The 57,671-nt window shown below is 42.6% G+C and carries 59 protein-coding genes, 3 tRNA genes and 1 pseudogene; 14 read left to right on the top strand and 49 right to left on the bottom strand.

Features of this window, described 5'->3' with window-relative positions:
* Nucleotides 1-505: 505 nt before the first annotated feature.
* The 3 genes from E2R66_RS13385 to E2R66_RS13375 form a co-directional block, all read right to left on the bottom strand.
* A complete protein-coding gene (locus E2R66_RS13385) occupies nt 506-760 on the bottom strand; it encodes a GIY-YIG nuclease family protein (RefSeq protein ID WP_133231566.1) in 255 nt (84 codons plus the stop codon).
* 144 nt (nt 761-904) lie between these two features.
* Nucleotides 905-988: transfer RNA gene (locus E2R66_RS13380), tRNA-Leu, on the bottom strand.
* A 252-nt stretch (nt 989-1,240) separates the two neighbouring features.
* Nucleotides 1,241-1,324: transfer RNA gene (locus E2R66_RS13375), tRNA-Leu, on the bottom strand.
* Nucleotides 1,325-1,493: 169 nt separating this feature from the next.
* On the opposite strand from E2R66_RS13375, the gene E2R66_RS13370 reads away from it, so the two are divergent.
* The 4 genes from E2R66_RS13370 (at nt 1,494) to E2R66_RS13355 (ending at nt 4,754) form a co-directional block, all read left to right on the top strand.
* Nucleotides 1,494-1,931, top strand: coding sequence for a DUF2147 domain-containing protein (locus E2R66_RS13370; RefSeq protein WP_192901973.1), 438 nt, complete (start codon nt 1,494-1,496; stop codon nt 1,929-1,931).
* The gene (locus E2R66_RS13365; protein WP_133231568.1) at nt 1,928-2,947 is read left to right on the top strand and encodes a WD40/YVTN/BNR-like repeat-containing protein; all 1,020 of its coding nucleotides are present in this window, start codon (nt 1,928-1,930) and stop codon (nt 2,945-2,947) included. Before E2R66_RS13370 ends, E2R66_RS13365 begins: the two co-directional genes overlap by 4 nt.
* A 132-nt stretch (nt 2,948-3,079) precedes the next feature.
* A tRNA-Lys gene (locus E2R66_RS13360) sits at nt 3,080-3,152 on the top strand.
* A 300-nt stretch (nt 3,153-3,452) separates the two neighbouring features.
* On the top strand, nt 3,453-4,754 hold the full coding sequence (locus E2R66_RS13355; protein ID WP_133231570.1) for a site-specific integrase: 1,302 nt from the start codon (nt 3,453-3,455) through the stop codon (nt 4,752-4,754).
* A gap of 262 nt (nt 4,755-5,016) precedes the next feature.
* Here the strand turns inward: E2R66_RS13355 and E2R66_RS13350 are convergent, their stop codons facing one another.
* The 39 genes from E2R66_RS13350 to E2R66_RS13160 form a co-directional block, all read right to left on the bottom strand.
* A complete protein-coding gene (locus E2R66_RS13350; RefSeq protein ID WP_133231572.1) occupies nt 5,017-5,361 on the bottom strand; it encodes a helix-turn-helix domain-containing protein in 345 nt (114 codons plus the stop codon).
* Nucleotides 5,362-5,388: 27 nt separating this feature from the next.
* Complete coding sequence (locus E2R66_RS13345) at nt 5,389-6,192, bottom strand: hypothetical protein (protein ID WP_133231574.1); 804 nt, start codon at nt 6,190-6,192, stop codon at nt 5,389-5,391.
* A gap of 146 nt (nt 6,193-6,338) precedes the next feature.
* Nucleotides 6,339-6,623, bottom strand: coding sequence for a hypothetical protein (locus tag E2R66_RS13340; RefSeq protein ID WP_133231576.1), 285 nt, complete (start codon nt 6,621-6,623; stop codon nt 6,339-6,341).
* A gap of 55 nt (nt 6,624-6,678) precedes the next feature.
* On the bottom strand, nt 6,679-7,137 hold the full coding sequence (locus tag E2R66_RS13335) for a PH domain-containing protein (RefSeq protein WP_133231578.1): 459 nt from the start codon (nt 7,135-7,137) through the stop codon (nt 6,679-6,681).
* 47 nt (nt 7,138-7,184) lie between these two features.
* On the bottom strand, nt 7,185-7,409 hold the full coding sequence (locus E2R66_RS13330) for a hypothetical protein (protein WP_133231580.1): 225 nt from the start codon (nt 7,407-7,409) through the stop codon (nt 7,185-7,187).
* Nucleotides 7,410-7,435: 26 nt separating this feature from the next.
* Nucleotides 7,436-7,756 (bottom strand): DUF1281 family ferredoxin-like fold protein, encoded by a 321-nt coding sequence (locus tag E2R66_RS13325; RefSeq protein WP_133231582.1) that lies wholly within the window; start codon nt 7,754-7,756, stop codon nt 7,436-7,438.
* Between the two features lie 14 nt (nt 7,757-7,770).
* Nucleotides 7,771-8,361 (bottom strand): hypothetical protein, encoded by a 591-nt coding sequence (locus E2R66_RS13320; protein WP_133231584.1) that lies wholly within the window; start codon nt 8,359-8,361, stop codon nt 7,771-7,773.
* On the bottom strand, nt 8,358-9,131 hold the full coding sequence (locus tag E2R66_RS13315; RefSeq protein ID WP_133231586.1) for a DUF4099 domain-containing protein: 774 nt from the start codon (nt 9,129-9,131) through the stop codon (nt 8,358-8,360). The genes E2R66_RS13320 and E2R66_RS13315 overlap by 4 nt, the downstream gene beginning before the upstream one ends.
* A 1-nt stretch (nt 9,132) precedes the next feature.
* Entirely contained in the window at nt 9,133-10,308 is a 1,176-nt protein-coding gene (locus E2R66_RS13310) for a zincin-like metallopeptidase domain-containing protein (protein WP_133231588.1), read from the bottom strand.
* Nucleotides 10,265-10,729: a M23 family metallopeptidase gene (locus E2R66_RS13305; protein ID WP_133231590.1), complete on the bottom strand. Its 465-nt coding sequence runs from the start codon at nt 10,727-10,729 to the stop codon at nt 10,265-10,267. The genes E2R66_RS13310 and E2R66_RS13305 overlap by 44 nt, the downstream gene beginning before the upstream one ends.
* A complete protein-coding gene (locus E2R66_RS13300) occupies nt 10,726-11,133 on the bottom strand; it encodes a hypothetical protein (protein WP_133231592.1) in 408 nt (135 codons plus the stop codon). The genes E2R66_RS13305 and E2R66_RS13300 overlap by 4 nt, the downstream gene beginning before the upstream one ends.
* 20 nt (nt 11,134-11,153) lie before the next feature.
* Entirely contained in the window at nt 11,154-11,561 is a 408-nt protein-coding gene (locus E2R66_RS13295) for a hypothetical protein (protein ID WP_133231594.1), read from the bottom strand.
* Between the two features lie 31 nt (nt 11,562-11,592).
* Nucleotides 11,593-12,012: a hypothetical protein gene (locus tag E2R66_RS13290; protein ID WP_133231596.1), complete on the bottom strand. Its 420-nt coding sequence runs from the start codon at nt 12,010-12,012 to the stop codon at nt 11,593-11,595.
* Nucleotides 12,009-14,009 carry a type IV secretory system conjugative DNA transfer family protein gene (locus E2R66_RS13285; RefSeq protein ID WP_133231598.1) on the bottom strand — a complete coding sequence of 667 codons (2,001 nt, stop codon included), beginning with the start codon at nt 14,007-14,009 and terminating at the stop codon, nt 12,009-12,011. Before E2R66_RS13285 ends, E2R66_RS13290 begins: the two co-directional genes overlap by 4 nt.
* A gap of 54 nt (nt 14,010-14,063) precedes the next feature.
* The gene (locus E2R66_RS13280; RefSeq protein ID WP_240049317.1) at nt 14,064-19,514 is read right to left on the bottom strand and encodes a helicase-related protein; all 5,451 of its coding nucleotides are present in this window, start codon (nt 19,512-19,514) and stop codon (nt 14,064-14,066) included.
* Between the two features lie 24 nt (nt 19,515-19,538).
* Nucleotides 19,539-19,754: a hypothetical protein gene (locus tag E2R66_RS13275; protein ID WP_133231602.1), complete on the bottom strand. Its 216-nt coding sequence runs from the start codon at nt 19,752-19,754 to the stop codon at nt 19,539-19,541.
* A gap of 15 nt (nt 19,755-19,769) precedes the next feature.
* Nucleotides 19,770-20,564: a DUF4138 domain-containing protein gene (locus E2R66_RS13270; RefSeq protein ID WP_133231604.1), complete on the bottom strand. Its 795-nt coding sequence runs from the start codon at nt 20,562-20,564 to the stop codon at nt 19,770-19,772.
* A gap of 21 nt (nt 20,565-20,585) precedes the next feature.
* The gene (locus E2R66_RS13265; RefSeq protein ID WP_133231606.1) at nt 20,586-21,779 is read right to left on the bottom strand and encodes a conjugative transposon protein TraM; all 1,194 of its coding nucleotides are present in this window, start codon (nt 21,777-21,779) and stop codon (nt 20,586-20,588) included.
* A gap of 4 nt (nt 21,780-21,783) precedes the next feature.
* Nucleotides 21,784-22,197 carry a hypothetical protein gene (locus E2R66_RS13260; protein ID WP_134737931.1) on the bottom strand — a complete coding sequence of 138 codons (414 nt, stop codon included), beginning with the start codon at nt 22,195-22,197 and terminating at the stop codon, nt 21,784-21,786.
* Entirely contained in the window at nt 22,175-22,789 is a 615-nt protein-coding gene (gene traK / locus E2R66_RS13255; RefSeq protein ID WP_133231610.1) for a conjugative transposon protein TraK, read from the bottom strand. Before traK ends, E2R66_RS13260 begins: the two co-directional genes overlap by 23 nt.
* A gap of 84 nt (nt 22,790-22,873) precedes the next feature.
* Complete coding sequence (locus E2R66_RS13250; protein WP_133231612.1) at nt 22,874-24,031, bottom strand: plasmid transfer protein; 1,158 nt, start codon at nt 24,029-24,031, stop codon at nt 22,874-22,876.
* Complete coding sequence (locus E2R66_RS13245) at nt 24,028-24,810, bottom strand: hypothetical protein (RefSeq protein WP_133231614.1); 783 nt, start codon at nt 24,808-24,810, stop codon at nt 24,028-24,030. The genes E2R66_RS13250 and E2R66_RS13245 overlap by 4 nt, the downstream gene beginning before the upstream one ends.
* A 48-nt stretch (nt 24,811-24,858) precedes the next feature.
* Complete coding sequence (locus E2R66_RS13240; RefSeq protein ID WP_133231616.1) at nt 24,859-25,524, bottom strand: hypothetical protein; 666 nt, start codon at nt 25,522-25,524, stop codon at nt 24,859-24,861.
* Nucleotides 25,521-26,186, bottom strand: coding sequence for a hypothetical protein (locus E2R66_RS13235; protein ID WP_133231618.1), 666 nt, complete (start codon nt 26,184-26,186; stop codon nt 25,521-25,523). Before E2R66_RS13235 ends, E2R66_RS13240 begins: the two co-directional genes overlap by 4 nt.
* A 4-nt stretch (nt 26,187-26,190) precedes the next feature.
* A complete protein-coding gene (locus E2R66_RS13230) occupies nt 26,191-26,712 on the bottom strand; it encodes an MT-A70 family methyltransferase (RefSeq protein WP_133231620.1) in 522 nt (173 codons plus the stop codon).
* A complete protein-coding gene (locus E2R66_RS13225; protein ID WP_133231622.1) occupies nt 26,709-27,383 on the bottom strand; it encodes a hypothetical protein in 675 nt (224 codons plus the stop codon). The genes E2R66_RS13230 and E2R66_RS13225 overlap by 4 nt, the downstream gene beginning before the upstream one ends.
* Nucleotides 27,380-29,803 (bottom strand): TraG family conjugative transposon ATPase, encoded by a 2,424-nt coding sequence (locus tag E2R66_RS13220; protein ID WP_133231624.1) that lies wholly within the window; start codon nt 29,801-29,803, stop codon nt 27,380-27,382. Before E2R66_RS13220 ends, E2R66_RS13225 begins: the two co-directional genes overlap by 4 nt.
* On the bottom strand, nt 29,781-30,068 hold the full coding sequence (locus tag E2R66_RS13215) for a plasmid transfer protein (protein ID WP_133231626.1): 288 nt from the start codon (nt 30,066-30,068) through the stop codon (nt 29,781-29,783). The genes E2R66_RS13220 and E2R66_RS13215 overlap by 23 nt, the downstream gene beginning before the upstream one ends.
* Nucleotides 30,068-30,373, bottom strand: a complete 306-nt coding sequence (locus E2R66_RS13210; protein ID WP_133231628.1) for a DUF4134 domain-containing protein — start codon at nt 30,371-30,373, stop codon at nt 30,068-30,070. Before E2R66_RS13210 ends, E2R66_RS13215 begins: the two co-directional genes overlap by 1 nt.
* Before the next feature lie 221 nt (nt 30,374-30,594).
* On the bottom strand, nt 30,595-30,885 hold the full coding sequence (locus E2R66_RS13205) for a DUF4134 family protein (protein WP_133231630.1): 291 nt from the start codon (nt 30,883-30,885) through the stop codon (nt 30,595-30,597).
* Between the two features lie 3 nt (nt 30,886-30,888).
* Nucleotides 30,889-31,173: a hypothetical protein gene (locus E2R66_RS13200; protein ID WP_133231632.1), complete on the bottom strand. Its 285-nt coding sequence runs from the start codon at nt 31,171-31,173 to the stop codon at nt 30,889-30,891.
* Nucleotides 31,170-31,580, bottom strand: a complete 411-nt coding sequence (locus E2R66_RS13195) for a hypothetical protein (protein ID WP_133231634.1) — start codon at nt 31,578-31,580, stop codon at nt 31,170-31,172. Before E2R66_RS13195 ends, E2R66_RS13200 begins: the two co-directional genes overlap by 4 nt.
* Nucleotides 31,577-31,927: a hypothetical protein gene (locus tag E2R66_RS13190; RefSeq protein ID WP_133231636.1), complete on the bottom strand. Its 351-nt coding sequence runs from the start codon at nt 31,925-31,927 to the stop codon at nt 31,577-31,579. Before E2R66_RS13190 ends, E2R66_RS13195 begins: the two co-directional genes overlap by 4 nt.
* Complete coding sequence (locus E2R66_RS13185; protein WP_133231638.1) at nt 31,915-32,541, bottom strand: ParA family protein; 627 nt, start codon at nt 32,539-32,541, stop codon at nt 31,915-31,917. The genes E2R66_RS13190 and E2R66_RS13185 overlap by 13 nt, the downstream gene beginning before the upstream one ends.
* Nucleotides 32,542-32,560: 19 nt before the next feature.
* Nucleotides 32,561-33,550: a relaxase/mobilization nuclease domain-containing protein gene (locus E2R66_RS13180; protein ID WP_133231640.1), complete on the bottom strand. Its 990-nt coding sequence runs from the start codon at nt 33,548-33,550 to the stop codon at nt 32,561-32,563.
* Nucleotides 33,551-33,847: 297 nt separating this feature from the next.
* Nucleotides 33,848-34,258 (bottom strand): plasmid mobilization protein, encoded by a 411-nt coding sequence (locus E2R66_RS13175; RefSeq protein WP_133231642.1) that lies wholly within the window; start codon nt 34,256-34,258, stop codon nt 33,848-33,850.
* 120 nt (nt 34,259-34,378) lie between these two features.
* Nucleotides 34,379-35,212 carry a DNA-methyltransferase gene (locus tag E2R66_RS13170; RefSeq protein ID WP_133231644.1) on the bottom strand — a complete coding sequence of 278 codons (834 nt, stop codon included), beginning with the start codon at nt 35,210-35,212 and terminating at the stop codon, nt 34,379-34,381.
* 3 nt (nt 35,213-35,215) lie between these two features.
* Nucleotides 35,216-36,157 (bottom strand): toprim domain-containing protein, encoded by a 942-nt coding sequence (locus E2R66_RS13165; protein ID WP_133231646.1) that lies wholly within the window; start codon nt 36,155-36,157, stop codon nt 35,216-35,218.
* A 583-nt stretch (nt 36,158-36,740) separates the two neighbouring features.
* Entirely contained in the window at nt 36,741-37,484 is a 744-nt protein-coding gene (locus E2R66_RS13160) for a LytR/AlgR family response regulator transcription factor (protein WP_133231648.1), read from the bottom strand.
* Nucleotides 37,485-37,935: 451 nt separating this feature from the next.
* Here E2R66_RS13160 and E2R66_RS13155 point away from each other — a divergent pair, with 451 nt between their 5' ends.
* Nucleotides 37,936-38,679: a LytR/AlgR family response regulator transcription factor gene (locus E2R66_RS13155; RefSeq protein WP_133231650.1), complete on the top strand. Its 744-nt coding sequence runs from the start codon at nt 37,936-37,938 to the stop codon at nt 38,677-38,679.
* Between the two features lie 22 nt (nt 38,680-38,701).
* Here E2R66_RS13155 and E2R66_RS28355 read toward each other — a convergent pair whose 3' ends face one another.
* Nucleotides 38,702-38,860, bottom strand: coding sequence for a hypothetical protein (locus tag E2R66_RS28355; protein ID WP_158288411.1), 159 nt, complete (start codon nt 38,858-38,860; stop codon nt 38,702-38,704).
* A gap of 290 nt (nt 38,861-39,150) precedes the next feature.
* On the opposite strand from E2R66_RS28355, the gene E2R66_RS13150 reads away from it, so the two are divergent.
* Nucleotides 39,151-40,086, top strand: coding sequence for a sensor histidine kinase (locus tag E2R66_RS13150; RefSeq protein WP_158288410.1), 936 nt, complete (start codon nt 39,151-39,153; stop codon nt 40,084-40,086).
* On the opposite strand, the gene E2R66_RS13145 is transcribed toward E2R66_RS13150, so the two are convergent.
* Complete coding sequence (locus E2R66_RS13145; RefSeq protein WP_158288409.1) at nt 40,004-42,838, bottom strand: lantibiotic dehydratase; 2,835 nt, start codon at nt 42,836-42,838, stop codon at nt 40,004-40,006. The genes E2R66_RS13150 and E2R66_RS13145 overlap by 83 nt on opposite strands.
* Before the next feature lie 322 nt (nt 42,839-43,160).
* Between E2R66_RS13145 and E2R66_RS13140 the strand changes: the two genes are divergently transcribed.
* The 5 genes from E2R66_RS13140 (at nt 43,161) to E2R66_RS13120 (ending at nt 46,670) form a co-directional block, all read left to right on the top strand.
* Nucleotides 43,161-43,739 (top strand): GNAT family N-acetyltransferase, encoded by a 579-nt coding sequence (locus tag E2R66_RS13140; protein WP_133231656.1) that lies wholly within the window; start codon nt 43,161-43,163, stop codon nt 43,737-43,739.
* A gap of 9 nt (nt 43,740-43,748) precedes the next feature.
* Nucleotides 43,749-44,678, top strand: a complete 930-nt coding sequence (locus E2R66_RS13135; RefSeq protein ID WP_133231658.1) for a helix-turn-helix domain-containing protein — start codon at nt 43,749-43,751, stop codon at nt 44,676-44,678.
* 114 nt (nt 44,679-44,792) lie between these two features.
* Nucleotides 44,793-45,437, top strand: coding sequence for a Crp/Fnr family transcriptional regulator (locus E2R66_RS13130; RefSeq protein ID WP_158288408.1), 645 nt, complete (start codon nt 44,793-44,795; stop codon nt 45,435-45,437).
* 423 nt (nt 45,438-45,860) lie between these two features.
* Complete coding sequence (locus E2R66_RS13125; protein ID WP_133231662.1) at nt 45,861-46,358, top strand: MauE/DoxX family redox-associated membrane protein; 498 nt, start codon at nt 45,861-45,863, stop codon at nt 46,356-46,358.
* A gap of 3 nt (nt 46,359-46,361) precedes the next feature.
* On the top strand, nt 46,362-46,670 hold the full coding sequence (locus E2R66_RS13120; RefSeq protein ID WP_133231664.1) for a hypothetical protein: 309 nt from the start codon (nt 46,362-46,364) through the stop codon (nt 46,668-46,670).
* A gap of 40 nt (nt 46,671-46,710) precedes the next feature.
* Here E2R66_RS13120 and E2R66_RS13115 read toward each other — a convergent pair whose 3' ends face one another.
* The 5 genes from E2R66_RS13115 to E2R66_RS13095 all read right to left on the bottom strand — a co-directional run bounded on the left by E2R66_RS13115 (nt 46,711) and on the right by E2R66_RS13095 (nt 55,007).
* A complete protein-coding gene (locus tag E2R66_RS13115) occupies nt 46,711-48,081 on the bottom strand; it encodes a TlpA family protein disulfide reductase (protein WP_133231666.1) in 1,371 nt (456 codons plus the stop codon).
* Between the two features lie 17 nt (nt 48,082-48,098).
* Complete coding sequence (locus E2R66_RS13110) at nt 48,099-49,478, bottom strand: RagB/SusD family nutrient uptake outer membrane protein (RefSeq protein WP_133231668.1); 1,380 nt, start codon at nt 49,476-49,478, stop codon at nt 48,099-48,101.
* Between the two features lie 17 nt (nt 49,479-49,495).
* A complete protein-coding gene (locus tag E2R66_RS13105) occupies nt 49,496-53,041 on the bottom strand; it encodes a SusC/RagA family TonB-linked outer membrane protein (protein ID WP_133231670.1) in 3,546 nt (1,181 codons plus the stop codon).
* 202 nt (nt 53,042-53,243) lie between these two features.
* The gene (locus tag E2R66_RS13100) at nt 53,244-54,293 is read right to left on the bottom strand and encodes a FecR family protein (protein WP_133231672.1); all 1,050 of its coding nucleotides are present in this window, start codon (nt 54,291-54,293) and stop codon (nt 53,244-53,246) included.
* A 114-nt stretch (nt 54,294-54,407) separates the two neighbouring features.
* Nucleotides 54,408-55,007, bottom strand: a complete 600-nt coding sequence (locus E2R66_RS13095) for an RNA polymerase sigma factor (protein ID WP_133231674.1) — start codon at nt 55,005-55,007, stop codon at nt 54,408-54,410.
* 463 nt (nt 55,008-55,470) lie between these two features.
* On the opposite strand from E2R66_RS13095, the gene E2R66_RS13090 reads away from it, so the two are divergent.
* From E2R66_RS13090 to E2R66_RS13080, 3 genes and pseudogenes are all read left to right on the top strand, one after another.
* The gene (locus tag E2R66_RS13090; protein ID WP_133231676.1) at nt 55,471-55,839 is read left to right on the top strand and encodes a helix-turn-helix domain-containing protein; all 369 of its coding nucleotides are present in this window, start codon (nt 55,471-55,473) and stop codon (nt 55,837-55,839) included.
* Nucleotides 55,840-56,088: 249 nt separating this feature from the next.
* Nucleotides 56,089-57,255, top strand: coding sequence for a hypothetical protein (locus E2R66_RS13085; RefSeq protein ID WP_134737929.1), 1,167 nt, complete (start codon nt 56,089-56,091; stop codon nt 57,253-57,255).
* A 296-nt stretch (nt 57,256-57,551) separates the two neighbouring features.
* A pseudogene (locus tag E2R66_RS13080) lies at nt 57,552-57,671 on the top strand (RHS repeat-associated core domain-containing protein); the annotation flags it as partial.

Below are 57,671 nucleotides of genomic sequence, written 5' to 3'. Positions count from 1 at the left end.
AGATAAAAATGGCCCAACATTAATAAAGCAGATCTGCTTCTTTCCAAACGAAACCGCAGGTATACCGGCTCACCCGGCTCTGATACGGCCAAATCTGGAATTTTGCAGTGGATTGTGCCGAACGGTTCTAATATGGCTCCCTACAACCCCATCTCATAACTACTCAAAACGCCCCTCTAAATTGTTAGAGAGGCGTTTTGAGTAATCTCGCTGCGACCCGAACCCAGGGACCCAACAATGGAGAATAAAAGTTAACTGCTACTTATGGAATATTGAAGATAGATTTGGTGTTTAGCTGATATAGCCGTTTTTGAAGTGCCCGGAACGAGATTAGAAGCTGTCTGCCAACAGGCAGGCTCGTATAATAAGTGTGCCCGGAACGAGATTCGAACCTGTCTGCCGACAGGCAGGCTCGTATAATAATTGTGCCTAGAACGAGATTCGAACCTGTCTGCCGACAGGCAGGCTCGTACATCCTTACGAATGTCACTCCCTCAAGATGGTTTTAAAAGACATTATCATTAGATAATAGTTTTTTTAAATAAGCTTTCCCCACGCCCGACTTTAAGTATTTTTCCCGATGCCTTGCTTCAGTTCTTGTCGGATACTCCTCCAATAATATTGTCTTGAATGGTTTATACGGCTTCGTCGTTTTATTGTAGCCATTATTGTGGTCGGAAATTCTTCGTTCGATATCCGATGATAGGCCGACATAAATGTAATTTCTGGTTAGGCTGCTGATAGCGTACACGAGAAACATGAAAGAAAATGTGTTAAGTGTGACCGAAGAGAGAATCGAACCCGCTTTAAGCAATTCTCAACGAGAATCTGAAAGTGTTTTTTTAAGTGTGCCCAGAACGAGATTCGAACCTGTCTGCCGACAGGCAGGCTCGTATAATAAGTGTGCCCAGAACGAGATTCGAACTCGTACATCCTTACGAATGCCACCCCCTCAAGATGGTGCGTCTACCAATTTCGCCACCTGGGCATTAATTTAAAGAACCATTTTATTACATCCTTACGAATGCCACCACCTCAAGATGGTGCGTCTACCAATCCTGCCTGCCGGCAGGCAGGTTCGCCACCTGGGCATTGTAAAAAAGATTTGAGATGTTAGATATGAGATGTGAGATGTGAGACAACGCATACTAAATCAACCTTTTCCTTAAACCTAAAAAGATGTGAGAGCTGAGAAAAATCTCATATCTCACATCTCAATACTCATATCTAATAATGGATGTGCCCGAAGAGAGACTCGAACTCTCAAGAGACAATTCTCAACGGCTTCTGAGACCGCAACGTTTACCAATTTCGCCATCCGGGCATTATAGAACGATTTTTCCTTTAATAGCTGCCGGCTTGCGGCCATACAGCTATTGCGGGCTGCAAATATAATGCTTTAGCGCATCCAAATAAAAATAAATGCAAAATAAGCTGCGTTTTGCATTTACAGCTGTAAAAGCTACCTTCGGCATAACCAATTATAAAATTCTATGATCAAAAAAACTTGTGTAGCGTTGCTGCTTATAGTAGCATGCGCGTTTACGGCATCCGCCCAAAAAGCCGATGCCATTTTAGGCAAATGGATAAACCCCAGCGGCGAGGGGCAGGTGCTTATTTATAAAAAAGGAGATAAGTACTACGGCAAGCTGGCCTGGATGAAAGAACCTAATCATGCCAACGGTAACCCCAAGCTGGATGCGCTGAACCCGGATAAGGCTTTGCAGTCGCGCCCCAAACTGGGCATTGAGTTGTTGAAGGATTTTACATTCGACGGCGATGATGTGTATGAGGATGGCACGATCTACGACCCTAAATCGGGCAAAACTTATAGCTGTAAAATGACGCTTAAAGGCGATGTTTTGAAAATTCGTGGCTATATTGGCATTTCCTTATTTGGGAGGAGCGAAAACTGGGCACGTGTAAAATGAAATTGAAAACTATTATCTGCGCCGTATTGCCGGCATTGCTGTTTATCGGCACCACTGTAAAAGCTCAAAGCATCAAATTGGTACAGCAAGAGCGGCGCACCAGCATGAGGGGATTGTCTGTGGTAGATGATAACATCGCCTGGGTAAGTGGAAGTGGCGGCAATGTGGCTATAAGCAATGATGGCGGTAAAACCTGGGCATGGCAGCAGCTCAAGGGTTATGAGAAATTCGACTTTAGAGATATCGAGGCTTTCTCTGCAAAAGAGGCGGTAATCATGAGTTCCGGAACCCCCGCAGTAATATTAAAAACCACCGATGGTGGTGCCACCTGGCAGGAGAAGTACCGTAAAACCGATAGTGCTTACTTTTTAGATGCCATGGATTTTGCTAATAAAAAGCACGGCTTTATTATGGGCGACCCGATAAACGGCAAGTTTTTATTGCTGGAAACCAAAGACGGCGGCGAAACCTGGAACGAAATGGCCAATGCCCCTGCTGCTTTAAAAGGTGAAGCGGCTTTCGCTGCAAGTGGCACCTGCCTGCGAATAACCGGCAGCCTGATGGCTATAGTAACGGGGGGCAGCAATAGCCGCTTACTCATGTCGCCTGTTGGTAAAATGGTTTGGGTGGCTAAGCCCCTGCCGCTTACTAACGGTAGCCAAAGTATGGGGGCATTTTCATTAGCAACGGGCAAAAATCAAACCATTGTGGTGGGCGGTAATTACGCGAAAGACGCCCGAACAGACTCGGTTGCATACTTGCTTCCGGAGGGAACAGCCGCTTATCAATCAAATATCCCCGTGACTGGCCCGACGGGTTTTCAATCATCTGTAGAGTATTTAAAAGACGATATTTTTATTTCCACGGGTACACCCGGAAGTTGTATTACCACTAATAGTGGTAGATCCTGGATTAAAATTGACGACAAAAGTTACAACGTTTGCCGGAAGGCAAAGAAGGGGACGCTTGTTTTATTTGCGGGCGACAGGGGTAAAATAGGAATTTACACGCCTTAATAACTGATAATGAAAGGCTTATTTTTTACTTGAAAATAAATTTAAAATACACTTGCAGGCAATATAAAATCGGCGTATATTTGCACCACTTTAAAACGAAGCGCTGACAGTAGCGAAAAAGTTGAAAAGGATGATTCCGTAGCTCAGCTGGTAGAGCATAACACTTTTAATGTTGGGGTCCTGGGTTCGAATCCCAGCGGGATCACTGGAGAGCAAAAAATACCAGAAGCTCTCATCTGTTTTTAGAGTAGAAAGGCGCATGAAAATGCGCCTTTTCTGTTTAAAACGCATTTTTTAAGCTTTTTTGGAAATTCTGCCAAAAAATAAGCTAATCATTTTAAATCAAATCGGATCAAATCAAATGGTGCCCTATTTCAATTGGGCACCAGTCGGTTTATCTTTGGGGCACCATTGAGGCATTTATGATATTGTACGACAATGGTTTAGGGCAACAATTAGGTTTTCGGAATCCCGCTAAACAGATTGTTCACCAAAGTTCATTGAAATGAAAAACCATCAAAAATTAACGTTGCTATTCTGGCATCGTAAATCTAAGGCAGACGCTAATGGGTTAGCGCCTGTTATTTGCAGAATCACTATTGAGGGTGAGGAACCCGAAGAGCTGGGTATTGGAATGAAAGTCCACTTAAAGAACTGGGACATTGAAAACAAAAAAGCTAAAGGTAGCGGCTCAAACGAAAAGAAAACAAATCTAAAGATCAGCGAGGTAACCGTAGATCTTACACGACATTTTCAAACACTTCAAAACCAGTATGAAAATATCACACCGTTAATGGTGAAAAATGTCTACAAGGGCTTGCCGGCAAAATTGCCAAAAAAGACGCCAAAGCCTGAGTTTGAAATTGTCCCTTCCTTGTTACAAGTTACAGATCTTCACATCGCCAATTTTAAAAAGATGGTCGAAAAGAAGCTCAGGTCGCCTGAAACGTTAAAACAGTGGAATGCAACAAGGAAAAAAATTGAAGAATTTTTAGTTAACCAATTTCAATTAAAGGACATGGATCTATCCTCAGTCGAATATTCCTTTGCCGTAAAATTCTATAATTATCTGACGATAGACAGAGAAAAAGTAATTGGAGAAGCCGCTGCAAAAAAACAGATTAAGAATTTGAAGGAAATATTAACCTTTGCAGAAACCAGTAACTGGATAGGTAAAAATCCAATTATTAAGTTTAAATGCGGCGGCGACGAAACTGATGTACCGCCGCTTGAATATTTTGAAGTAGAAGCCATTTGGACTAAGAAAATTACCATCCAGCGACTGGCAGAGGTTCGGGACGCCTTTATATTTCAATGTTTTACAGGCTATGCCTTTCAGGATGTTTATGGTCTGACGCCAGAAAATATTATTAAGGTTGGTATAGCCGGAGAAAGGTGGCTTGTGAAGGATCGGGGAAAAACCGGTGTTAGCGAGGCCGTCCCGATTCTGCCTATTATTGAGGAGATTATTGAAAAGTATAAGAGTCACAGTTGCAGGCTGACTATGGGGCAGCTTGTTCCTGTAAATTCAAATCAACGGTACAATGGATTTTTAAAAGAACTTGCGATTATTTGCGGCATTAACAGGGAGTTAAATACACATTTAGCGAGGCACACATTTGCCGATATTATGTTGAATATTATGGAGTTTACGTTAGAAGAGGTAAGCAAAATGCTGGGCCATAAAACTATAAGAACGACTCAGAGGTATGCAAAAGTGAAGAGAAGTAAGATCAGTAAGACCCTGGCACGGGTAAAAGGAATTGTGTTTACTGAGGATGGTCAATTAAGAAAAATTGCCAGTTGAGGTTCGGGTTAATACAATCAAATATGGTAGCTGTTCACAAAATATGAGCAGCTACCTATTTTACTATGTAAGGTTTAAAATCCATATCCACGCCATGCATTTCCAATTTATCATTTTTCGATTTCGTTTGTTGTTCCAATTCCTGGCGTGGAAATAATCATAAAAATCGACCGCAGCAGATTTCGGGGCATCTTTTTGTGAAAAGTAAATTAGTACATGTTCTTTTGTAGGTGGAACTGAGGAACCTTTTCCAGTAATTTCTTTAGTCATTGTTCAGCACCTTGTTTTCTTCAAACAATTTATAGACATCATCGGGATCATAATATATATTACCACCAATTCGGGTAAAGGCAATTAAACCGGCCTCCCTTATTGCATGCAGCTTTCCAGAAGACATGCCGATCAATTTCCTAACTTCAGATGACTTTAGCCATTTTTTAGGCCCGCTGGTTTGTTTTATTAATTCTTTAACGGATGCAATGATCTGTGATTGAAATTCTTCCAGATCGGCAATGGTAACCAGTTGATTACGATTATCGTTGGGCATGAGAAATGCATTTAGAAATGCTACTTTCAAACTACCGGCAGAATGACAGTAGTATTTCATGAGAAAGCAGGTGGAGCGAGAAGCTCCCTATCTGCCGCGCTTGCGTTGTTTGTCGTCGGCCTGTTCCTGCATACGAATATTATTTTCAATAATTTCTGGCAGGCCCGACTCGCTTAGCGGCCAAAGTTTAGCTTTTAAGGTTTCCTGAATGGGATGTTCTTTCAGTAACTCGTTTATGTCTGATCCGTATTGGCGAGCAACCGCAACCGGGTCAAGTTTGACTTCGTTCGGAATTTCTAAAACCACAACATTATCTGGCAATCTCAATAAATTTCCGGGCGGCATGTAAAGTTCATGTGTTTCCGTATCAAAGAAACATAGGTAATTGTCACCGTAGTCGTCCATTTCCAAATCGTCAAAGCTGATATTTTTCCAGGGCAACTCGGTTTCCCGCATTTCCTTTAAACGCCAATCCACCGTGAAGTCAGTTCCAGCAAGATCGATATGAGGCAGTTTGCCAGCTAACCGGATTTTAAGCAATTCAGCGGCCTTCTGTTGCTGAATAGGATCTTCCATTCGGAACCTTATTTTTTCCTGCCTGTCTTCCTCCCATTCATTGAGTAGGGCTTTCAGGAATGTTACCGCCAAGTATTTATCCTTTGTTTTATAGAGCTGCTCCGTATGGCGGTAATCCTGATCTAATAGGTTTGCTGTTTCAATTATTAATCCTTCATTCCAAGTATTGAACTGTTCACGGGCCGCGTTAAAATTTTTATGTTCAGCCAGCTTTAAGACCAGATCGCCTTTGAGCATTGGGCCATAAAGCGAAATTAGCTCTTCAGCAGTTATAGTCCCTGTGGACTCAAACAGCGGTTGTTCTGAAATTTTCATAATGGTTATTTTATTGAATTTTGGGACGTAGGAATCCCTTCAGGCGGCATTAAAACGAAAAGCCCCTGGCTTTTCGCTTCGGGGCTTTTCTACCTAAACCTTATCACAATTGCGGACGAGTGCCCGCGATAAATGCAAATTAATAATTAATTCTGATACTGCCTTCTAAAGGCCGAACTGCGCAAATATTCATTAAACCTGCGTTGATTTTCACGTTCGATATTTATCCTTCTGTAGAGTATTGTGCAGCGCCATGCGCATAAGCCACAGGCTAAAAAGGCTACTGATAAACAGGTGAGCGTTTCTTTCCTGGCTTCTACTTTTTGCTCCGCGGTCATCTCCTGTTTTGTATGCTTCCTGGCTACTGCACCGAAAAAAGCGAACATGGAAATTACACAGGCCAATAGTATGTTTCGAACGATGGCTTTCATAACGGTAAATTGAATTTAAAATTACTAACTATATTAGTACATTCCAAGCGAAATATTAATTTAATTCGTAAATATTGTTGTTTTTTCGGGCTGCTAATACCCTTTCCCTGATGGTTTCAACGAGATTGGATTCAGGTATTCCACGAAATTGTATCGTTGGATTTTCCGGGTCGGTGCTTTTTAAAGTCAGGTACATTAGCCTGCATATCTGAAGTACAAACGACTGTGTAATTATGTAATCTTTGACCCTAAACATCTCTACCTGGTCGATCCGCTTAAAGAAAATACCTTGGGTCAGCAGAATATAATCCGCCGTTATCTCGTATTTAAAACTACGGATATATAGCAACCTGTAGCAGGCCATCGCACATACGCCAAGGCTGAACAGGATAAAATATGGGGATAGCCACCAGGCCAGCAATAAAAAGATGATGGCCAGCAGGATTAGCGGTAAGGCCTTTAAAAAGGCAAAGCGCATGGCTGGCTTTAAAAGGATTTCTTGTGTATCGCTCATAATAGTAAGTGTTATGGTAAACAAAATGGTAAATTGATCTTTGAGCCTTATCGTTTAAAACCCTTTTTAATTTGTAGCTCGGGTTTTTCCTCGGGAGGTTCAATGGAATTTGTTTGTGCCTTTAACTTTGCGGGAACCATCTCCGGATGCGCGGCCTCAAAATCGGCTATCTGCTTTTCAAAAATGCCGTAGATGATCGTAAAATCATCATCAAATTCATTTCCATCATAGCTGAAAACCTGACGCTCTTCATCATAGCTAACCTTAGCCAAATCTGCATGGGTAAGGCGAACCCCGTTTAATTCCCTTCATGGTAATAAACCTTACCATAAACGAACATGCCGGGTTCTTCAAATTTATTGACGTAGCCGACCCCGTAGTGATCTGCGATCTGGCATAAGGCTTTCAGGGTGGGTTCCCAAGCTGATCTGAAGTGGACTTCATCCCCTTTGGCATAAATTTCAACCATTCCCTTATTCTTCGCATCGATATAATCGGGCAATTCGTAATTGTGATGCTCTTCCTGTTGTTCCCGCGTATGTTCCATAAAAGCCATTATCGCGGCAACCTTTTCGGGTTCGCCGGTAAAGCGAACGCCGTTGTGACACCAATTAGCCATAATTTTAATTTAGTTTAAAGGTTATTTTTGAGCTGGTCTAAAAACGTCAGGGCTTGAATTGGCTTACCCGTTCTGAACCGCGGGCGTAAGCCGAATGTTTCCTGGAAGGCATGAAGGCTTAGCCGTTCAGCATCGAACACCCGCTGGACATTATAGTGCAGGATTATGACACGATTATTTTCATAGTAAACCTGTACCGGAAATTTTTTAATACCGGCGGCCAGTTTGATCGCAGTGATTTGATCGATCATTTGACGACCGAAAACCATTGTGAACTTTGCCCCAGGGTAGGTTTGCCTGATCCAGGTTACCTGCTCTGGATGAAGTTTATTTCCGATAGCGATAAATGCCAGCTGTCCTAAGTTCGGGTAACGATGCCTGTTGAAACACAGAAAGGCAACTGCCTCCATAGCAGAATAGGTAATGATAATATGATCAGCCTGTTCAGCCCCTGCCACCCAAAGGTTCTGGGTGGTCGGAACCCGGTGAAACGCTTCGTCAAATTCCTCTACATCATCACCGTAATTGAAGGTAAGGTCAGCCGAAAGACTGAAAAAGGCCTGGATCTCCGGGGAAACACCAAGCCTTTTTAGTAATTCATTCATCGTCCTGCCGACCGGCTGCGGCTGTTAAACTCCACTTCGGGTATAAAGGCGCGCTGGTTTTCGACATCCTTCATCGCCTGGTGGTAACCGGGGCTTAATTTCGCGGCGGCCTTTTCGTCACGCTTCGTATTAAACAAGGCATTCAGCCCTTTATAGACCACATAGGACAAGCCGCCATCCATCAGGATTGAGGCGACCAGTGCCAATTTATTGGCGCGGATGCCGTGGTGGTCTACGGCGGAGTAGCTGAACTTCGTGCCGTCCGCAATCTCAACTTCGCGGCCTTTGCGATAACTTTCCTTTTGGGCGGCGGTGAGAAATTCATTGTTCACCATATCCGGGGCAAGGATCTTTTCCGTATCGGACACGATAAACTCCTTGGTATCGGCATCATATTCTATCAGCATTTCGGTTTTGTTGCCGTGGTTATCCTTGGTGATCTTCAGGAGATTGGCCACCTCGCCTTTCTGCAATTTCTCGGCCTCGTTCTCGTCCAGAAACTCCGGCCTTTGGGCCTTGCGGTAGATCGGGTGGATCAGCAAGTCCATTTTACCCTCGTCAGTATGTTGCAGTGAAATTTTAGCATTAAGCGATTTGATCTTGATGTTTTCAGCTTCGAGGTTTTGCAACTCCAACAAACCGGTACGGCGGCCTGAAAGCAGCGCGTTCAGGTCATCGACATTTAACAAAAGCTGGCCACCTGCGGCCAGCCCGATGGTTTCCATATCCTTGATTGGAAGCTCATCTTCATGGAAATTGACCAGGTTCATTTTAACGTCCTATTTTATGGGTGTTTTCCTGTTCCTCTACCAACCCGTTTTCCTGCTCCTCGCCAATCTCCCGTTCACGCGGGTTATATTTGGCTTCGAGCAGGGACTTGTGAAGGCCGTAGTTGGGCTGCAATACCTTGCGGTTGCCGTCAGCGTCCTCCACCTTAACGCTTTTATTTTTGGTTTCCAATACCTTGTAGGTGGTGTCCAAATAGGCGATCTCATCGCCCACCTTAAACCCCTGCTGCTCGGCGCCTTGCTTTTGTTCCCGTTTCTGGTTATTGCCTAATAACAGGTTGGCGATCTTTTGGGCATCCCTGGAAACCTTGGTGATCTCAAAGGGCTCGTCCTTTAATATTTTGACGAAATTGCTCATGTACGCAGCATGCTGCCCGAAATTATGGCCGATCTTCAGATCACCGCCGATCAGTATCGCTGCCACGGCTGCGCGCATTTCCTCGCGGGAATAATCCAGCGAACCGAACTTGCCCTCCATCGGTCGTTTCAGGCGGCTTTCATGGCCTGTCCAGTGGGCCAGTTGATGGATGGCTGCCTGGTAGTATTTGGTTTCATTTTCAAAGGATTCCATTTCCGGCAGGAAGATCGCGTCCCGCTGTTTATCATAATAAGCTTCCTGGCCGCCATGGATAATAACCGCTTTGCTGTCCTCGATCAGTTTAGCCGCCCGCTCTATTGGTGATAAGGTTTGGGCCTCGTTCTGTTTGGCAAGAAATTCATCCAGGGGCATAATGTCCTTCAGCTGTTCGGCATTAAACAAAAAGGCCTGGCTGCGCTGCGGCTTTTCAAATTCCACCGTTTTAGTTTGGGTGACACCGGCTCCATCCTTGATGCGCTGGCCGTCAGCGGTGCGGATCGCCTGGATATCGCTGGTTTTGGGAAACTCGATCATGGTTCCCTTTTCATCCTTTTTAACCCAGTTGCCGGCATAGCGGGCGGCGTCGGCTGACATCCAGCGCGGGTCGTCATGTCGTTGCATCCCCAGGATCAGCGTATTCATGGCGCTGTAGCTTTTGCCTGTGGTGGGGTTGATCGGTTTAACAAAGGCCGGCAGGCCGTTGTCTTTTACCGGTTTTTGAAATAAGGAGTTACCCTCCCTGATCTCCGCGGCCAGCTTATCTGAAAGCTGGGCGGGAAGTGCTTTGAAGTTTTTGCTCATTTTCGTTTTTAATTAGCAGTTGGTATAAAAATTTAATTGGATTTATATATTGGTGGCGGTAACGGATACCGAAGTGCAGGTGCTCCCCGGTTACCCTGCCGGTAGCGCCGGTGATGCCAATGGCTTCGCCAGCAGTTACGCTGTCTTGCACACCTACCAGAATTTTGCTGAGGTGACCGTAAACAGATTCAATCTCGCCATGTGAAAGACAGATATTGATGCCTAACCTGTCATCGTACCCGGCGGATCTGACCACACCGTTTAGAATTGCAAATACAGTGTCCGAACGCGCCCTAAAATCAAGGCCTTCATGCATGGAGTATCTGCCCGTGACCGGGTGGATACGGTAACCGTAATCACTGTTGATCTTCAGGTTTTTCAGCGGGAGGCAGACCAAACAAACGCTGATCAGCCAGTTCACCGGCCGTAGGTTTGGACCAGCTCCATTTTTTGTGCCGGGCTGATCGGTTCCAGTACCCGTTCCTGAACCCCCGGATGGTCGTTGGCAATAGCCAACGCGGAATACAGGGATTGACTCGTGCCCCTGTCCTGTAAGAGCATGATCTTGTACATCGCCTTGAAATCATCAATGGACATGGAAGAGCCATTATTGGTCAGGTCATTAATTACCTCTTGTTTATCCTTTAACATCAAAACTTGGTGGGCGGGATAAAATGCTTCGTTTCCTTCCGGGAAGCGCACGTAGTTTTCATTTCTTGAAAAGGGCAGCGTCAGCACGCCTATATGCCCCCGTTTTTCATCGGTGCCGTTCTCCATATCCGGCTGAACCAAAACGATGGTTCCGGTTAAATTTTTGTTGTCCATGATATTTTTTGTTTAAGATTTTACCTGCCTATTTTTCGCGCCGGGTCAAGGTCTACGGCTTCATTCAGCCGGACGGTGGCCCAGCGGTGTAGTTCGGGATCATCCTGTAATAGCTCAAAGGCTTTCTTTAGCTGTTTTGCTGACCCGGTGTTTTGCAACCAGGCGATGGCCTGCAGATTTTGAGGTACGGGTTGCCATAAGGCCCCATTTCTATTTTCGGCCAATGCTTTCAATTCCTTCGGTGGTTTGAGGATGAATAAGGTTTTTGAACTAAAACAGAGTTCTTCCTCATCCTCAAAACCTACCCAAATTTCATCCCGGCTGTAGTCGGCAAATTCGATGAGCCCAAGCTTACCGGCATAGTCAGAAGTCCAGAGAACCGGACTCACCATGACCATTAAGCCGGTGGTTTCTTCCGCTTTGATCATTATGCTTTAATAATTGGTGGATAAACGGGGTCTACCTTTTCAACCCCTTTTGTTGGCTCAGTCCGAGGAAGTTGTCTAAGCCCATCGTTGCGGCATCGCGGATGCCATTGTTTTTCTGAACCAGCTCCAGTGCGGCACGGGTATGTTTTTCCGTGCCATGCAATTGCAGCAAAACAATATTTTTGAGGTCCTTAAAGTCCCTGGTGGAAAGTTTCCCAAAGTTCTGATCGATATACTCGTAAAGCTGTTCAGGGTCTTTTAACATGAGTAAAGCATCCGCGCCATAAAACCCCACCTCGGAATCATCGAAACCAATATAAAATTCATCCGTATTCAAAATGGCGGCGGTTATAAAACCGATCTCACCTTGTTTGTTTGCCGGGTCATTTGTCAGTTCAGGATGTACCAGTACATGGGCGGGCAGCTGTACCTCGTTTGGATCTTCGTTCATTTCTTCATCGTTGCTTTAGCGGGTGTTGCGGCGGCCTGCGGTTTAAAGGATAAGACCATTTCCTGGATCTGCTGGGTGATGAGGTTGAAGTTCTGTCGAAGCCTATCCTCCTGTTTGCCACCAAAATCATAATAAACCGGCAGCTGCTTAAAGCCTTTTTCCTCATGTTTGATCGCCTCTATGTCCAGGTTTATCCGGCAATTGATGGCAGAAGTATCAAACTGTCCGGTAAACTTTTCCTGGGCATCTGCGGCGATGACACCAACCAATTCGCCTGAGTTCAGCGAGGCAATTTTTCCGGCTGGTATCAATACTTCTAATTTTTCGTTTAATGATGTGGAAGTTTTGTTGCGGTCAATGGATAACCCTTCGCCAATCTGTTTCGATTTACCGAACAGCCGTTCCAGCCATTCCAAAGTTTCCTTGTTCCTGACGGAGCCGGATAATACATTACCTACTACGGCGGTGATGGTCGCAGCCGTATCCTTACCGTATTGCTGGTTAAATTGCGGCAATTCCTGAAGCCCCATAAGCACCGCCACCTTATTGGACCTGGCAGTTGCTATCAGGTTTTCCACCCGGTGGACGAATAAAGTGGGCACCTCATCCACGATCAGGGCCGATGGCAAATTGCCTTTGGTATTGATCAGCTTGGTCAGCCGGTTAATGATAATGGAATAGCAAGCTGAATTGATGTTTTGCGTATTGGGATCATTTGCCAATACCAGCATGCCGGGCTTTTCCCTGTCAGATATTTTCAGGTCGAAATCATTGCCCGAGAAAACCCAATAAGTTTCCTTGGTGGCCAAACGGCTGATAAATATCTTTAAAGTACCAATCTGCCCCTCTAATTGGTCGGTTGCTTTCGCATTGTAAGCCGTCATGAACGGCGACAATAACGACCGCAGTTCTGGTTCAGAGGTGAGCGCGTTAAAAATATCCTCATAGGAATGGTTCAGCAACGCCAGTACATGCGGAAAACTGGAATAAATGCCTCCCTTATACTTGCTCATGAAATAGACACATGATGCCAGGAAGTTAATAGCAGATTGCGTAAAAAACTGGTCGCTGCCGCCTGAGCGGTCACCCTTTTTCAAAGCTTCCACCAATGCCTCGGCAGTTTCTGCCGCATCGGCCAGCGATTTGATATAGTCCGCTTTCCAGGGATTGATGCGGCGGCTCTTCTCGATATCATTAAGGTTGATCACATGAAAGGCGAAACCTTTTAGTTTGCCGTTCTGCTTGGCCAACAAATAATGGTAATAAGCGATTTGGCCGAGGTCGGGAAACTTGAAATCATAAAGGCAAACCGCAAATTCTTTGGCAATTAATTGGCGGATAAAAGGGTTAACGACCGAAAAACTCTTGCCGCTGCCCGGCGTACCGATCACCATCGTGCCTCGGAAAACATTGCAGATATTGACCCAGCCTTTCCAGACCTTGCCCTTAAAATAAAAGAGCATCGGGATGTTTACCGAGTAGGGCGTTTCCAGTTTTTTAACCGGCTGCATAAAACTTTCCGCTTCCGTATTCCATTTATCCTTACCGAGTCCGGAGCGGATAAACTTGGAGATATTGTCCATAGAAAGGCTCACCAGGATAGCTCCTGTAAAGGAGCAGGCCATGTAAAGCAGGTTATACCAGCTCGTATAAGCGAACGCTAACGGGGAGGCACGACCCGCAAAAACAAGGCAGCCAAAAAATAATAACAGACCGAGTGCAAGCGGGTAGACGATATGTTTTTTAAGGTCGAGGTCTGTTTTCTTTTTTGCCAGCGTACCGATACTAACCAGGCAGATGAGTCCAAACGTTGCAAGCTTGCTGTAGACCAGGCTGGAATAAATAATTAAGCGGCCGATCCGGTCAAGCGGGGTAAAAAAAATGCCCCAGAAAGGGGCATCGTGGTAAATAAATATGGCCGCTTCTAAACCGATGGAAAGGTATATGAGGCATTGCAAGAAGCCGTGAAGCTTTTGTTGCTCTCTGGTTTCTTCCATAATAAACGTATTGAAATAAAAAAGCCACCGGATGCTTCGGGTGGCTTGAAGAAATTAGCGGCGTTTGATCACAGTAGGCACAACTTCCAATTCAGGTTCGTCCACTTTCGGGGTTTCGTCTTTGAACAATTTCTCTGCCTGCGCCGTCTTTTCGTTTTCAGCGATTTTTTGGCTGATCTTCTGATCAAGCAAATCCCGCTCTCTTTTCAAAGAGGCCAGTTCATATTCCTGTTCAAAAGGCCTTTGGGTGAGCTCCTGAACTTCGGGGATTTGGGTATCGATCTCGGCTAACTCCTTTTCATACCGTTCTGCCATACCCACCACCCGGTGAATGGCATCCAAAAAATAACGGGCCGCCAGCTTGGGGTTATCAATATTCGGTGCCCCGCCGTTTTGGAGGTATTTAATACCTGTCGTGCGGCTTTCGGCATAAAGCGAGGTAACCTGTTCCAGGCGGCTTGAAAACTCCGTCTCCACAGTCTGTACTTTTCGGCGGATAAACAGATCGAACCCGTATAGCTGGCCCAAATGCAATTCTGATTTACCTATCTCAGTAGGCTGCCAACTTTTGTACATTTCGATCAGGTATTTACCGACACCAGCCGCGTCGGCCTGCGTTAGATCCTTCAGCTGGATCAGGTTTAATTTGGTTCCCTCTTCATCAAACTTTAACGCATGTTTATAGGCCTTTTCGTCCTGGTGAACCAAACCAAGCGTAGTACGGGTGCTTTGGCTTTTCTTTTCCAGATCTTCCAGGAGGTAGCGGCTACGCGAAACTTCCTTAAAGTGCGCACCCTTATAGCCTTCCAGTTCGGCTATCTTTTTTTCCAGACGCGTTTTTTCCAGTAAGGAAGTATCACCGGATAAAATGGCGATGTATTCTGAAAAGCTCATACCGCTTTGCTCATCCATCGCGCCCTCGTCCAAAGTACGTACCGAAAGCTCGCTGTTTTTCATCTGGCTGATAAAGATTTGCTTGTTCTTTAACAGGTTGAATTTGTAGTTATCCAATGACTGTTCCACCGCGTAAATGAAATTGCGGACCTTATTGCCATAAAACATTTTGGCCAGCCAGTTGCCCTGCCTTGCACCACGGCCGTTTCGCTGCTCCAACTCCGATGGCTTCCATGGAATATCCAGGTGGTGCATGGCAACGATCCGCTCCTGGACGTTCAGACCGGTACCGGCTTTTTCGGTGCTGCCGATCAGTATCCTGATTTCACCGGCATTCATTTTTTTGAACAATTCCTTGCGCTGGCGGTCGGTAGCCCAATCGTGAATAAAGGTGATCTGGTTTGCCGGGACATTAAAATCCCTGACCAGCTTTTCTTTTAGGGCATCGTAAACATTGAACTCATTAGTTTTCGGCGTGCCGATATCGCTGAAAATGATCTGCGTACCCTTATGCGTTGTGCTTTCATGATAAATTTCCGCTACATTCCTTGCACAGACATTCACTTTGTTACCGAGGTTGTCGCCATATTTTTCAGGGTTCACCAACCGCATATCCACCGCCATTTTTTTGGCATAGTTGGTGGCAATGAGCATTCTGCCCTTATCCTCTTGCTTGGTAAGCGGCGCTCGTCCGATGATTGTCGCATCGCCCGTTTTGGCGAATTGCATGAGGCGTTTGATAAAATCCTGCTGTTCAGGGGTAGGTTTGATGTTGACCAGCGTTTCATCGATTTCTGGCTTGTCAAGATTGATATGCTTGGCGGTTTTGTAATCGGTAATCTGGTTGTAAAAGAGCGCCAGCTCCGGTACCTTGATAAAATGGCGGAACCTTTCCTTAGCCCTGATCTCGTTGGTTACGGTAAACTCAAAATCAACTGTTTTACGGGCGTACACCGCTGCCCAGGCATCGAAATTGGAAATACACTGCCTTTCCAGTTCCTTCGGACGGAGGTACTTAAAGATCAGGTACATCTCGGTGAGGCTGTTGGAGATTGGCGTACCCGAAAGAAAGGTGGCGCATAGGTCACTATCCATCTTGTCCTGCAAGGTGCGGATGGCAAACAACATATTGAGCGCCTTTTGGCTACCTGCCAAGTTCCCCAAACCTGCAACTTTCGTGTGACGGGTTGTGAACGTCAAGTTTTTGAACTTGTGGGATTCATCGATGAACAAATGATCGATATTCATATCCCGGAAAGTGATACCGCTGTCCTTGCGCTGGGCGATCCTGTCCATCACATCTTTCAGCTTGGCTTCCAGGTTTTCCTTCCTGATCTCCAAACCCTTCAGCATCTCTTTTGAGATTTCCTCGCCGGCATTCTGCACCGATTGCATGTCTAATTCGGTGTTATCCAGTTCCAATGAGAGTATCTGCCGTTGTATCTCGGGGTCTTGCGGTATTTTGCCAAACTGGTCATGCGTTAGGATTATACAATCCCAATTATTATTCTGTATCTCATGAAATATCCGCTTGCGCTTCGCCGGTTCAAAATCATTTTCGCCCGGCGCGAGCAATTTTGCCTTGGGATAAGCCAGCCTGAAGGTATCGGTGATCTGCTGCACATTCGCTTTGAGCGCGAGGATCATAGGTTTATGAACAATGCTCAGCCGTTTCATTTCCATGGCTGAAATGATCATGGTCAGCGTTTTGCCTAAACCCACTTCATGGTCGATCAGCCCACCGTTGTTTTGTATCAGCCGCCAGGCGGCGTTTGTTTGCGAACTGAAGAGCGAGGGAATTTTTAGCGCTTGCAGGTCAAGCCCCGGAAAGGTCAGGTGGCTGCCGTCATATTCACGGAGCGCATAACAGTTATAGGTATCGTTATAAAGTTTTTCTAAAAACTGCTTGTCTTCGTTCGGCAGTTCCAGCAACCACAGCAAGTAGCGGGCCCTAATATTATCGATCTTACGGTGCGCGTTTTGAATCGCCTCCGTGTCAGGCACCCTTACTTCCTCGCCATACTGGGTAAGATGGTAGGTAAAATGCGGGCTGGTATTGAGCAGCGCATACTCCAGTAAGGTACGACCTGTAACCTTTGGGCTTTCTTTCGGGCTTACCGAAAATTCCTCGTTGGTAATGGTATTTCCCTTTTTACCATAGGAGATCCGGTAATCATCCACCGATGGCAGGTAAGTAACTTTTGTATCGAGCTTAAAAAGGTCAGTGGCGAACCGCTCATAATAGGCGACCGGCACCCAGCGTTCACCAAGATTAAAATCCAGTCTTTCAAATGGAATCCTTTCGGGCTGGACACGGCGAATCGCAGCCAGGCTCCGTGCGATCTGCAAATTTTGAGGCTGCTCTTCGGCCAGTTTTTCCGCGATGTTCAACTTTTCGACAACATTCCCCGAAAGGTAATTGTCAGTGGTTTCCCATGCCTGTGTTTGCGGGTTTTGTAAGACCTGCTTTTCGAGTTGCAGGATCACCTCATCCTCAGTTAAACCGGTAACCTGCGAAATAATGCCGAGATCCACGCGCCCGGTATCATTTAGACACCTGGCCAGCGCTTCGGCTGGGTCATCCGTTTTCAGCATTTCCTTTTGCTGAAAAAGCGGGCCGTGAAATATATCCGACCGGACGAACTTATCCTGTTCCTTGATTTCGAGCGAGGATATGATCTTAAACCCTAAAGCAGGATCATTGAGGATACGGTTGCGGTTACTGTTTTTATTCAGCTCCCCGTACTTGCCCAAAAAGGACTCGTAATAATGGTTTAACGACTTCCGCAGTTCCGGGTGCTGGATGGTATGCTCATTTTCATAAGCTGAAAGTTCCAGGTAAATATCGCGCAGCGTAATATAATCCTCGTAAAAATGCAGTTCCGGCTGAGGGTCAAAAGCCTCAAAGGAAGCCTCTGATTTCACCGGCTCACCGATCAGGCCAACCTTTCCCCCGAAAATGACCAGTGTGTCCTTTTCATAAAAAGGTTTCAGCGCGGTAAATGCTTTTGGCCGGTCGGGCATTAGCTTAAATGCCGGCTCCAATGACGCATCCCCCTCATAGCGGTAATCGTGCCCAAAAGATTTAAGCTTAACCGAGAGCGCATCCAGCTCTTGCCCAAGGGTTAGGCTGGTCATCCATTTGCCCGGAAACGAAATTTCAGAAAGGTTACTATAAAGCTTATAGAGGTATTTGTTATTTGCTTTTGCACGGGCCGTCAGCAAAACAATACTGTCATGAGCCGGCTTGTTGGTGGTGCGGATGGTGCTGATCAGCCTTACGGTATCTGCATTGATAAACTGCCGGTCGAGATCGTCCAAATAAGGAAGGGTTTTATTATCCTGGTCAGCCTGCAACGGCGCATCAAAAAGCCCCAGTTGCCCGAAACCAGCGGAAGGTTTTTCATCCTTTTTTTCAGGTTCGGGTACCGGCAAATAGGTGAACTGCTTGAGCTGGGCCTCCTTTTTTGTAAAGGAGATCGCTTCCCATTTGGCCCGGTCAAGGTTGGCCAGCCCGGATTTTAGCTGTTCCTTTAGTAATGGCCCGATATCTTCAACGTTCCCGTTTTGCCAGGCCACCCGTGAGGCCTTTCCCCTGGCATTGGTTCCTTCGATGATCTCATCGGCGTAGACCAGTTCATTTTTATCAGCCAGCCAAGCATTCAGGTAATACTTACCTGCGGCGTTCTGCCGTTCCACGGTATCGATCAACTGGCTTTCGGCTATGGATAAGGTTTCCTTCGTATCGTTTTTCTGAACCAATAGCAGGTGCATGCCCACTTCCACATTGGCATTATCCCGCATCAGGTTCGCCGGTAATACCGAAACGGAAAGCAGGTCGGCCGAGGTAAATAAATATTTACGGGCGGTAGCGTTGGAGGGATTGTTCAGAAATGCCTCGGTAACGATGTAAGCCAAAATCCCTCCGTCCTTTATTTTATCCAGCCCTTTAGCAAAGAAATAAGTATGAACTTTGGATGAGATCCCGCTTTTATTGTATGCCGGGTCATGCACGGCGATTTTACCAAAGGGGATATTGCTGATGACCACATCAGACTGGCCCTTTTCAGCAGAAGAAGTTTCCTCCAGTTTTTTTACCTGTACCTCTACCGGTACCGGGTGAACCGAACAAAGCGCGGTGAGCACCTTGCCGGTCAGAATATCCTTTTCTACCGCCTTCACCTGTTCCAGCTCACCAAAAACCTTTATTGCTTCTTCGATGAATATACCCGCGCCGGCACTTGGTTCATATAGCCGTCTTGGGATAATGCCGCTTTCAAACATTGCCGAATAAATTGCGGCCGGAATAAAATCAGGGGTATAATAAGCCGTGGAAGAACTGCTTTTCAGAGAATCAACCGCAGCTTTATAGGCTGCCGGGGCCAGTTTATCCTTTAGCAGACTATGCAGTTCCATAACCTGAGGGTAAAGCTTTTTATCAGCCATTGAAGCCCCAAATTTGTCCCATTCATCGATTTCGCCAGGGGGCAACAAGACTGCTTTGAGGCCTCCGAAACCGGCGTATTTTTTTAGCGTTTTCAGGTCGGCGGGAGACAGCGGCTGGCCGTTAAAGTCCAGCGCAATGCGGATAGCCGAAATGTTATCTGCCATCTTCCTTTGCGGGTTAAATGCCATTTACACCTCCTGTAAATAATCTGCTATAGTTCCGATCACTTCATATCTGAGAAAGCGGTCGTCCTCGTCCAGCCCCTTTACAAGCGGGGCGCATATTTCGAGGATATTAGTAAGCTCATAATGGAGAATTCCATGGTTGGAGAAACGCAGGTAGACCTTTAAAAATTCCTCTTCCAGCACGAGCTTGACATAATCGTAAGCTGTGGAATCTGTCATAAAAAATGTGTTGCGTTAATTGGTCAGTGTATCTGCATCCAGCAGATCCTGGTAAGTGATGGAGAGGGTCAGGATACGGCCGGACAACTGCTTTTCGCTGAGCTCGGCATGGAACACCTTATTGCCGGGAAAGGTCATTTTTCTAAAGACAAAAATGTTCCGGTAGCTTTTTGAAAATGAGGACTGGTCAAACAGCACGAATTCCGGCTTAACTTCCACGGATTGGTTATTTGCCGCCTTGGTTACCTTTTTATCGTCCACCTTAAACCGTATATCGGCGATGTCATATTTCAGGTTGGTTTTATTCTGATAGGAAATATCCAGAAAGATATAATCGCCAAGCGTGTAAACATGGTTTAAACGTCCTTTAATATCAAAGGCCTTTGCGGTTTCGATGCGTTTATCAGGGCGTTTGGCTACCAGGTTCAGTGATAGCGCCCTTAACTGGTTTTGCGAAAGGCCGATACCCGAAATATCAAGCGGTTTCGTTTCCACCTGCATGATGTTTACCTCAGTAGGAACGCCTGGGTATCCAGGCAGCAGCCGATATTGCGCTATGAATTTTTCACCGGCAATTGTTACCACAGCACCCGGAAAAGTTTTGAGAGAATCCCTTAATTTCAGCCGGAGCACATTCTTAAGCGGGATGTCACCGATCACCTCTTTGGTAGAAATATCCACGTATTGGATGGGTTCCGGGGAAATGAAATGAATGGTCAGGCTTTCCGGCAGGTAAACCACCGGTAATTTATCCTGCGCGTATAAGGCTGGCGCGATCAGCACCGACAATAGGAATAATAACTTTTTCATGTAATTGGATTTTTTTAGAGTTTATTGTTTGTTATCGCTGCCCTGAAGGCTGTCGCTTTTTTGCTCATTTTGCAAGGCATCGGTGTCGATCAAATAGAGGTAAGAGTTATATTTTAGCTTTGCCTTATTCTTCCGGATCAGCCCTGCGATGGCAGATGAGGTGGATTGAAACATTTTGTCCAGGGAACTCATGATGAACTGGTTATTGCCGGAGCTGCCATCAATGGTCACCCCCTGGATAGAGTTGTTTCCCAGTTCCTTGGTAAAATCGCGAAATGCGGATGAAGGCACATACAGGCCGGGCATTCCGTCCATATCGTAGATATCGAGTTTTACTGGAAGGATCTGGCCATCATATAAAATGGAAGTTACAGTGAGGGTAACCCTCTGCTCCGAAAAACCGGAGATACGCGCAAAAAGGTAAGTGCCTTTTCTTACAAGGTGACGGCCGGCCTTAATATCTTCCAGTAATTTGATCCGGAGACGGGAACCTGCATAACCGGTGATATTTTCATCGATCACCGCGCTGATAAACGCCGCCTTTTTCTCAGGCATTACCGTATTAAAATCGCTGGAAACCGCATCAGCCTTTTCGACCGTTAGTTTTACTTCACTTTCTTTCAGGCGGGCTGCCTTTTCTGCCAGTTGTTTCTTTCGCAGTTCTTCCTTGTAGGCCGGGTCATTCGCCTTGTTAATGCTGTCCATGATGGCCATCTGTTGTTTAAAAACCTCCATGGGGTCTTTTTCGGCTGGCGTTTTCAAGGGAGGCCGCGAGACATTCCCCTGGCGGCGGCTCATTTCCTCTACGGCCTGAGCAACCTGGCGGTCATGGCCTAAACCATCCGAAACCCTGCGCTTACCCGAGCCAAACTTTAGCTGCATCTCGTGCTGAATGGAATCCAGCTTTCTTTTTTGCAAGTCCGAATAGTTGTTATGGTAAAGCTGGGTTACCGAACTATCACCGGGTATTTTGTTCACCGCCGTGAGGCCGTCAGCCTCTTTGTAGGCATTGCGGTAAGCATCCAGTTTATCGGCCAGTTCCTTCTTGCGGACATCCGCTGAAACCTGACCCACAGTGCCTTTCAGCCCATCATTTACCGCTACAGCCTGTTTGGGTTTGGAAAAACCGCTTTGCCAGACATAAAAGAACAGGCACAAAAAAGGTAGCAAAATGACCGGCAGCACGTATTTGGGCTGTTTGAAATCAATTTTCATAAATTTATTTGAGTGTTTGGTGAATCCTGGAAAGGCGCTCCAGCGCGCTATCCAATAAGAGGCTGTCCGTGCCGCTCAATTGTTTTTTGGCCGACAGACTATCAACTAAGTTTTTGAGGTGCAGGGTTTCCCGGATGTTTCCGGTAGCCTCAAGGATTTGGTTAAAACCTTTGGAAACTGGATTTTGGTTCCTGACGGTGGTAACTTTGGCTTTATCAGGATGATGAAAAACAGTAAATGATAATACCATTGAAATGGCCATCAGTAAAACCATACACCCGAAAAAAAACCTTGGGTAGGATCTGACCAGACTGCCAACCGAATTTCCGGCCACGGTAAAATATGCCCCGAACTCTTTGCGCACCTCACTATACAGCGTATCCCTGGGATCGCGGTTAGAATGTATTTTTCTCCACATCTTTGAGGTCTTTATTTTCGAGGGTTTTCCAGTTGGTAATGAGCGCGCCGTGCGGGTTATTGTCACTTCGCGGTATGTCCTTCAGGTAACCCTCGGTGATCAGTGAGCGGATCACGGTAGAGCTGCGCCGGTCGATCTTCAGCTTGCCGTAATACCGGAAATAATGTTTAGGCACATCCAGCGAAATGGAATCGGTTTGCAGCGTCAACACCGAACTGGATGAAAGAATGGAGTTGAAAAAACCATTCTCTTTAAGATTATTGTATTGCTGCATACCCGATTCGTCAACGAGGTACATAGCCTTTTTCATTTGGTATTCCATGTAATTATCGTCGGGCGTTAACGAAAAAAATAAGGAGTGGAACAGTTCAACATCGGCTTTATATTCAGCTGGCCGGTTCATCTGCACATCGGTTTGTTTTGCCTGTATGGGGATGTTATTATCCAGGATATATATGCTTTTCTGCGCGTTGGATACCAGCTTGTAGGCATATAAGCAATTCATCCCTACGATAAGCAAGGAAGTGAACAGGCTACCCAGCGCCACAAAAGTTGCCAGCCGGACCTTCGCCTCAATATTTTTAATGATCATAAGAATTTAGTTTTAATAAAAAGGGCTGGCCCATACTTGGGTCAGCCCTGAAATCAAAAAGGAGAAAGAAAGAAGTAAAGAAAATTAAAAGAAGCTGCCAGTAGCTTTCCTTGCCATACTGGCCACTGTGCCGGCGCTCCGGCCAAAAGTAGAGGTCGCCGAGCTGATACCTGAAGTGGAAATGATCCAGGTAGATATGCTGGGCACGGTGAACATACAGATTGCCCCGATCAGGAAAACGATGATGACGGTGCCGAAGGAAAGAATACCGTTACCGGCGAACCAGGCCATTTTCTCCAAGTTGGCGCTCAGCCCGTTCTCGCCTACGAGCTCCTTGTATTTGCTTATCTCGGAAGTCAGTGCATATTCCTGCATCAGCCCGCAGAGGTACATGATCAGGTAAGCAATGCCGCTGTACAGGTTTACCGAAACAAAGCGGGCTATCCAGGTGCTGAAGCTATCCCGGAATGCCGGCAGGATACTGACAGCAACGGCAAACGGGCCGAGAATGATGAGTATGGTAGAATAAATGATCTGGATCATAAAAATGATGTAAACCGCCAGCCTCAGTATCCAAATCCCTAACAACTCCAACAGTTGGGTGAACAACAATTGCAAACTAACCGTCAGCCGGTTCTTCAATTCCAGCAAAGGGGCCACCACTGTGGAAATACCCTGCTTTACCGTACTGGTGACCGAATCCCAGGCCTGGCCGTACCAGGTATCGCTTTCCTTTTCGGCAACTTCAGTTTGTGCCTGGTAAGTGTAAAGGGAATTGGCTACTGCCAGCATCAAACTGGAACGGTTTAGGCGGAGGTTGTCTACCGTTGCTTGTTCGCTGTCAAACATTTGCTCTGTTTGGTTAGTAATGATATCCGTGGGAAAAGCGATCATTTTGACGAACACGCCCCACCATAATATGATCATCGCCAAACCGAAAGGTCTTAACAAGGGCATGACCTCCAGTTGTTTATCACCGACCATCATTTCGTAGGATTTAATAGCGAAAAATATGATCATAAAGATTGCGGCCAACGCCTTGGCATCGGTAATAAACAGGTCAAAATGCGTCCATACGGAATCTTTCAATCCCTTTAAGAATACCATTACGCCGGCTTCGTAAACACCGTCGCCCTGCAAAAATTGCAAGGTCTTGGTATTATCCATATTCGTGGCTGTTTGGGCATATATAGCTGTAACACTGAAAAACAGCAATATCAATAGGGTTATTTTCTTTTTCATTGCAGGTGCTGTAAAACTTGGTTAGCGATCCGGATGTCCGTTTGCGGCGTCCAGCTGCTGACCGAAACCTGGTTGCTTTGCAACCTTTGCTGTTGAGCGGTCATATTTAAGGCGGCTTGCGCCGATGAGGTTCGTATTGCCCAAACCCCGGCCAGCCTGCGGTATTCCATCAGGTAGCGGTGGTAGGCCATGATCCGCGCGCCGCGATCCATGGTGGTTGTATGGGCGGCCTGAACCCGTTCTTTTAGCATATCCAGTTCGTTCTTATACCAGTTGTACAGACCCTCGGAAACCAGTTTGGCGCTAACCTGCGGCGAAAGCCCGGCCAGGATGGTTGCGGCTGAATTATTCAGCACGGGTTTTAGTTCGTTACTGTAATAAAGCTGCCATAAAGGGTCAGCATCGGAGATCAAACCGGATTGATTGGCGATCTCTGATAAGGCCGTGTTGCGTACCGTATCTGATTGTAGCTTGTATTTGTTATCCGTGGTGTTCATCCCCGCGACCAAAGCCAGTCGCTGCGTTTGCGGGCCGGTCGCGCTGAGCGGCCGCAGGTCGGTCTTATAATAATTGGGATGAAACAGTCCCCAGGTAAGCCAGTAATAGGGATTTAAGCTCAAGAAACCGGCTTTTGGGGTAAACTTATTTTGATCCCATTGCAGGTAAACCATACGTTCCTGCTGGTAGCGAACACTTTGATCCTGTGCTAAGGCCTGGCCAAAACAATGATGGATCAGCGCTAGCCATATAAATGGCAGTGGAATTAAGAATTTTTTCATGATTAAGAATTTAATTGTAAGCGGTCATCATGGTTTGGCCAATGATTCTCATTGGCGTAAATATTTAGCGTTTTGAATGACCTGGCTGACAATGCGGCTGTCCTGGCTGATATAGGTAGCAAAAGGATTCAGGGATGCGATCACACCGCGTTCCTTCGCCCAATACATAGCTTTCCAGGCACCATAGGCTAAGCCGTCCAGTATTTGCAGTTGGGTGACCACCTTGCGTAAAAGCTGGTCGCGGGAATTGTAATCAGCCAGTACATTATCCCCTTCTTTCAGAATATAACCAGAAACATCGGTAACAAGGGCAAGCGATCTTTTTTGCATTTCAGCGGATATGTTTTCGGCAAAAACAAGCAAGTAAGGTTCACTTTTAGCCATATCCAGCGCCTGCCTGATGTAACCGGTCATATCAGCAATGATCACCGCCATGTTCTTTACGGCAAGCCCACCTTTTAAGGCGGAGTTAACGTTGGAAAGCCCCTCGTAGATCATGGTTTGTGCCAGTACCACCGAACCTACATTGGTGTTCAGGTTATTGATGTTGTTGTTGATCTTGCCGAGATATTGGTCGTGGGTTACCTCAGCGCTGCTTCGGACGGCAGCGTTTTCAGTTACCACAACGAGGTGCTGGTAATCGATGACATATTCCTGCGCGCTGGCAACCCCAAAGCCAGCAATCAGCAAAATTATAATGATCAGGAATTTCATTTTAAGTATTTAGCGTTTTGGATAATATCCCTGCCGATAGACTTATCGGCATCAATAAAATTCTGGAACGGGTTTGCCGCCCGTAAGAGTGAAGCCAGGCTGGAGTACTGCATAATGCTCAGCATGTTGCCCGATAAGTCCTGGATCTTGCTGAGTTCAGAAATGACGTAATCAAAAAGTATTTTCCGGTCGGATGATTTCATTTGGTTGACATCGCCAAGTGATAGAGAGAGGCCGGTAACATAGGCCACCAGACTTTTGGCCTGCGATGCAAATTGAAGCGCGGACTGGTAGCCGATGGCGATCAGGGCCGGGTTCTTTTGTACCAGCTGTACGATCTGGGTTTGGTTACTGACGATCCTGCTCACCATCGGGGTCGCATATATCCCGATATCGGCCAGGTCAATTGCCGTTCCAAGGGTGTTATAGCGTTGCTGCAAAGTCCGGTACATCGCTTTCATCTTTTCAAGAAGCGTGAGATTAGCCTGCTCGTTAGCGGTTGCCAGTGCCTGTTGGTTTTTTGCCTTTACCTGCAGCTTGTTTTCGGATTCCGATTCATCCACCAGTTGATGGAGAGCCGGGATATCCAAAATACTTTGCTGGGCCAGCAATCTCCCGGTGAACATAACCGAAACTGCCAGGGTCAAGAATAGTATTTTCATAAAATTATTTTTTAAGGTTGCGATGGCATACATCCCAGCCGTGCCGGCGGGTGAAACCATAGACCTGAAGTTTATCGGCATATGGGAACCGGGCCTCGATCATGGCGTAGGCTTCGTCCGGTTTTTGATCCCTGCTTTTGACCTTCCCGGTAAATGGTTGGGCAAAGGCGTCTGCGAATTCAATTTTTGGCGGCTCTTTACCTTTATAATATACCATCAGGTATTCGGCCACCTGTTTGGTGGTCCCCAATTTCCATTTCGGCCGTAACCAGACATAATATTGATGATACTGGTAATCCAGTCGCTTCATATAGTCCCTGCACTCTTCCGTAAATTTGTTAGGTACCCAAATAAAAACGACGTGTTCAGGCGCTGACATATTAAACAGGCAGTCCGCGATGAAGGCAAAGGCAACCTTGGCGTTCATCATTTTTCGCGGGATATTATCCATCAGCCACATCGCTGATCTTTTATAGGCCCTATAATGATCCCATGGCGGACAGACCATGAATACTTCGGTTCTCATTGTTTCAGGTATTTGGCATTGGTGAGCACATCATTGGCGATCCTTACATCTTGGTTCTGCCATTCCGCCCAGGGATTGAGCGAACGAAATATGCCGTTGATCTTTGCCCAGTACATGGAGCGGTTCATCCCGTAGGCGATACCGCGAAGGATGCGCATTTCATTGGCGATATGGTTAAGCAGTTTGCCGCGTTCGCCGGAATCCATGAGGTTATTACCCCCCTTGAGCACAAAAGCGCTGACATCGGCGGCGAGCCTGACCGAGCGTGTTTCAAAATCCCTGGCCCCCTGTTCTGCGAACAGCAGCAAAACCGGGTCTGACTTGGCTAAGTTGACGGAGGCCTCCACATCGTTGATGATATCAGACCCGCAATCCGCGATATCCTTTATGGTCGCCAGGTTATTGATGACGGATGCGACCTGGCTTAAACCTTGATAGATCTTGTTTTGCAGATTGTTTACAATGACCAGCTGGCTGCTCACGGCTAACTGGCCTTTTTGGATCAGGTCCAACTTATTATTGGTCGTATTGAGCTGGCCGTTGATCACCCCGGCATTTACGGCAATCGCGGCAGAAACCGCGGGGTCTACCACCAACTCCTGCGCAAAGGCGCTGTTCAGAGCCGTGACCAATAAGACGATCAGCGGCCATTTAAAGATTTGTGATTTCATGCAACCTGTTTTTGATTAACTTGTGAAATGAAGGCAGGCAAGGATTTGCCGCTTTCTTTAAAATCCCGTACAAAGGCTTCAAGGCCTTCAGGGTAAGAGCCATAGCGGCTGGTATAACTTTCGACCGCTGTTTTTTCCGGTTTTTCGGTTGTATAGGTTAAATACTGCTGAAGCGATACTTCCACGCCATAAACCTCGCCGACCGCCCCGCGCCGGATATACACTTCTTTAAAACGGCCACGATTCGCCGTGTTATCCAGCTGATTGATGGTAAATATCTTCCGGCGTTCCGTTTCATTGATGGATAGAAGGGCGGCGATCTCGTTATAATTATCCTTGAACTTGGTTTGGTCCAGCAGGCAAATGGTATCCGAGTTATTGACGATACTATCCTTCACCACAGCATTCCCCAAAATATCGCCCAGCTCCTGGGTAACCACGATGGCCTCGCCCCAAAACTTCCGGACGGTCTTGTATAAATAAAGCAGGTAACCCGCCATCAGTGGGCTGGCAATGGCCTTCCACGCTTCCTCCACTACCAGGGCCTTTCGCCTATCCGAACGGTAGCGCATCTTCTGGATGAATACATCCATGATCGTGAGCGTCACGAGCGGGAACAAAGTTTTATTCTCCTTTATGGAATCAATTTCATAGACTATGAAGCGCTCGGTGAACAGTGATTTATCGGTATCCTCGTTCAGTATCCTGGCAAATTCACCGCCTTTGTAAAACTTTTTAAGTACATACCGGAACTCATCAAAATCAAAGACGATCTTCTCTTCCGATTTGATCTCCGGTATTTTTTCCAGGGCGAACTCGTAAAAGGTGTTAAAGTTTAATTCACCGCCATCTGCAAAGAATTGGCTGTAATAAGCCGAGATCACATTGGCGACAACATCGCGCTCCAAAGGACTAAAGGAACCTTCGGCACCTTTCCAGGTTACACCGATCAGCGTACAGAGAAAATCCTTTTTTTCTATATTGTATTCCATTTCCGTGATGCGGAAAGGGTTCATGGTGATAGGGTCTTTGTCCGTGTAAGTGATGTATTTACCCCGGTAGTAGGAACACAAGCCTGAATATGAATGGCCGGTATCAACGATCACCATATCCATATTATAGAGCATATACTGCTCGATCAGGGCGTTCATAAAAAAGCTTTTACCCGAACCGCTCGGCCCTAAAACGAACTTATTACGGTTATTGATCCTGCCAGTACGCATGGGAAGATCAGCCGGGTCGATGCCAACAGGGATGCCCTGACGGTCGGTAAACCTGAGCAGGAAATCGGATGGCTCATCTTTAGGCAGTGACTCTTTAAAGAAAAAGCACACGGCGGCGTCACAGGTGGTCAAAAACCAATCGTAATCCTTCAGTTCCACGCCGTTGCCCGGCAAGGCGGAGCGATAAAGTTCCAGCTGGTTATAGGCGTTCCGGCTGGGGATAATTCCCAGTTGAAACAGGGAGCTTTCAATAAAATTGACCGCTTTCTGAATTGATGCGATTGGGGCTGCCACCAAAATATTAAAATGACAGGTGACCAGCATCTGGTTTTCACGGGCAACATCATTTAAGAGCTGATCGATATCCTCCACACATAACTGGTTCGCGGGGTCGGGAATACCGGCATGCCGCTTCTTTTTTTGTTCCAGCTTGCGCAGGGTCGCTACCTGGCCGGGAATTTCAATGAGCTGGTTAAATACAATCACATCGACACCGGGAACCTTAAAAAGAAAAGAGAGAAAATCCACCGGGAACCCGCGCATGCTTTCCTTTTCATTCAGCTCGATATAAGCACCAACATCTGGCGGCAGATCGATGCTGTCAATATTGACCAGGCTGATACTACGTACCGCTTTCTCACCGATCCTGATCTCCGTATCAGACGGTGCAAGGTTGTTCAGCACGATATTAGAACGGCCAAAATCCATGCTGAGCATTTGCAGAACCAATTGGTTCAGCTCTCCCTCACGAAGTACTTTCGGCGCGGGCAGGATATCGAGCACCTTGCCAACGGCCTGTTTGAAATCCCGCAGGATGCGGGCGTCATAAACATAAAACGCGCCCTTTTTCACCTGGCGCGTTATCGTTAAATAAGTATTGACCTGCAGGCATTCCCGGCCGTTAAAGTGGGCGTTGTACTGCTTTTGCAGGTATTCTCCGGCTGGGGGGCTCTTGTAGGGTGTTCGGCTGATCACATCCTGCTTTTGCAGGAGATAACCGTCGCCCAATATTTTAACGACATTGATCAGGAGGTGGTGGAACTCATCATAACCTGCCGGGTAGGCAGCATAACGGATAACGGGATTGACCATTTTTATGACCACCGAGTATTCGCCATTGTTGCCGATGAGCAGATCAAAATCATCTCCTTTATCCACCCCCGCATAAGGGATGTTAAACAAAGTTTTTACGGCCATATTGATTAAGGATGTAAATGTTGGTGGTGCGGCTTTTGGAATGCAGGCCGCCCTTTTGCTTTCCTGCGGTGAAGAGAAGACCGCCAACGGTAAAGCCGATAAGTATCATTGCACCGAGCCACATATTGACCAGGGAGATGGTTAAAGCGCCAAAGACAAGTCCGGCCAGAAGGGAGGCAATTCCCCAGTAAATGAATTTGCCTTTAAACCCTTTGAATATAAGGGGCCTTTGCAGCCCCTTATAAACAGGATACTTCCTGGCCATTATAAGCCGAAGAAAGCTTTGATCACCAACGCGGAAACAACGAGAAAGACACATGATCCACCCCAACCCATTAATTCCTTGTTGATATCCTGGTCACCACTGTTCCATTTTGAATAGACACGGATGGCACCAACAATACCCACGATGCCGCCGATCACCAAAGTGATATTGGTTACCGGGTCAACATAAGTTTTCAGGGTCGAGGTTGCTGTGGTCAGGCCGTTAACGCCATTTTGGGCGAATACCGGTACAGACAGGGCCAGCAGCAAAGCTGAAGCCCATAACTTTTTTGTTTTTGTAAACATTAATTTGGAGAAAAAAATAAACGCGGAGATCTTTTAAAGCCGGCCGGGAGGCGGCTGTTATGGTTGCGGGGCGTTCAGATCACGAACAACGTCCCGTTTAATTCACCCAATGGGAATTAGCGATTGTAAATGCGCCGAAAGGCGGCACATTAATAAGAAGATGGTAAGACAGGTATCTTTTAGTACTTCCAGGGAAGGAAGCAAAAGGGGTTAACAGGCATTCAGATACCGAATAATGCCCTTAGAAACGGACCCGAAAGGATCATGAAAAAAGCAGCGAAAAACCATGCGGCAACAGCGGCGTCCATGCGATCCTTACCCATTTGCCAGTTATGGTAAATTCGTAAACCGCCAAATGCGCCGAAAATAAAGGCCAGCACCATGCAGCAGTCAAATGCCGAAAAGAATGTGGAAGAAAGGTCATGCTGGGCCTGCTGCATTTCACTGATCCCCGGTTGTGCAGATGCGATTGCCGCTATGATGCAAGCGGCAACGGTCAGTAAATACTTCATGTTTTAAAAACTAACGGCTTTGATGTACTCCACCGATTCTTCGCGGCAGAGGTTAAAAAGTTCTTTCAGGCGAACACCGCCCGAATGAACGACCGATGAACCCTGGTCATGGTGGTCAACCAGGTCGGCATGGGAATGTACCGGCTCAATATGCTCTACAAAGGTCAATTCATGCTGGCCGTTTGTGGTAATACCGCGTTTGCCGCGGAAGAAATCCCAGGTTAACAGAGCCGCGTAGTAAATGCTATAGATACCAAGCAGCCATAGGGTAAATTTTATCCAGGTCATAATTCTGTGTTTTGTAAATATTGTTTAATGATGGTTTTGAGTTCCGGGTTGGTCTCAAAAAGGTATTTAACCGCAAAGGCAACGAATTTGGTCATGTCAACGCCCGTCGCCATTTTGAATTTAGCCAGCAGATCAACCATCTGCGCATCAAAGCGAACATGCACAACGTTTTTATGATCACTGTTATCATAAGCGAACAATGACCGTAGTACTGTATCATGTACCAGTATTGAATTTGTTGTCTTTTTGCCTTCAGCCGCAATTCGGGGTTGCGGCGCTAGCGTTACGTTTTGTTCATTGATTTTTTCCGATGCACAACGTTGGCATCGACGGTCGCAAAGGATGAGCACGGTGTAGTAGGCTGCATAAGTGCAAAGCAGGCCGAGAACAAATTTAATGCGGTTCATAAGCTTGAGTTTTGAATGAATTTTTTGATGATGGTTTTGAGTTCGGGGTGTTCCTTAATAAAATGCTTGACCGAAAAAGCGACAAACTTGGTCGCGTCTATGCCTGTAACGATCTTAAACTGGTTCAGGAAATCAACTGTCTGTTTGTCAAACCGGAAATGCACCATAGTTTTATGGTCGCCGTTTTCATATTCGGCCAGGGCCCGCAAGATGGGCGGATCATTTGTAGTACCCTCCTTGTCCCTGGGTTTTTTAACGAGGGCCGCTTCCTGCCCGCCCGCAGGCTTCACTTCCGGCTTTGCCATTTTTTCGCGGAGTTGGTCTGCTAAAGATTTCATTTTTTCCATAAGCGGTCGGCAAATATTTGGTCAAAAACCGGGGTAATGATGCCATAAAGTGATACGGGCGTCTGAAACGTAGTGATCCGCTGAAAGTCAATCCGGTCAGGTATCGCGGCGGTGATCCTGCCAAATTTGGATAGCTGTTCATTCACCTCGGTCATGATCTCAAATTTGACATTGGCTTTAATGCGGTTCGGGATAAATATCACATCTATTTTGGGATTTACCTTTTTTAAGACCACCGTAAACAATACGGTAGATTCAAAAGTAAATTCATCATAAGAGAAGGGGCAAATCACCAGGTCTGCAGCTTCAAAAACGGGTATCAGCCCGTCATCATCCAGCTTGCCCGGCAGATCGATCAGCACTACATCCTTATTGTTTTTGGTGAGCACCGGGATCAACATGGGGAAACTTTCCAAGTTGGCCGGTAACACATCATAAGGCTCTTCATTTTCCAGCACTTTTGCCTTTTCGAATTTCTGGGATATGGATTGCTGGTAATCCATATCCAAAATGGTGACCGGCCAGTCTTTATCCAGGCTCAGGTAGTTCCCTGACAGGACGGTGAGCGTACTTTTTCCAACGCCCCCTTTTTGGTTGCCAAATAAACAGATCATAAATTTCCTGAGTTATCCCTTATCGGGTATTTGTTCTTGCTTTCTTTTGACGGCGGCGCTTCATCCCAAGCACTTGTTGGTCATCAACGTCATCAGCGATCATTACCGGCCTGATATGTACCGGTTCGGGGGTATATTCTGAATAATAGGTGATCGAATCCTCGTCTAAATAATCATGAAGATCCGTAACGGGCCTGATTGAATTTTCATAGTTAAAATTCTCATCTGCCAGGTTTTGCAGTTTTAAGATCTCACTGCCTTTAAAAACCTGTTTGGTAGCGTGGTCAATTACCGTGTAGCCATAGGGCTTTTTTCCATTGGCCGAGTGAAATACCAGATCAACATTAAACTTCCTTTGCAGGCGTTTCACAAAATCCTGATCTGATTTGCAGTCCAGAAAAATGGATCTGAGCTCGGCTATTCTTGCCTTATCCGGCACATAACTGTTTAATTTTTTTTGCAGCCTTTGCTCATTACAATAGTCCCTACCGAGGTAGCCCTGTTTTTCAAGGATGAGATAAAACTGGGCCTTCGTGCTGAAGTTGTATTGCATGGCAAACGTATAGCCCAGCACCTTATCAATATTTCTAACTGCCCGTACCTGTTCAAAATCACGGTCGATCTGCCTACCGTCTTTACCGACCCTGGTACTTACGATATGTACATGGTTATTATCAGTATCCTTATGAAATACAATGAGGAAAGGTTGGTGTCCATAGCCCATTTCCTTTAGCCACATGACAGCCGCTTTGGTTAATTCCTGCTTGTTATAGTTTTTGCCACGGGCGGATAGTATTGCATGAAACTGGGTGTTTTTGATCACCTTATTCTGGGCCGAAACCATCATCAGGTAATTGATCAGGTCCTGGGGGCGTGGATTGGATAAGGCGTGCATCGCGCCGAAGTTGGCGATCAGCATCAGCTCGCCCGTATTTCGGTCCACCTTATCGGTATTATACCTAACACCGGCAAAAGTCCGGCAGGCTTTTTCAATGATGTGGGCGATCATGAGGCAAGGATTAAAAAAGGATACCAGGAGAACCCTCTACCAACTGATCACCTGATCCCATGATCTGGCTATCTAATGAGCAACCAATCTAAGGAGTTTATGAGCAATTGATCTTTGAGGCTACCTATCTGCCAATCGGATGATCCGGTGAGCAACTTATCTACCGATCTCGCGATCAGATAATCTGCCTATCTGCAAATCAACCTATCCGTTAATCAACCGATCTTTGAATCCTCCGATCTGCAAATCAAATAATCAACCGATCTTTAAATCTTTTTAGTTAACGATCTTTGTGGCTTAATTTCCCATCGCCCGGATGATCTTTCGCAGGGCCGCTTCCAATTGTTTTTGCACCAAAATACATTCCTTAAACAGCAAGTTGAACTCGCTTGCCACCGATGGATCTAACCGGCCCTTTAACCGAAGGGTATTGGCATACTTGGCCAACTGGTTGATATTATTTCCAACCCGTCCCATTTCCGCGCCGGCTGAATCCAGGTAACGGATCAATTCTTTGGAATTGACTACGGTTTTCTTCATGTCGGTCAAAACCCGCATCCTGATCAGCTCGGTTTTGGTTTTACCGAGTTCCTGTTCCAGTTCGGTGATCTCCTTATATTCCTCATCGGTGAACCGGACATTAACCCACCTGGTCCGTTTACCCTCTTTTAACTGAGGCCTGCCTGTTAGTTTTTTTGGATCACCCATGAAAAAATGAGTTGCGAATTTTTTAACTCCCCCCTGGAAGGGCAAGTGACTTTTTGTGTAACAAAAAGACATCTTGCCGTTGCAAAAGCAACGGAAAAACCCATAAGCTGATTGGCGTTTTCAACCATTAAATAAGAAGTTAGGAACGGGTTCGGCTGCTATCCGTTCACGCGAGATTTTGACGAAATCGATTGGCGCTACCTTCTGATGATAGGCTCCGTCGTTTTTCTCGATTCCGATAAAATTGAGGCCCTCCCTTATGGCTGCGATCAGAAAGGAGCCGCAGCCGCTGGCATTGTCCAGCACCACTGCGCCAGGCGCGGAAAATGTCCGAATCAGGTATCGACCCAACTCCACCGGTTTTTGCGTCGGGTGATAAGGCCTGGTGGCTTCGTGCTCGCAAGTCTTGCAATAAAACCAATCGTCGGGCTCTTCCTCGTCAAAAAACAAAATATCATAAGGATAACGTGCACCACTGCTAATGGCCTGTGACGGCCCGTATTTCCCGTAACAACCCGTGGTTTGCTCCTTTCTCCAACCCTTGTTATAGGCTTGTCCCGGTATCATCTGCGGGTTGTAAACCGGCTGCCGGTTATAAAATATGCAGATGTCCTCGTGCCGCCTGAGCGGTTGCTTTTTCGCATTCAGGAAATTTGTGGACTTCGATTTGATCCACACGATCTTGTATTTGAACCAGGTAGGATTACTTAAAATAACTTCGCCGGTAAAAATACCCGCTGAAGTCAGTGCGATAACGCCGTTGGGTTTAATGATCCTTTGGTAACAATTCCAGAGCTGTGTAAAGTCAATCGGAATATCCCAGGGATTGATGGTCGTGCCGTAAGGCAGGTCGCATAAAACCAGATCGATACATTGGTCAGGGAAATCTTGCATCACAACCAGGCAGTCACCCTCAGTCACTTTATTGAGGTATGGAATCAGTGAGGCGTTCATGAATTACCTCGAAAAAGGCACTCGTACGCCGGAAAAGAAATCAGTATTCTTCTTTTCGCTGACCACAACCGATTTCAATTGTGATTTGATTTTATCATTGTAGTCGTTAAATCCTTCATATGCCTTGGAGCGGTCGGTTGCATACGGCAGGACATTTATAAAATCCCTGGTGGCGTTTTTACCGCCTTTATCCCTGTCAAAGTAGATATCCAAGCTGGAAAAAGCTTTGGCTTTCTTAATGCCTTGCTGTAACAGTGTTAGGGTGTTTAGAACGATGATACTGTGATCCGCCTCTGGGTTTTCGATGCGCCAGCTCAGGAAGTTCATAAAACCCTCGAATAGCGCCGCCTTTTTAGGATGTCCTGGAACAAAGGTGATCCCTTTATGGCCCATAGCGCCCTTAAAATATTTATTCCTTACTTCCCAGGTATTATTTTCGTTGAGCCAGCCTGCTGCGAAATAATGTTTGCGGGTTTCGTTTTCATCCTCGATATAATAGTAAACTTCACTGAGGTAGAATTTGGCGACGTCAAAGACGCCGCGGCTCTTTAGGTAATCCGTTATGGCGGGGTGAACGCCGAGTGGCTTGACACGCTCTACTACATATTGGACTTTCACCGGCTTTCGTGGCCTTAGCTGCCTCGTTTCTGTGGGCTCAATCGAACAGACTTCCTGGATCTTTTTGACCACATCGCTAAAGCCCAGGTTTTTCCAATAGGCCAAACCGAAATCAATGATGTTACCGCCTTTGCCGGAACCGTGATCAAACCATACACCCAGTTCGTCATTGACACTGAACGATGGGTTGGTGTCGTCTTTCCGCAGCATACTGACATACATTTTTTCGCGCCCTCGTTTGGGAACCGGCTGGTAGCCCAAACGGCTTAATAGATCCACCAGCGAACCCTGTTCTTTGAGCTCACTGGCCGTTAATAAATTTGCCATAAAATATTTAATTGAATTAATAATTAGCGTGGAATTAATACTGTGATGGTCATTGCGGCCTGTTCTGGCGATGATAAACCAGTCAAACTTTAAGTGGACCGGCAGCGGGTAACGATCCCGTTGAATTCACTTCTGCCGGTATTTTTTCGGGACTACTCACGTCGGTTTCTACAAACCGGGCTCTACGCCTGCCAATGTGCTTTCAGTTATTCACCTTCACAAAATTTCCAGCTTCTGGGCCGGATAATGTTTTGTCCCCGCATGTCAAAGATCGATTGGACCAGTTTGCCTGCTCCAAATGATTTGATAATCATGGAGGCAAAGCAAGCGGATATCGATATGCAGAAACAGGGAAAGGGGGTGAAAGAAACATTTCACCCCCGGTTGCTTAAAACAGAAAAACCCGCTTTAAATTAATTAAAGCGGGTTTTAGAAAGTGATTTTGTTTATTAATAAAGTAAATTATCCTTTAATTTTTTAAATGATATTAAAAATCGGGCAATGAAAAAAATGCATAACACCCGGTGGACGTAGGTATTGCAGAATAAAGCCAGCCCTGGTAAATTTTTCCGATTAAACAGGATTATCGTTTTCGGGCAGTCTTGAGAAGTTTGTTGGATAAATATGATGTGAAATTATCGCGATAACTTTCCCCGACAGTAAACGACAAATTGTTGTCCATGCGGATCGTGTTACCCTCAATATAATTGATACAATCCGTTGAAATGATGAATGCCCTATGAAATTGTTTAAATTCATTTCGGGAGCCCAGCAATTCCAAGATATCTTTTATGGTTAAATAGGCCGTAAGAATTTTATTACTTGCTAAGTGTATTTTGACATAGTTATGGAAACTTTCGAAAGCAATAACTTCTTTATAACATACTTTAACGATACGCAGATCTTCTTCCTTGTTCTTCACCATGAAATAGTCGTCGTCTGATGATGCTTCAGTTATTTTAGTTTTTGGTTCAATTGGAAACAGCCTGGCGATAGTGGTTGAAAACTTTCCAAAAGTGAAAGGCTTCAACAAATAAGCATCTCCTTCGACCTCATAGGCATCGAATGCATATTTAGAATGCGAAGTGGTAAATATTAGTTTTTGCGTCTTAGATCTTAGTGCCTTAGCGAGGTCTATGCCGGAAAGAAAAGGCATATCTATATCCATGAAGATCAAATCTATTTTGTCATCATTGGAAACATTTTCTAAAGCATGGAGCGGATTATTATAAATGGCAATGACGTTTAGTTTCGGTAATAGCTCGATGTATTTCAGAATCGAATCAACAGAAAATTGTTCATCATCAATAATAATGCAGTTCAACATATGATTTTAAGTTATGCCGATCAGAAAGTTCGCCCGTTGAGAAGGGCCGATACTTGTCTTAAGACAAAGTAAGTAATATTTTGTGTAATACGTAACTGTGCCTGAGTCGAACCATATCTGTCAGATTAGTACGGCCCTACTAATTTTTAAATTATAATGAACATGGTTTAAGATATATGAAAACAACTTTTTCACCAATTTAGCCGTATTAAGTTCATAACTGGGCTTTGTTATCCCAAAAGGCCTGTTTTCTACATAGAAAGGAGAGTTTTCTTATTTAGAAGCTCCTTTCTTAAAAATAATTAGAAAATTATTACTGCCGCTGCCTTCGCCAGGTTAATACCCCTAATAATTTATTTCTTTGATAGTCAATATTGATTTTGCTTTACAAACAGCTTTATCACAATGTGTTACATTAAAATCCATGGGCTGGGTGAACTAATTTTTTATTATGAATATAAATACATGTATAATTATAGATGACGAGGCCTATGCAATTGAAGGACTCAAAGCCTATATCAATTCAATTCCGAATTTGTCGGTATTAAAAACCTATACAGACCCATTAGAGGCATTGATCGACTTGGTTAATTCGGATATGGTAGATCTTATTTTACTCGACATCGATATGCCGAAAATAACTGGCATTGAACTGTCAAAGGAAATCAGGCAAAAAACGCGCAAGCTGGTATTTACCACTTCTTATACACAATATGGTTATTTGGCATTTGAAGCAGAAGCGGATGCCTATCTTCTAAAACCATATACGCTCACAAAATTTGCCTCCACCATCTCAAAATTATTCCCGCCAAATGAAAAACCCATAGTAGTGGAGAAAGTAATCGATAATTACTTCTTTGTAAAAAATAAAGATGAGCACTTAAAGATCGTAAAAATCAAATATGACGATGTGATCGCGGTGGAAAGCAAACAAAATTATGTGATGATCCATACTGTTTCTAAAAAAGTCCTCACCTACATGTCACTTACCGAGATCTCCAAAATTTTTACGCGGTTTAATAATTTCGAACAGTTTCAACGGAGTTTTATCATTAGTAAGGAGCATATCGATAACATTGATGGAAATACAATTAATATGGTAAATGGAATTCAGATCACAGTTGGAGAATATTACAGAAAGGATTTTACAACATTTTTGTCAGAAAAGCTAATAAAGGCAAGGCGCAAAGAATGACACCCTGCCTCTTAGTAACTGATCATTTTTGTTTGTTGGAATGGTGTAGACCGGAAACAGTCATTGTCATTACCGTAGTTGTTGGGTCAGTACCAGTTGTGGTCGTTTCGCCGTTTAAAGGTTTCAGCGACTTATAAACAAATAGTGTACTGTCGCTAATTTTAAAAAGTTTGTGTTTCATAAGTTTTATTTTTTATGAAACTTAGGGTGAATTGGTGGCCGGTTAAAAACCATTATACGCAATGGTATTTTTCCTATTTAGAAAGGGTTTTTTAGATGATAGAAATTATTAAAAATTGGATCAACAAGTATAGACTACATCTTCTTGTGTGGGTAATATTCATCCTTTATGAATCTTTTTCGATAGGACTTGTTTTTCATGTTTTCGGTAATCCAATAACTTATATCGTTCATTACATTATCATCATAGTTCTATTCTATCTTCATGCTCATGTGGCTTTACCATGGATATTGAAAAATAAAAAGCATATTTTTTGGAGGCTCCCTACGGTTTTGTTTTCGGAAATTGGTGCATTTCTATTACTATCCTTCTATGCGGATCAATTGCTGATACTGAAACATATTCTACCTAACCCTCAACCATTAACCTTAAACTACGAATACAATTTGAGGACTCTTTTCAGGGAGTTATATATTATCGGATATGCGACTGGCTATTATTATCTGATTACTTACACCATCGAGAAGAGAAAAACAAATGAACTTGAAAAACAACGGTTAAATGATATCATTTACCGGCAGAAATCAGAACAGGAATTGACCAAAGCACAAAATGCATTCTTAAAAGCCCAAATCAACCCCCATTTCCTATTTAACACTTTAGATTTCGTTTACCATAGTATTGTTGAACTATCACCTCCAGCTGCCGATGCTATTATTACTTTGGCTGAAATGATGCGCTACGCAATTGATTCTGATAAAATGGGTGAATTTATTCCTTTAAGTGATGAGATAGACCAGGTGGAAAACCTGGTATACTTAAACCAAATCAGGAAAAATCATAAATTACTTTTTGAACTGCAATACCAGGAAGAAGTCCGCCGATTTTATTTAATCCCTTTGGTCTTACTGACAATGGTAGAAAATATTTTTAAGCATGGTAATCTCACCGAAAAAAACCATGGCGCCATTGTCAAAATTTATAACCAGGATGGGATGCTATTTATTGAAACTGATAATTTGATAAACAATCAAATAAGGCCCGCTGGAAACCATAAAGGAATAAGTAATACGGAGCAAAGGTTAAAGTACGCTTACGGGGAAGACATTGTTTTTAGTTATAAAGCAACCGAGTCAAATCATTTTATCGTTCGGCTGGGAATTCCTGCAGATTTGCTAATGCCGCCTGTTTCGCCTTTAAAAGCTTTACCAGGTATTGATAAATAATCGCCTCATGACTTCTTTGATGGGAATCAAAAAGCCGGTTAATATGCATATGGAGCAGGTCCGCGATAATTTTCATCCTTTGGTGCTCGGAATCACAATCATTCAATATATTCAGTAAAACCTTTGTGTAAGACGACGATAGATCCGGAAGTAATTTGCCACCTGTACCACTAAGTGTCAGCTTATGGTACTGAAAAGATTGATTGATTTTCTTTAAACTTCGATGGTCCAAACTAAACTCATTTTTGAAAGTATCTGCCATGTTTGTTGCAAAATCAATCTCCACATCTATGCTATTGAAGCACAACTTAAATAAACTTTGAAAAAGGTTTAAGGCTGTACAGTATAATTGGATAGTGGGATGTCTATTTGCCAATAACAATTTAACATTTAAACTATCTAAAAAGAAGAACTCTTCAACAAATTCTATTCTGCCTGCACCATATCTTTCAATTTCGCGGTAGTAGGTTTTTATTTGAATATCCGAAATCAGACCGGTGTGAAAATCATTTTCCAAAAATGATTTCAGGTTTTTGACAATCTGATAACCAAACGAGCTGTCGACTATTTGAAGCCGTAAACGAATGTGAGGTTTAGGATCATCATATCGTATAAAAAACCATTTACTAATTTGCTCCTGTGACTCCTTTATAAATTCATTAATTTGGTTTAGCAAAATTTCGTTACTCCGGGAAGGGTGGCAGTAAATTTCAAAATATAGCCAATCACCCCCTGGTAAAATATTGCTTGGCGACATACTGTTTTTTTCATTTATCAAATAATTGCCTTTGTAAACCCTTTCGCTATGGCCATAGTTCAAGATATATTCAGCGATGTAGGGCTTACCCGTTATATCTGAGACTTCTGATTTCTCTGGAAGCAACGCTTCGGAAATATAAATATCACCGGATTGGTTTTGCCGGAAATAAGATAACAAGGCAATTAGGTCTGAATCTTCGTTGGGATTGAAACATAATTTCTGGTCGGATATTCCGGATCTTATACAAAAATTAATGGCTTTGTTTTGAAACCAGGCTTTTAGCTGCAAGATGGAATTTTTCGTATCGTCACAATTCGAAAGCTTCTTTATGTTTTCAGGTATCAGCCACATTGCCGGCGAAACAATGATGTCCTTATAGGTAACGCGTGGATAACGTACCAGGTTTGGGAAGAAGTGCTGAAAATTAAAACTGAGGTCAGATTTAATACCTTGATGTTGCAGATCACAAAGGAAGCGATAGACCGATAAATCCGACCGGCCATAGTTGTATGCTGAGGGAATCCGGGGAATCAATCGCTTATCGTATTTTTTTGACCAAAGGATAATTTCGAAATTTCGTATGGCTACCAATATATCATCTAAACAAAGCGTGGCTTGATGGGATGACCAAGTTAGGATCGGAAGTTCATAAGGGTATAACTGCTTCCGGCGATTTACATTGTCTACTTCCTTTTCCGCCTGGTAGGCAATATCAAAAAATATCAAATCAGGGTTTGCATCACTTTCTGAAGCAGAGATATGCTGTCCTGATAGCGTAAGTTCGTGGCTTGCCATCGTAAAACGGCCAATTAACGCATTTGCAGTGCAGCCGCCAATGCTTTCAATGACAGGCTGTTCATTATACAGGCGCAACATCACACTAAGGCTATTAGGTAGCGACAAGGGATCAATGTCCTTTTGATTCGTAAAATTATCGAGCTTGATTTCAGTCCCGGTGAGCATAGCATTCAATAGGAAATTGTGCAATTTGGTATAGCTAACCGTGTCATTTGACTCAGGCAAGCGTTTGGTTTTATTGATTTCCTCGATTAAATCCAAGTCTTCTACGGGATGAGCAAGATTTTTATATCCAACTCCTAATTCCGGGTCCATCGCAATAAGAAGCGGTATAGCAGATTGTTCAAATTTCTTTAAAAATGCATGTTTGAAATCGCTCAGTGCCCCGTTTTCTGCCGGTGGTAAATTAGCCTGCAAAAATTTGACCAAATTGGGGACATTCCTAACGCGGTTTAAATCAAATCCACCTGATTCGACTTTTCGCTCAGCAATTGTATAATTTATATGCGTAGTTTCCTTTTTAACACTAAGTCTTTTAAAGTAATCTTCACCAGTGATATTCGGGAGTCTGTCACATAAAATCAACTGAAGGGTGAGCATCTGTTCCAATAATATGTCAACATCTTTAATATTGAGTTCATGCCCCGACTGCATTACCCTATATAAATCACGCTTCTGTATCCTTTCAATACAATGTTCCAGGATAGTATCAAGTTCCGGGAATGTCGTAACTGAGCCTATTTCAAAACAGTCATTTTTAAACCGTATAAATCTAAGTTCACTGCGAACGCGATAGATGGATGAATTTATTTGAAACCATTCTGCATATTTAAGAACCTTTCGGAAATCATTAAGTTGACCATCCTTTGCGCCCCAATCTATTAAATCAAGTGTATTAAGTTTGTGTTTCAAAACTAGGCTGGGGCATTCACCATTTTTCAAATGGACAGCTGAAAATGCTGCAAAACGGCCAAATGGTGTAGCACGGAATCGGGCCCTATTAAAATACTTCCAAATGGAATAATTGATCTTTTTACCGGCTGATTTTAATTGAGGATAATCAAGATCTTTAATAATCTCAAATAGTGGAGGTGATGAATCGCGGATCATAGTTTTAAGCTCGTCCCATTTTTCTTCTAGGTCGTCTTCAACACTAAACACCGGTGTCCGGCAAAGTAATATGTCAAACGCCATTAACTCCATCGTAAATTTATTATCAGAACCGCATTGTAGCGGGTGCTATATTTCACCAATTATTTCTTCAAAAGAATGGTTATTCTATGGTGAAATCCGTCATATCTTATAGATGGGCATATTTTCGGGATAGAATAGTAAAAATTCGGGCGATATAGTCCTTACCATTTGGTAACCTGCATTTAAACAATAGTTAATTTTGTTTTGGTTTTATTTTATCAAAAATTTATCCCTTGTCAAATGACAGCACAAGCTATTATTAATCATAAAAAGGGAAAATTCAGATTTGAATAAATTTTGCAGTTCACTAATACATTTACCTATGATAAAGGCTGAAGCGGTTGATAAGACGACGGTGATAAACATTTTGAGTTATTCATTTAAAGATAATCAGAGCGTTAAATATGTGGTCCGAAATGACATAAATAGTTTTGAAAGGATAAAAGCATTGATGGATTATTCTTTCGAAATGTGCTCCATGTTCGGAGAGGTTTGGATGACAGATGATAAAAAGGGATGCGCTTTGATTTTGTATCCACAAAACAAAAAGACAACTGCCAGATCTCTTTGGCTGAATATCCGGCTGATTTTTCAGGCAATAAGCATATTCGGAGTTAGTAAAACATTAAAGAGAGAAGCGAAAATCCAACAAATTCAGCCCAATGAAAAGATGGCCTACCTTTGGTTTATTGGAGTTGACCCAACATTTCAGAAAAAAGGTGTTGGTAGTAAGCTGTTAATGCAAATTATTTCACGTTTCAGCGAAATGAATTTGCCACTTTACCTTGAAACATCCACCCAGAAAAACATTCCCTGGTACCAATCATTTGGCTTTGAAATTTATAACCAAATGACCTTAGGTTATTCGCTGTCCTTTTTAAAACGACGACCAGACCACTAATTCAGAATTATGCTGGTTTTCGGAACTCAAATTCATATTGTGACGGCCATTTTCATTGGGCTGGAAATACTTATGTTCCTTTTCCAGTTGGCGAGCTATTTGTATTGGCCAAGAGATAGTAATAGGGGCTGGTATTTATTGCTTTTACTTTTAATGTTATTGTATAACATTACCGGCGGACTTTTTCCTGATCCGAAAATAAAGATCCCGCTCAATGTTCAGGTAATGATCGCTTATGGTACGGGGTTTCTTATGGCATCATATTTCCCCTTCTATTTTTATAAAGGCTTTGACTTAAAGGCGCTCCGTTGGCATGCCTTATTTGGGGTACCTTTATTTCTAATTCTTCCTTATGTAATATTTTTTGTCATCGTTTACGCTATCAATGGACAGTTAAATGTTGACATCCGTTTTGGCATGATCGTGCCCTTAATTTATGCAATTGTCCTGCTTTGTGTGATTTTCAAAGCCATTCATCGCAAGTATAGTACTAACCGAAATAAGTTAAATTATCTGGAAGAGATCGCGATGTGTTGTGCTGTTACCCCCTGGGCTGCGTTAGCCTTTTTTGGATTAGTAGAAGAAAGCCAGCTAACGGAAGTACTTTGTACAAATACCGGAATTGTGATAATCACTGTACTTTTTATTGCAAGGTCAGTTCGAATGGCAAGGCAGGATTTTAACAATAAATTACTAACCTCTACAATAGATGGAATGAGCCCAGAAGAGTTTTTAGCAAACTGCATGCATTATGGGGTAACTCGAAGTGAAATACTCGTTATTCAGAAATTATACAAGGGCATGAAGAACAGTGAAATTGCAGAGGCCATGTTTATATCAGAGGAAACAGTTAAAAAGCATATTCAAAACATCTTTAAAAAGACCGCGGTAAAAAACCGGGCGGCATTAATTCATAAACTACAAAATCATCGCAAATAATTAAAAATGGGGTATTGTCATAAAACATACCACTATTTAGTTATGTCAAACCCCCGATTTGAGTATTTATGCTGCATAGTTACCCTCATACCTTTGCCTGCAAAACCGGATGCAATGAAGCGATTCGAAGTAATTGGACTAAATATTATGCAGATACATAGTTTATATGATGTGCTTTTTGCCATGAAGCCATTACCAGAACAAATGAGGAACGAATTAGACCAAAAGGAGTTTATACAGTGTGTTGATCTAAAATTAGAATCCAGTCATTATCTACATCGCCAAATCTTATTAAACGCAGGTCAAATAGCAGAAAATATTTATTTCTTAGAAAGCGGATTTGCAAGGGGTTATTATTATAACCAGGAAAAGGGTAAGGAACAAACTGTATGTCTCTGGGATGCCGCTTCTATCATAACCGAGCCGAACAGTTTTTTTAAAAGGGAAAAATCGGAATTACATATCGAGGTCATGCCGGGAAGTCGATTAAAGTCGATTTCACGCCAAAAACTAACAGAAGTATATGAAGAATTTCCATTTGCAGAGATATTTAATAAATGTCTTATACTCCAATACGTATCCTATCAAACCCAAAGAACAAACGATCTCATAGGACTATCCGGTTGGGAAAGATATCTTGAAATGCTTCGTAGGTATCCTCAAATAGAACAAAAGGTTTCAAAAGAGATTATCGCATCCTACCTGGGTATTACGCCGCAGTCCCTGAGCCGATTACTTAAAGTCAATGGTCACCCGTAATCGAAGAAATTTATCATTTGGTAAATTTTTTTTGACCATTTGTTCAATCTTTTTTGAACAAAAGTTTACGCCTTTCTGGAATATACAGGACTACCTTTATCATACATTTATTTTCTATGAAATGGGAGTCGGGACGATACATCGGATAGCTTTTCTTACTATTTCCTTCCTTACAATTATCGCAAAGTTAGGAATCGGAAACGTTCAAAATAGTTTCTATCAGAAAAACCGATTTGGGGATTGTAAAACAATTTCAATAGTGAATTCCTCTTGTTCCTCGAAACCGGCTTGCCAACCGATTATTCATAATCGGAGATTCGCCGTATTTACGGATGGCTCCAGGCGGATCATTTTACAAGAGTAAGATAGACTGTAGTAGTAGAACTTACTCGGGGCGCTCACCTAAGAGGCAAAAAGAATTTAATGATGGCCCTCTTAGAAGCATTTTGCATGGAAGGTATGATGGCTAACAAAACAAGATTTCAAATTTCAGAACTAACAAAGGAAAGAATAGTGATTGCTATACGTTGGTTATGTATGGCACTATTTATCTATACTGCCTACGCCAAAATAATAGATCATGACCGTTTTTTAAAGGGTCTGACAAGAGTACACCTCATTAGTGGGTTTGCTGTATTTATTTCTTTTGCGGTTCCAATGGTTGAAGTTTTTATCGCTATGCTTTTACTCATCCCAAAAACCGCAAAAATCGGTTTGTATTGTTTTATTACTGTCATGACCGCATTTACTTTTTACATTATCAGTGCTTTGATTTGGGAAAAAAACTTACCATGCCACTGCGGCGGGGCCATTGAAAAACTAAGCTGGTCACAGCATATATGGTTTAATCTCGCATTTATATCAATTGCCATGTTTGCAATCCGGCTTTTTAATTTATTTACGTCTTCTTTAAAAATTTAAAAAATGAAAAATTTTAAACAAATCGCCTTTGGCCTGTTAGTAGGCGCAATGGCACTTGGGTTCAGTGCATTTACATCAGCAAAAAAAGATGTTAACATCGTAACCTATTATAAAACTAATCCATCCACGCCGGCAAGCAATCCTGCCAGTTACCAATTTTATAACGAGGACAGGTGTGAATCTGGAGGCTCACTTTGTACTGCACAATGGGATATTGGCAGTAACCCAACTCCAACCGTTGACGGTACTGCGCTACCATCTTCAGGTGTAACTTTCCAAACTGGTTCACAAACAGACGGCCACTTTGAATAAATTTAAAAAAGAATGTCCTGAACGCTCAGGACATTCTTTTTTAACGTTCATAGAAAACTAAAACGTCGGCTATCTCCGGCCTATTTCTAAGAACTAATCCATATTTTGCTAATTCCAAATTTAATTCTTTCAGATCCGTCATGTTACATTTAAGCTCAAGATCAACATTCTCATGTATTCCGCTTTTATCTATTATGGGCATTTCAGATAATTGAAAATAGTAGCCACTTAATCTGTTAAAAAAAGTGCTAAAAGGCTTGTTAACGATTTTGTAATTATAACGATCGAAGTTCTCTTGGGGACTATGACCTTTTGTTTTCAAAAGGTTATCCGTAATCGTTTTCTCCAACACTAAACATTCTTTTACTTGACGTTTCTCAATTTTAGTGTCAAAACCGTTAGGGATACCAAAGTATCTATCTAAATCGCTCTTTATCAAGTTAAATTTCGTTTTATAATCCCCGAAAGCAATGTCTTTTGGCCATACTATTTCGTAACAGGCACCATTTGCTTCTAAAAATTTTTCGTAAGCACTGCCATATTGATCATTTTTAAGATGTTCAAGTTTTTGCTTGTTCTTTATTTCAAATACTGTTCTTGCTTCAGATTGGATGCCGAGGTTTGTATATCCATAATAGATCATGGAATATAAATGAGCATATATCCTTGATATCGAAGTATTGGTTGAGAAATAATGTAAGCTGTCGTTTGTCGTCCGGCCAATCGGTAAGCCAGGAATAAAGCTGGTGCCAATAGATTGTCCTAAAATCAGATTATCATCTATCTCATGAGGAAGAATGCTATTATCTGTCAGCAATTCGTTGTAATGTAGATTGAAAATTGTTTTCTTTTGATCTATAATAGTCTTTTTGAATTGCTTCTTTGAGGTTACGATGGTTTGCTGATTGCTTAATATTTTTTCTATATTTTGAATTGAAACTTCTTCGGCAGATGTCATTGCAATAATAGTGCCCTCAGAATTTACCCATACATAAAATGGTATTGAATTAAAATTAAACATTTTCTTTAACCTGCTTTCATTGAAGGCCGAAATCAATTTAATATTAGTTGCTTTCAAAAGATGTTTGCTGAATTGGTCAATCTTTTCAAAAGGTTCATCGGAAATGGGCAAAATTTGGACTTTATCGCTAAAAATCCTTTGGATAGAATCCATTTTGGGTATGTAGGCAACACATGGACTACACCAGGTTGCCCAAAAATCCAACATTAATAGCTTACCCTTAAAATCACTAATTTCAGCGTTTGGCGTAGGATAGTTTATTAAGTTAACTTTTATGTTGGGTATCTTATCTCCGATTTTCAAAAAGTTCTGCTGGCCATACACAGTTTTTAACTGTACAAGAATTATAGTGACTGGCAGTATTAAGAATTTTAATTTGAAAGTGTGCATGTCAAAAAATTTAATGGTTAACGGTCGTTTTGTTGTATGCCACTTAATCGTATTTCGGTTTCATCAATAGGAAAAACGTACTTTGGGTCATTAGGAGCAAGCGTATAGGTTTGTCCGTTCAGCGTTCTGACCAGTGTTTGTTTGAAATCATCTTCTGTATTTAATCTTCTCAAATCCGTCCAGCGTAATCCTCTAAAGACTAACTCTTTTCTTCGTTCTGAAATAATTTGGGATAATGCTAATTTGGGGTCTGTTGTAGTGAAGTTTGTATAGGTTCCTGACCATCTTGTTTTAAGCAAGGCGTTATAATCTGATAAAGCAGACGGGATGTTTCCATTTCGCGCGTTGCATTCTGCTCTGATCAAATAAAGTTCGTCAGTTGTTAGTCCTCCAAATAGATTTTTATCGCCGTTATAACTGCCTTTGAATGCAACGCCACCACCTGCTAATGAGAGAAAGTAAGCAGATTTTCGAAGATCGTTCTGACTATATTGGCTATAAAGAGAGGGTTCAACAATCAATTTGGAAGTTGAGAAAATACCGTAGGAAAAGATGCTTTGAAATATCACCTCAGCATTAAACCTTGCAAATGGATTATTACTGTTGACATTTAGCTTTGTATAATCCAACAGATCATGTTGGATTTGTAAAGCGGAATCGGCATACAAACCTGCCTGTCCATACGATTTCATTGACAGATAAGTTCTCGCCAATAAAGCGAATGCAGCTTGTTTCGATGGCCGCGTTTTATATAAAGGCGTAGTATTCAATAGCGACGCTGCACTTTTTAGGTCTGATATGATCTGGTCGTATGTGTTTTGTAAAGTTGATCTTTTCGCAGGCACATTGATGTCATATTCAAGACGTAATGGTATACCCAAATCATTTTGCGCTGATGATGAATTGTATACTTTACAAAATTCTTGCGAAAGATTGAAAAAGTCAAAAGCTCTAAAGAATAGCGCACTGCCCTTTACGTTGTTCCAGGCAACAATATCTGAAGCAGCAGGGTTAACTTTCGATATCCCATCTAACACCACATTGGCATTTAATACTCTTTTATAAGAGCTGACCCAATCTGAACTGGTTTCGCCTTTATAGAAATCGGATGTTTCCTCCCATATGTAGGCTGATTTTTCCTGATTGGTAAACAAAGACTGCCAAGAGGCGAACGTAATGTTAAAATCACCGGCTGAAATTTCGCCTAAACCGCAACCTTGTGAATTATTAAACGTTTGGGTTGTGTTATCTAATAAGGCCTGGAAGTCTTTGATACTTTGAGGTACAACAAGTGACTTATCAGGTTTACCGTTTAACCAATCTTTTTTACAGGATTGAAAGCTTACTGTAACTGTTAAAAATATAACGAGTACTATATATTTTGATGTGTTATACATGATGTTTTTATTAATTATTAAAAGCTTGTTTTTAATCCGAAAGAAAAACTTCTCGGGGAAATAGTTGACTGGCTATCACCAATAGATGGAACAGCGTCAGGATCTAAGTGAGAGTGATTTGCCCGCCAAAGTATTCCTACATTATTTGTATACACATATAGCCTTAATTGCTTAACTGGCAAACCCTTCCAAACAGACTTATCAATATCAAAACTTAGGCTAATATCTTGAAGTCGAATGTGGTCGCCTTTTTCAACCGTAGCTGAAGTTCCGTTGTAAAATTGATCCCTAAAGCCATCCGTTGAATAAGGAGCCATTGACGGTACATTTGTATGATTTTCGTCTCCGGGATTTTGCCACCGCTTGTCATAATCATTGTTCATGTATTGACTGATGCCCAGATTGTACATGTCATAATAATTCACAGAATTTCGACGGAAGTAATAACCAAACTTGTAGGAGATGTTGAACGCGAGGGTAAACCTTTGATAGTTAAAGGAATTGTAAATTCCGCCGAAAACAGTCGGACGGGCTGGCCCTTCATACTGCAATTCTTCTGGTGTAGTACTATTTATAATTGATGAGTAGTCCTTACTAATTACACCGTTAAGATAGCCTCTCGGATCACCGTTAGCAGGGTCAAGTCCCGCAGATTTGTAGCTGTAGATACCATACACCGGTTTACCAACTACAGGATTATAATTATAACTTCCCACATAATTAGTACTAAATCGGTCTATAACCTCATAACGGGTAACCTTATCATGGGTAGCAGAAAATAATATAGTTGTTATCCAATTAAGCTTACCTCTGATGTTTTTTGACGTGAGCGACAGATCAAATCCATGACCTTTCATGTCAGAATAATTACCACGAAGGCTCGTAATTCCTGTATTGGAAGCAAACGGCTTATCTCCTAAAATGTCTGTCCCCTTTTTCCAATAAAATTCCAGTGTGCCGGAAAGTATTTGATTTTTAGTGCCAAAATCTATTCCTAAATTTGTGATGCCGATAGTTTCCCATTTAAGTTCAGGATTTCCAATATTAATTATGCTGGCATAGGTTTGGTTTGTATAGGTAGCACCTAACGCATTGTATTTAAAAGTAGTTACACCTGTAGTACTTCTATCGAGATTTCCGTTAAATCCATAGGATATCCTGGCCTTTAGGTAAGGTAGCCAATCTATGGTATAGAATTTTTCCTTATCAATATTCCATAAGCCGCCAACCGACCAAAGAGGCACATTTTTTTGATTTGTCTTAACTCCAAAATAATTAGACCCGTCTATCCGGCCGCTGCCTGACAATGTGTATTTACCTAAGTAGGTATAAGCCACGTTTGCGAAAGAGGATCGTATTCTATTTAACGTTCCAGCTATCCCCTGACCTGTATTAATAATTCCTGTTCCAGAGGGGTTTAGATTAAAAGTGGTTGTACCATTTACTGGTGAGGACGTGCCTACATCATCGTTATAGCCATAGTAGTAGGCCCCTCTTGAATCCAAAGTGCTTTCTGATAGCTCATAACCAATTATAGCTGATACGGAATGATCTTGCCAGTCTTTTTGATAATCTAATTGGCCCCGTATGTTGTTGGAAATTGTCTTTGCATTTGAAACCGAAAGTATATCACCTAATGGAATATTATACCCGGTTACTTTATTTCCCGAAACTATGGAGTATTGGTTAATCAAGTTTCTTACGTTATAAGATTGCAAACTTTGATCAAACCGATTTTCGTTTTGTGTTTGTTGAAATTGATATTTAACCTCAGCGTTCAAGCCCGGTAAAATGGAATATTTTAAACCACCAAATAACCGCAGATCGTTGACCGAATTTAAGATTGGAGAAAGGCCAAGTTCACTGACAGGTTTAAAAGACCAGTCTAAAAATCCTTTAGAAAGTGCTTGCTGCTTAAATTCCCGAGAAAAGTCACGGTCAATTTCCAGTGGATTTCCATTTTCGTCTGCTAATTTTAAATATGGTAAATAATTGTTCCCATAGATACTGTTTAAGGTATTATCAGAATTAGCCTTTGTTTTAATGTAATAAAGACCCGTCGTTACTTCTAAACCCTTAATTGGTTTAAAAGTGTTTTGGCTGTTTATTGTAATTCTTTCATTGTTGTTTGCAATTTTGTCACTCTGTATGTTATCTAAGCCAGTGGAAAAATAATAAGTCGCTTTCTCCGAGCCACCGCTAAATGAAAGAGCATATTGCTGAACTACGGGTTTACGATAAAAATATTTCAACAAGTCGTTTCGTACATCGTAAGCTTTAAACTGTTCGATTTGTTGATTGGCGGCATCTGCTGTTATCGTGCCCGCCCTTTGCTTATTCAAAAGTTGTATTACCGGCGTTACCGCCGGGTAGTTAACCATATCAGACAAGGCCGAATCATATCTTCCATTCTTAAATAAAAATTGTTCGATTCCAATATAGTCTGACGATGACAAGAAGTTAGGATTATAAGATAAATTCGGTTTTTCTGAGATGGTGATATTGCTATTAAAAGAAATGTGCAAAGCTTCCCTATTTGTTCCCTTTTTAGTGGTAATTACAATAACGCCATTTCCTGCCCTTACACCCCAGATCGAAGCTGCCGCCGCATCTTTCAAAATAGTGACATTAGCAACATCATTTGGGTTTATGGATGAAATATCGCCGTTATATGGAAAGTTATCGATGACAATCAATGGCTGATCATTGGCGAAAATGGTGCTTCTTCCCCTAATAGATAAATCCTGATTGCCTGCATTAGAAGAGATAGTGTTTTTATTAAAGACCAACCCGCTTGTGATACCCTCAAGTTTACTTATTATATCAGGGGCAACTCGGGCATCGAACATTTGCTTATTTGGTTGGGCAAATGATCCAGTTGCCCTTTCTCTTGGAATGTTTTGGTAGCCTGTGGATAGAATGCTTACCTCTTGTAATTGGTTACTGGCTGATTGAAGAATCACAGTTATAAATTCATCATTTATAACAACGATCTCCTTTGTTACATATCCTATAAATGAGATTTGCAATATAGTGCTGTCAGAGACATCACTTATTTCAAAATCTCCATTACTATTTGTGGAAGTAGAATTAGAGCCACCTTTAATTTTGACTGTTGCCCCTGGCAGGGGGAGGCCATTAAGGTTAATAACCTTTCCTTTTATTGGAAACCTTTGTTTTAGGGTTTGTTCCTGCGAGGGAGGCCGAGAACTTAAATTATCGAACTTTACAACAATTTGGCCCCCTATTATTTCATAGGTAAGCGTCAGAGGCGATAATAATTCACTAAGCACTTTACTGACCGGCTGTTCTTTCACGTGGATAGATACTGGCTTGTTCAAGATGCCTTTGGCGTTGCTGTATATAATACCTACTTGAGCCAGTTTGGAAATTTGGTCAAGAGTTTCTTTTAATGTTTTCCTTTCAATATCTATCGAAATGCGCTTATCTAAACTTTGTGAGCGCGCTATTTCGGTTGCCAGGGCGCAGTTTAAAAAGCAGGTAATGGTAACGGTTAATACAAATGATTTGTACCTGAATTTGGAGCGTAAATTTTTGAGCATAGTGTTTAATTAATAGAGTTAAGTGAGAATGTGATACGAAATTCTAATTGGCGGATTAGCGGCGAAGATTTGTCGAATGAGCCACAAAAAGGGCAATACCATTCCTGTAAAGCAATTTTTCATTTTTTTGCAATTAAGATTATTCGTTAAAATTTGGTTAGGCGACTACCGGAAACAGCAGTCCATATTCTCCTTCGTTATACTACTTATCATTACATCCCCCCTCTAAAAAATACCCTTTTTCTGTTTCCCGGACGGTAGCGCCAATAGCCGCCGCCAATTGACTAAGCACAATACCTATCGGCTTCTTTGTGTCAAATTCGCCGTAGCATAGGCAGGCTGCCGACTTATTTTCCAATTCAATGGATTGATTATAATAGCGCTTCAAGTCCGAGACGACTTCCGGTACAGGGGTTCCCTCGTAACTCAAAATACCGTCCTTCTTTTTTATTACAGCGTCAACCGTTGTTATTAATTTGTCGGCTAATGTTGATTGCGCGTTGTTAAAGATGGCTTGTTGTTTCGGCTTTAAAATGACCTCCGAAAGCTTTTCTTTTTTGTCCGACATCATGGAAACCTTAACAATGCCTGTAACTACGGTAACATTGTAAATATTCTGTTTGCTGTAGGAATTGACATTGAAAGAAGTGCCGACCACCTCTGTCTGCATCCGGCCACTATGAATGATAAACGGATGTTTCTTATCCTTGGCAACCTCAAAAAAAGCTTCGCCTTCCAGTTTTACCTCACGTAAATTACCTATTAACTGATCTTGGTATTCAAGCGAACTGGAAGGACTAAGCCATACTTTAGTTCCGTCATACAATTGAAGTAGTTTGCGTTCGCCAGGCTTGGTAGATGCAAACTTCATTGATTGCCGTTTATCGTTATTCCCGATTTGTCTACTTACAAGTAAAAACACAGAGGTGATGAGAACAAGCCAAAGGGCTGCAATTTTCATCCAATTTTGTAAGACAAATTTTCTCTTTGAGTTATGCTTTAACTCCTGGTTATTTCGGTCAGCGATTTCCTTAATTATTATAGATTTCACCTTCTTAACGGCGGCGTCCGCTTTTTGCTCATTGCCCTCACCATTACTAAGAAATCCCAGTTCTGCCTTTATAAGCGACCTCAGCACATATTCACTTTCCGCATCATCAAAATATAATAAGAGCTGCCTGATCTCGTCAGGAGAACATTTATCTTCAAGGTATTTTACGAAGAGATTGTAGAGTGGGAGGTGTTTATCCAATGCCGTATTTTATCACAACATGCAGTGATGGAATATTTACTCTGCTCAGATTTTGATTTTTAATTAAATAAAAGTCATTGTAGGTTTTTCGTTGGACTTGGGATATTCAACAACCTATTTTTTATGTAACATTAATTGTCCAATTAAAAAAAGGACAGCTGAATTTTTATTTAATAAGAAGTACTGTTTTACTGTTTTATTTGCTTTTACGATATGATCGCTAATCGTTGAGGTTGATATTCCTAACTGGTTACTCACTTCTTCATAGCTTTTACCTTCTAATTTACAAAGGGTGTAAATATGTTTCCTTTGGGCGGGAAGTGTACCTATTGCTATTTGCAGCAGGTCAATATTTTCATCTGATATGATTGAATCTTCGTTTTTGGTATCATAATCGACATATGATATAATTAATTTCTCAATCAGCCGGTTATCCTTTGCAGTTTTACGGAAATACATAAAAACCATGTTTCCCGCGACTTTGTAAAGAAAAGATTGAAATGAACCTTCAAGCTTTATGTTACTCCTGATTTCCCAAATCTTTAAAAATAGATCTTGCAATAATTCCTGAGCGATTTCCTCGTCCTTAACTAATCGTAGGATGTTTCTGTAAATTGGTTTACTAAATTGATCGTATAGGATTGTAAAGGCATGCTCACTCCCTTGTTGGAGTTGCTGAAGCAGAAGTTTTAAATTTTCATTATCTGAAATCATTGCTTGGCCTTCCGAATTGAAGATAGAAGAGCCAATTCAAGAAGATGGCTGAGGCTATGAGGCCGGAGCAGTGGTTCTTATTGAAATTGCCCGCACACCCGTGTGGTACGGGGGCTGGTACAAGTACCAACCAGGACGCAATCAATAAGCTGCCCCGGCCTCATAGCATAAGCTACAGGAACCGGGTGCTCACTTATTCCTCGCGTCCTTTCAATTACCACATTGTGCGGACGAGGCTCTTAGCGAACACCTTTATATCAAGATTGATATTAAGTGTTGCAAAATTAATTTTATATCATCAATTATCTACTTTTAAATTAATTTAACAAATTACAAATATAAAACAATTAGTTATTTTGCCAAATTTATTAGTTGATTTAACAGATAAGTTAGGCATAAACACTAATTTATAAGAAAATATGAATTTCAGGTCTGTCTTACATTTGTTTTCACAAGGTAATACATGGCCAAAGCAGTTCAATTAAATAGGATTAAAAGCGCGTTAGCAGAAAAAGGCGTTAAGGGTTTTTTGTTGGCTATTTACATGGGCGTTCACGAAACTACTGTATCCGACTGGTGCACAAATAAAAGTCAGCCAAGCCCTAAAGATTTTATAAAAATCGCCAACTTTTTGAATTTGAACGTTAGGGAGCTTATTCAAAAAATAGAGCCGGTGCCTAATATGAAAGCTGAATTAATGATTGCTGAAGTTGAAAAATTTGAGCAAGAAGGTAATTTAATTCATGTTAACGCGGAGACTAAAACTAAAAAGAAGAAGAAAATAATAAATCCAGAACTTGCTAAACGATTGAAAATCATAATCGGAGATTAATTGCAAGTACTTTTCCAGCCACCTTTACTCGTTTCCAAAAGATTAAGTGTTTAAATGGAATGGAAATATTTTTCATAGATTCCAGAAATGGAATATTTATTTCCGCAGAATTCATTTAATTGGCATGCTTGTCATTAAATATACCCCTATTTAGCTATCTATTATCCCCGAACTAAGTATTTCATCAACCTTAGCCTGCCAATAGTTTTGTATGGTTTTTATCAACTATTCAATTATTGGGAGACATCGATGAATATTATTGTAATGCAGCTGATCGCATTCGTGCGTAATTCTTTAAACCCACAAAAATTTATAGGTCAAAAATTATCGCCAGAAGACTTCTATAAATGGAGAAATTATATTGTAAAAGAAGCAGATTCTTTGAAAATACTTATATCAGTTACTTCATTAAGTGATTATGAGATCGAAAAATTAATTACGCAAATAGTTGATCTCAGCAACACTATTAATTCCTATATTTTTAGACAATTTAAGTTAATCAGATCTCATGCCCAGGCCAAAAATATCAATGAGTACTATAACTTCACTCTTCATCAACTTGATAGCATAATACTTACCTTCCATGTTCAATTCCCCGGCCCGTCTGGAAAAGTAAAAATCTCTGATTCAAACCTCTACGTAATATTAAATGGTCTTAAAAAAGACTTTTATAAACTGTCCCAGAATCTACAGTTTTCAACGGTTGAAAAGGAATTAATAAATATTGTTCAAATGGGGTTATTAAAACTAATGCATAAAAAAAGGATAACTCGAAATGACAGCAATTATATTTCTGAAATTATTTCAACTCTGTTGCGAAATGAAAATTTAGATAACACCAAGCTTGCAGAATTATTGATAATCCATGATTTTAACACTTCTGAATTTTACAGTTATTGCATAAAAAAATGGAAAATCAATTTGGAAGATATTCCTGGTTTGCACGAACAACAGGAAATGCTTCTTTTAGAAAAAGACAGGATTTTTGAACTTGAAAATACCTCTCGCTTGTCAATGCCGAACAATAAAAAGAGACTATTTTTCGAATTAAATAATTTCCTTGATGAAAAATCGACTACTGTAAAAAGGATGGTTAAACTGCGCAGAAGGTTTATACGGGATAATCAAAAATCAAAAGGTGGTTCACGGTTTCTTATTAATTTACCCGTTCCACAGTTTGGACTTTTTCTACGGATGCAAATTGAAAAGGGATTATTGGCCAAAGAGAATTTAGGAGATCTGTTTAAGTTTTTTGCTACTCATTTCTATACGCCAAATGCAGAATATATTTCAGCAGATAGTTTACAGAAAAAATCAACTGATGTAGAATTCGCGACTGCTCAAAAATTGAAGGGTCAGTTAATCGGTATGCTCAACTGGCTGAATACCAACTTTAATCTTTCAAATTATAACTAACCGATTAACCACCCTTAAACCCAATAACTGCTACCCTTCATTAATTATTATTAGTGGAATTCCAATTGAATGTATGTGCTGAAAAAAAAATCGCATATTCGCTTTTTAACAAATGAAAATCATCGTTTAAAAATTCAATGAGTAAGTGGCCTCAGAAAAAATCCATTACAAAAATTAATGGCTTTTTTTATCATTCATGTTTAACTAATAGTTACAATTTTGGTTCGATTTTTAGCCGGTCGCGTCAAAGAGATTTTCGGCCATTTATGCCCTCATAGGTACTAAATACCCTCTGCGATTATGGCGCGCGCTTTTACGATCCTGTAATTGCCAGATGGACGAGTGTAGATCCGTTGGCGGAGAAAGGCAGAAGATGGTCGCCGTATAATTATGGATTCGACAATCCGATTTCCAAC

The organism is Mucilaginibacter psychrotolerans, assembly GCF_004519315.1.
Lineage (GTDB): Bacteria > Bacteroidota > Bacteroidia > Sphingobacteriales > Sphingobacteriaceae > Mucilaginibacter > Mucilaginibacter psychrotolerans.
The sequence above is the reverse complement of the archived record's forward strand: the minus strand, read 5'-3'. Positions and strand labels throughout refer to the sequence as shown.

Coding starts and splice junctions, on each gene's coding strand:
- E2R66_RS13385 (WP_133231566.1), bottom strand. CDS start 760: ATGTTTCTCGTGTACGCTATCAGCAGCCTAACCAGAAATTACATTTAT.
- E2R66_RS13370 (WP_192901973.1), top strand. CDS start 1,494: ATGATCAAAAAAACTTGTGTAGCGTTGCTGCTTATAGTAGCATGCGCG.
- E2R66_RS13365 (WP_133231568.1), top strand. CDS start 1,928: ATGAAATTGAAAACTATTATCTGCGCCGTATTGCCGGCATTGCTGTTT.
- E2R66_RS13355 (WP_133231570.1), top strand. CDS start 3,453: ATGAAAAACCATCAAAAATTAACGTTGCTATTCTGGCATCGTAAATCT.
- E2R66_RS13350 (WP_133231572.1), bottom strand. CDS start 5,361: ATGAAATACTACTGTCATTCTGCCGGTAGTTTGAAAGTAGCATTTCTA.
- E2R66_RS13345 (WP_133231574.1), bottom strand. CDS start 6,192: ATGAAAATTTCAGAACAACCGCTGTTTGAGTCCACAGGGACTATAACT.
- E2R66_RS13340 (WP_133231576.1), bottom strand. CDS start 6,623: ATGAAAGCCATCGTTCGAAACATACTATTGGCCTGTGTAATTTCCATG.
- E2R66_RS13335 (WP_133231578.1), bottom strand. CDS start 7,137: ATGAGCGATACACAAGAAATCCTTTTAAAGCCAGCCATGCGCTTTGCC.
- E2R66_RS13325 (WP_133231582.1), bottom strand. CDS start 7,756: ATGGCTAATTGGTGTCACAACGGCGTTCGCTTTACCGGCGAACCCGAA.
- E2R66_RS13320 (WP_133231584.1), bottom strand. CDS start 8,361: ATGAATGAATTACTAAAAAGGCTTGGTGTTTCCCCGGAGATCCAGGCC.
- E2R66_RS13315 (WP_133231586.1), bottom strand. CDS start 9,131: ATGAACCTGGTCAATTTCCATGAAGATGAGCTTCCAATCAAGGATATG.
- E2R66_RS13310 (WP_133231588.1), bottom strand. CDS start 10,308: ATGAGCAAAAACTTCAAAGCACTTCCCGCCCAGCTTTCAGATAAGCTG.
- E2R66_RS13300 (WP_133231592.1), bottom strand. CDS start 11,133: ATGGACAACAAAAATTTAACCGGAACCATCGTTTTGGTTCAGCCGGAT.
- E2R66_RS13295 (WP_133231594.1), bottom strand. CDS start 11,561: ATGATCAAAGCGGAAGAAACCACCGGCTTAATGGTCATGGTGAGTCCG.
- E2R66_RS13290 (WP_133231596.1), bottom strand. CDS start 12,012: ATGAACGAAGATCCAAACGAGGTACAGCTGCCCGCCCATGTACTGGTA.
- E2R66_RS13285 (WP_133231598.1), bottom strand. CDS start 14,009: ATGGAAGAAACCAGAGAGCAACAAAAGCTTCACGGCTTCTTGCAATGC.
- E2R66_RS13280 (WP_240049317.1), bottom strand. CDS start 19,514: ATGGCAGATAACATTTCGGCTATCCGCATTGCGCTGGACTTTAACGGC.
- E2R66_RS13275 (WP_133231602.1), bottom strand. CDS start 19,754: ATGACAGATTCCACAGCTTACGATTATGTCAAGCTCGTGCTGGAAGAG.
- E2R66_RS13270 (WP_133231604.1), bottom strand. CDS start 20,564: ATGAAAAAGTTATTATTCCTATTGTCGGTGCTGATCGCGCCAGCCTTA.
- E2R66_RS13265 (WP_133231606.1), bottom strand. CDS start 21,779: ATGAAAATTGATTTCAAACAGCCCAAATACGTGCTGCCGGTCATTTTG.
- E2R66_RS13260 (WP_134737931.1), bottom strand. CDS start 22,197: ATGTGGAGAAAAATACATTCTAACCGCGATCCCAGGGATACGCTGTAT.
- traK (WP_133231610.1), bottom strand. CDS start 22,789: ATGATCATTAAAAATATTGAGGCGAAGGTCCGGCTGGCAACTTTTGTG.
- E2R66_RS13250 (WP_133231612.1), bottom strand. CDS start 24,031: ATGAAAAAGAAAATAACCCTATTGATATTGCTGTTTTTCAGTGTTACA.
- E2R66_RS13245 (WP_133231614.1), bottom strand. CDS start 24,810: ATGAAAAAATTCTTAATTCCACTGCCATTTATATGGCTAGCGCTGATC.
- E2R66_RS13240 (WP_133231616.1), bottom strand. CDS start 25,524: ATGAAATTCCTGATCATTATAATTTTGCTGATTGCTGGCTTTGGGGTT.
- E2R66_RS13235 (WP_133231618.1), bottom strand. CDS start 26,186: ATGAAAATACTATTCTTGACCCTGGCAGTTTCGGTTATGTTCACCGGG.
- E2R66_RS13230 (WP_133231620.1), bottom strand. CDS start 26,712: ATGAGAACCGAAGTATTCATGGTCTGTCCGCCATGGGATCATTATAGG.
- E2R66_RS13225 (WP_133231622.1), bottom strand. CDS start 27,383: ATGAAATCACAAATCTTTAAATGGCCGCTGATCGTCTTATTGGTCACG.
- E2R66_RS13220 (WP_133231624.1), bottom strand. CDS start 29,803: ATGGCCGTAAAAACTTTGTTTAACATCCCTTATGCGGGGGTGGATAAA.
- E2R66_RS13215 (WP_133231626.1), bottom strand. CDS start 30,068: ATGGCCAGGAAGTATCCTGTTTATAAGGGGCTGCAAAGGCCCCTTATA.
- E2R66_RS13210 (WP_133231628.1), bottom strand. CDS start 30,373: ATGTTTACAAAAACAAAAAAGTTATGGGCTTCAGCTTTGCTGCTGGCC.
- E2R66_RS13205 (WP_133231630.1), bottom strand. CDS start 30,885: ATGAAGTATTTACTGACCGTTGCCGCTTGCATCATAGCGGCAATCGCA.
- E2R66_RS13200 (WP_133231632.1), bottom strand. CDS start 31,173: ATGACCTGGATAAAATTTACCCTATGGCTGCTTGGTATCTATAGCATT.
- E2R66_RS13195 (WP_133231634.1), bottom strand. CDS start 31,580: ATGAACCGCATTAAATTTGTTCTCGGCCTGCTTTGCACTTATGCAGCC.
- E2R66_RS13190 (WP_133231636.1), bottom strand. CDS start 31,927: ATGGAAAAAATGAAATCTTTAGCAGACCAACTCCGCGAAAAAATGGCA.
- E2R66_RS13185 (WP_133231638.1), bottom strand. CDS start 32,541: ATGATCTGTTTATTTGGCAACCAAAAAGGGGGCGTTGGAAAAAGTACG.
- E2R66_RS13180 (WP_133231640.1), bottom strand. CDS start 33,550: ATGATCGCCCACATCATTGAAAAAGCCTGCCGGACTTTTGCCGGTGTT.
- E2R66_RS13175 (WP_133231642.1), bottom strand. CDS start 34,258: ATGGGTGATCCAAAAAAACTAACAGGCAGGCCTCAGTTAAAAGAGGGT.
- E2R66_RS13170 (WP_133231644.1), bottom strand. CDS start 35,212: ATGAACGCCTCACTGATTCCATACCTCAATAAAGTGACTGAGGGTGAC.
- E2R66_RS13165 (WP_133231646.1), bottom strand. CDS start 36,157: ATGGCAAATTTATTAACGGCCAGTGAGCTCAAAGAACAGGGTTCGCTG.
- E2R66_RS13160 (WP_133231648.1), bottom strand. CDS start 37,484: ATGTTGAACTGCATTATTATTGATGATGAACAATTTTCTGTTGATTCG.
- E2R66_RS13155 (WP_133231650.1), top strand. CDS start 37,936: ATGAATATAAATACATGTATAATTATAGATGACGAGGCCTATGCAATT.
- E2R66_RS28355 (WP_158288411.1), bottom strand. CDS start 38,860: ATGAAACACAAACTTTTTAAAATTAGCGACAGTACACTATTTGTTTAT.
- E2R66_RS13145 (WP_158288409.1), bottom strand. CDS start 42,838: ATGGCGTTTGACATATTACTTTGCCGGACACCGGTGTTTAGTGTTGAA.
- E2R66_RS13140 (WP_133231656.1), top strand. CDS start 43,161: ATGATAAAGGCTGAAGCGGTTGATAAGACGACGGTGATAAACATTTTG.
- E2R66_RS13135 (WP_133231658.1), top strand. CDS start 43,749: ATGCTGGTTTTCGGAACTCAAATTCATATTGTGACGGCCATTTTCATT.
- E2R66_RS13130 (WP_158288408.1), top strand. CDS start 44,793: ATGAAGCGATTCGAAGTAATTGGACTAAATATTATGCAGATACATAGT.
- E2R66_RS13125 (WP_133231662.1), top strand. CDS start 45,861: ATGATGGCCCTCTTAGAAGCATTTTGCATGGAAGGTATGATGGCTAAC.
- E2R66_RS13120 (WP_133231664.1), top strand. CDS start 46,362: ATGAAAAATTTTAAACAAATCGCCTTTGGCCTGTTAGTAGGCGCAATG.
- E2R66_RS13115 (WP_133231666.1), bottom strand. CDS start 48,081: ATGCACACTTTCAAATTAAAATTCTTAATACTGCCAGTCACTATAATT.
- E2R66_RS13110 (WP_133231668.1), bottom strand. CDS start 49,478: ATGTATAACACATCAAAATATATAGTACTCGTTATATTTTTAACAGTT.
- E2R66_RS13105 (WP_133231670.1), bottom strand. CDS start 53,041: ATGCTCAAAAATTTACGCTCCAAATTCAGGTACAAATCATTTGTATTA.
- E2R66_RS13095 (WP_133231674.1), bottom strand. CDS start 55,007: ATGATTTCAGATAATGAAAATTTAAAACTTCTGCTTCAGCAACTCCAA.
- E2R66_RS13090 (WP_133231676.1), top strand. CDS start 55,471: ATGGCCAAAGCAGTTCAATTAAATAGGATTAAAAGCGCGTTAGCAGAA.
- E2R66_RS13085 (WP_134737929.1), top strand. CDS start 56,089: ATGAATATTATTGTAATGCAGCTGATCGCATTCGTGCGTAATTCTTTA.